This is a genomic window from Flavobacterium sp. N2038, assembly GCF_025947185.1.
Taxonomy (GTDB): Bacteria; Bacteroidota; Bacteroidia; order Flavobacteriales; family Flavobacteriaceae; genus Flavobacterium.
The window spans coordinates 2,249,185-2,306,855 of sequence record NZ_CP110001.1; the positions used below are offsets into that span (position 1 = coordinate 2,249,185).

46 protein-coding genes and 1 other RNA gene (2 of these 47 only partly in view) are annotated in these 57,671 nt (G+C 33.8%); 28 read left to right on the forward strand and 19 right to left on the reverse strand.

The features are described 5' to 3' along the window. A protein-coding gene (locus tag OLM51_RS10175; protein WP_078228806.1) for an ABC-F family ATP-binding cassette domain-containing protein crosses the window boundary here: on the forward strand, nt 1-1,024 show its 3' portion. Its footprint begins 596 nt before the window's first position; the window shows 1,024 of its 1,620 coding nt (coding positions 597-1,620); its start codon lies beyond the left edge, outside the window; it ends in the stop codon at nt 1,022-1,024. A 184-nt stretch (nt 1,025-1,208) separates the two neighbouring features. Here the strand turns inward: OLM51_RS10175 and OLM51_RS10180 are convergent, their stop codons facing one another. Further along, nucleotides 1,209-1,382, reverse strand: coding sequence for a hypothetical protein (locus OLM51_RS10180; protein ID WP_264554203.1), 174 nt, complete (start codon nt 1,380-1,382; stop codon nt 1,209-1,211). A 232-nt stretch (nt 1,383-1,614) separates the two neighbouring features. Here OLM51_RS10180 and OLM51_RS10185 point away from each other — a divergent pair, with 232 nt between their 5' ends. Further along, nucleotides 1,615-4,359 carry a fibronectin type III domain-containing protein gene (locus tag OLM51_RS10185; RefSeq protein WP_264554204.1) on the forward strand — a complete coding sequence of 915 codons (2,745 nt, stop codon included), beginning with the start codon at nt 1,615-1,617 and terminating at the stop codon, nt 4,357-4,359. A 192-nt stretch (nt 4,360-4,551) separates the two neighbouring features. On the opposite strand, the gene OLM51_RS10190 is transcribed toward OLM51_RS10185, so the two are convergent. Beyond that, nucleotides 4,552-4,974: a hypothetical protein gene (locus tag OLM51_RS10190; protein ID WP_264554205.1), complete on the reverse strand. Its 423-nt coding sequence runs from the start codon at nt 4,972-4,974 to the stop codon at nt 4,552-4,554. Nucleotides 4,975-5,734: 760 nt separating this feature from the next. Between OLM51_RS10190 and pyrR the strand changes: the two genes are divergently transcribed. From pyrR to OLM51_RS10220, 6 genes are all read left to right on the forward strand, one after another. Further along, nucleotides 5,735-6,274, forward strand: coding sequence for a bifunctional pyr operon transcriptional regulator/uracil phosphoribosyltransferase PyrR (pyrR, locus tag OLM51_RS10195; RefSeq protein ID WP_089052841.1), 540 nt, complete (start codon nt 5,735-5,737; stop codon nt 6,272-6,274). Nucleotides 6,275-6,426: 152 nt separating this feature from the next. After that, nucleotides 6,427-7,353 (forward strand): aspartate carbamoyltransferase catalytic subunit, encoded by a 927-nt coding sequence (locus tag OLM51_RS10200; RefSeq protein WP_029273654.1) that lies wholly within the window; start codon nt 6,427-6,429, stop codon nt 7,351-7,353. A 137-nt stretch (nt 7,354-7,490) separates the two neighbouring features. After that, complete coding sequence (locus tag OLM51_RS10205) at nt 7,491-7,823, forward strand: ribonuclease Z (RefSeq protein ID WP_264554206.1); 333 nt, start codon at nt 7,491-7,493, stop codon at nt 7,821-7,823. Between the two features lie 97 nt (nt 7,824-7,920). Next, entirely contained in the window at nt 7,921-8,826 is a 906-nt protein-coding gene (locus tag OLM51_RS10210; RefSeq protein WP_264554207.1) for a ribonuclease Z, read from the forward strand. Nucleotides 8,827-8,920: 94 nt separating this feature from the next. After that, nucleotides 8,921-9,565 carry a pyridoxamine 5'-phosphate oxidase gene (pdxH, locus tag OLM51_RS10215; protein ID WP_264554208.1) on the forward strand — a complete coding sequence of 215 codons (645 nt, stop codon included), beginning with the start codon at nt 8,921-8,923 and terminating at the stop codon, nt 9,563-9,565. 174 nt (nt 9,566-9,739) lie between these two features. Continuing rightward, nucleotides 9,740-10,243, forward strand: coding sequence for a CAP domain-containing protein (locus tag OLM51_RS10220; RefSeq protein WP_264554209.1), 504 nt, complete (start codon nt 9,740-9,742; stop codon nt 10,241-10,243). 128 nt (nt 10,244-10,371) lie between these two features. Here the strand turns inward: OLM51_RS10220 and OLM51_RS10225 are convergent, their stop codons facing one another. The 4 genes from OLM51_RS10225 to OLM51_RS10240 all read right to left on the reverse strand — a co-directional run bounded on the left by OLM51_RS10225 (nt 10,372) and on the right by OLM51_RS10240 (nt 22,040). Next, complete coding sequence (locus tag OLM51_RS10225) at nt 10,372-12,309, reverse strand: OmpA family protein (RefSeq protein WP_264554210.1); 1,938 nt, start codon at nt 12,307-12,309, stop codon at nt 10,372-10,374. Between the two features lie 11 nt (nt 12,310-12,320). Further along, entirely contained in the window at nt 12,321-13,238 is a 918-nt protein-coding gene (locus OLM51_RS10230; RefSeq protein WP_264554211.1) for a type IX secretion system membrane protein PorP/SprF, read from the reverse strand. 161 nt (nt 13,239-13,399) lie between these two features. Next, nucleotides 13,400-21,454 (reverse strand): gliding motility-associated C-terminal domain-containing protein, encoded by an 8,055-nt coding sequence (locus OLM51_RS10235; protein WP_264554212.1) that lies wholly within the window; start codon nt 21,452-21,454, stop codon nt 13,400-13,402. A 34-nt stretch (nt 21,455-21,488) separates the two neighbouring features. Beyond that, nucleotides 21,489-22,040: a hypothetical protein gene (locus OLM51_RS10240; RefSeq protein ID WP_264554213.1), complete on the reverse strand. Its 552-nt coding sequence runs from the start codon at nt 22,038-22,040 to the stop codon at nt 21,489-21,491. Nucleotides 22,041-22,540: 500 nt separating this feature from the next. On the opposite strand from OLM51_RS10240, the gene OLM51_RS10245 reads away from it, so the two are divergent. The 6 genes from OLM51_RS10245 to OLM51_RS10270 all read left to right on the forward strand — a co-directional run bounded on the left by OLM51_RS10245 (nt 22,541) and on the right by OLM51_RS10270 (nt 27,944). Next, entirely contained in the window at nt 22,541-23,026 is a 486-nt protein-coding gene (locus tag OLM51_RS10245; protein ID WP_264554214.1) for a SixA phosphatase family protein, read from the forward strand. Nucleotides 23,027-23,031: 5 nt separating this feature from the next. Beyond that, nucleotides 23,032-25,113, forward strand: coding sequence for a polyphosphate kinase 1 (gene ppk1 / locus OLM51_RS10250; protein ID WP_264554215.1), 2,082 nt, complete (start codon nt 23,032-23,034; stop codon nt 25,111-25,113). Nucleotides 25,114-25,140: 27 nt separating this feature from the next. Beyond that, a complete protein-coding gene (locus OLM51_RS10255; protein ID WP_264554216.1) occupies nt 25,141-26,031 on the forward strand; it encodes a Ppx/GppA phosphatase family protein in 891 nt (296 codons plus the stop codon). A gap of 125 nt (nt 26,032-26,156) precedes the next feature. Beyond that, nucleotides 26,157-26,738 (forward strand): TMEM175 family protein, encoded by a 582-nt coding sequence (locus tag OLM51_RS10260; protein ID WP_264554217.1) that lies wholly within the window; start codon nt 26,157-26,159, stop codon nt 26,736-26,738. Nucleotides 26,739-26,749: 11 nt separating this feature from the next. Continuing rightward, the gene (locus tag OLM51_RS10265) at nt 26,750-27,331 is read left to right on the forward strand and encodes a Crp/Fnr family transcriptional regulator (RefSeq protein ID WP_264554218.1); all 582 of its coding nucleotides are present in this window, start codon (nt 26,750-26,752) and stop codon (nt 27,329-27,331) included. A 34-nt stretch (nt 27,332-27,365) separates the two neighbouring features. Beyond that, on the forward strand, nt 27,366-27,944 hold the full coding sequence (locus OLM51_RS10270) for an NAD(P)H-dependent oxidoreductase (RefSeq protein ID WP_264554219.1): 579 nt from the start codon (nt 27,366-27,368) through the stop codon (nt 27,942-27,944). Nucleotides 27,945-28,063: 119 nt separating this feature from the next. On the opposite strand, the gene OLM51_RS10275 is transcribed toward OLM51_RS10270, so the two are convergent. Both OLM51_RS10275 and dnaX read right to left on the reverse strand, forming a co-directional pair. Continuing rightward, nucleotides 28,064-28,480, reverse strand: a complete 417-nt coding sequence (locus OLM51_RS10275; RefSeq protein WP_264554220.1) for a DNA polymerase III subunit gamma/tau — start codon at nt 28,478-28,480, stop codon at nt 28,064-28,066. A gap of 254 nt (nt 28,481-28,734) precedes the next feature. Further along, entirely contained in the window at nt 28,735-29,820 is a 1,086-nt protein-coding gene (dnaX, locus tag OLM51_RS10280) for a DNA polymerase III subunit gamma/tau (protein ID WP_264554221.1), read from the reverse strand. A 169-nt stretch (nt 29,821-29,989) separates the two neighbouring features. Here dnaX and OLM51_RS10285 point away from each other — a divergent pair, with 169 nt between their 5' ends. From OLM51_RS10285 to OLM51_RS10305, 5 genes are all read left to right on the forward strand, one after another. Further along, nucleotides 29,990-30,784: a hypothetical protein gene (locus tag OLM51_RS10285; protein ID WP_264554222.1), complete on the forward strand. Its 795-nt coding sequence runs from the start codon at nt 29,990-29,992 to the stop codon at nt 30,782-30,784. A 19-nt stretch (nt 30,785-30,803) separates the two neighbouring features. Continuing rightward, the gene (locus OLM51_RS10290) at nt 30,804-31,199 is read left to right on the forward strand and encodes an NIPSNAP family protein (RefSeq protein WP_264554223.1); all 396 of its coding nucleotides are present in this window, start codon (nt 30,804-30,806) and stop codon (nt 31,197-31,199) included. A 41-nt stretch (nt 31,200-31,240) separates the two neighbouring features. Beyond that, nucleotides 31,241-31,723 carry a hypothetical protein gene (locus tag OLM51_RS10295; protein ID WP_264554224.1) on the forward strand — a complete coding sequence of 161 codons (483 nt, stop codon included), beginning with the start codon at nt 31,241-31,243 and terminating at the stop codon, nt 31,721-31,723. A gap of 328 nt (nt 31,724-32,051) precedes the next feature. Further along, entirely contained in the window at nt 32,052-32,531 is a 480-nt protein-coding gene (locus OLM51_RS10300; protein WP_264554225.1) for a BON domain-containing protein, read from the forward strand. Between the two features lie 6 nt (nt 32,532-32,537). Next, a complete protein-coding gene (locus OLM51_RS10305) occupies nt 32,538-32,909 on the forward strand; it encodes a LysM peptidoglycan-binding domain-containing protein (RefSeq protein WP_264554226.1) in 372 nt (123 codons plus the stop codon). Between the two features lie 268 nt (nt 32,910-33,177). Here the strand turns inward: OLM51_RS10305 and OLM51_RS10310 are convergent, their stop codons facing one another. Beyond that, nucleotides 33,178-33,471: a hypothetical protein gene (locus tag OLM51_RS10310; RefSeq protein ID WP_213258355.1), complete on the reverse strand. Its 294-nt coding sequence runs from the start codon at nt 33,469-33,471 to the stop codon at nt 33,178-33,180. A gap of 126 nt (nt 33,472-33,597) precedes the next feature. Between OLM51_RS10310 and rnpB the strand changes: the two genes are divergently transcribed. Then, nucleotides 33,598-33,921: RNase P RNA component class A (gene rnpB / locus OLM51_RS10315), an RNA gene on the forward strand. A gap of 149 nt (nt 33,922-34,070) precedes the next feature. Beyond that, the gene (locus OLM51_RS10320) at nt 34,071-34,991 is read left to right on the forward strand and encodes a ketopantoate reductase family protein (RefSeq protein ID WP_264554227.1); all 921 of its coding nucleotides are present in this window, start codon (nt 34,071-34,073) and stop codon (nt 34,989-34,991) included. A 3-nt stretch (nt 34,992-34,994) separates the two neighbouring features. Here OLM51_RS10320 and OLM51_RS10325 read toward each other — a convergent pair whose 3' ends face one another. Beyond that, nucleotides 34,995-35,189 (reverse strand): hypothetical protein, encoded by a 195-nt coding sequence (locus OLM51_RS10325; RefSeq protein WP_264554228.1) that lies wholly within the window; start codon nt 35,187-35,189, stop codon nt 34,995-34,997. A 200-nt stretch (nt 35,190-35,389) separates the two neighbouring features. Between OLM51_RS10325 and OLM51_RS10330 the strand changes: the two genes are divergently transcribed. Then, entirely contained in the window at nt 35,390-35,938 is a 549-nt protein-coding gene (locus OLM51_RS10330; RefSeq protein WP_264554229.1) for a hypothetical protein, read from the forward strand. Between the two features lie 33 nt (nt 35,939-35,971). Here the strand turns inward: OLM51_RS10330 and OLM51_RS10335 are convergent, their stop codons facing one another. Together OLM51_RS10335 and OLM51_RS10340 are read right to left on the reverse strand one after the other, a co-directional pair. Next, a complete protein-coding gene (locus OLM51_RS10335; RefSeq protein ID WP_264554230.1) occupies nt 35,972-36,661 on the reverse strand; it encodes a response regulator transcription factor in 690 nt (229 codons plus the stop codon). Nucleotides 36,662-36,671: 10 nt separating this feature from the next. Beyond that, nucleotides 36,672-38,030, reverse strand: coding sequence for a sensor histidine kinase (locus OLM51_RS10340; RefSeq protein WP_264554231.1), 1,359 nt, complete (start codon nt 38,028-38,030; stop codon nt 36,672-36,674). Between the two features lie 253 nt (nt 38,031-38,283). On the opposite strand from OLM51_RS10340, the gene OLM51_RS10345 reads away from it, so the two are divergent. After that, nucleotides 38,284-40,395 carry an outer membrane beta-barrel family protein gene (locus OLM51_RS10345; RefSeq protein WP_264554232.1) on the forward strand — a complete coding sequence of 704 codons (2,112 nt, stop codon included), beginning with the start codon at nt 38,284-38,286 and terminating at the stop codon, nt 40,393-40,395. A 98-nt stretch (nt 40,396-40,493) separates the two neighbouring features. Further along, nucleotides 40,494-41,144, forward strand: a complete 651-nt coding sequence (locus OLM51_RS10350) for a hypothetical protein (protein WP_264554233.1) — start codon at nt 40,494-40,496, stop codon at nt 41,142-41,144. Nucleotides 41,145-41,213: 69 nt separating this feature from the next. Here OLM51_RS10350 and OLM51_RS10355 read toward each other — a convergent pair whose 3' ends face one another. Next, entirely contained in the window at nt 41,214-41,819 is a 606-nt protein-coding gene (locus OLM51_RS10355) for an RsmD family RNA methyltransferase (RefSeq protein WP_264554234.1), read from the reverse strand. Beyond that, complete coding sequence (locus tag OLM51_RS10360) at nt 41,816-42,637, reverse strand: DUF3822 family protein (protein WP_264554235.1); 822 nt, start codon at nt 42,635-42,637, stop codon at nt 41,816-41,818. Before OLM51_RS10360 ends, OLM51_RS10355 begins: the two co-directional genes overlap by 4 nt. 329 nt (nt 42,638-42,966) lie before the next feature. Between OLM51_RS10360 and OLM51_RS10365 the strand changes: the two genes are divergently transcribed. The 3 genes from OLM51_RS10365 to OLM51_RS10375 all read left to right on the forward strand — a co-directional run bounded on the left by OLM51_RS10365 (nt 42,967) and on the right by OLM51_RS10375 (nt 46,550). Further along, complete coding sequence (locus OLM51_RS10365) at nt 42,967-44,376, forward strand: ATP-dependent DNA helicase (RefSeq protein WP_264554236.1); 1,410 nt, start codon at nt 42,967-42,969, stop codon at nt 44,374-44,376. A gap of 244 nt (nt 44,377-44,620) precedes the next feature. Then, the gene (gene ygiD / locus OLM51_RS10370; protein ID WP_264554237.1) at nt 44,621-45,451 is read left to right on the forward strand and encodes a 4,5-DOPA dioxygenase extradiol; all 831 of its coding nucleotides are present in this window, start codon (nt 44,621-44,623) and stop codon (nt 45,449-45,451) included. A 286-nt stretch (nt 45,452-45,737) separates the two neighbouring features. After that, nucleotides 45,738-46,550 carry a class I SAM-dependent methyltransferase gene (locus OLM51_RS10375; RefSeq protein ID WP_264554238.1) on the forward strand — a complete coding sequence of 271 codons (813 nt, stop codon included), beginning with the start codon at nt 45,738-45,740 and terminating at the stop codon, nt 46,548-46,550. A gap of 211 nt (nt 46,551-46,761) precedes the next feature. Here the strand turns inward: OLM51_RS10375 and OLM51_RS10380 are convergent, their stop codons facing one another. Beyond that, nucleotides 46,762-48,126: a PQQ-binding-like beta-propeller repeat protein gene (locus tag OLM51_RS10380; protein WP_264554239.1), complete on the reverse strand. Its 1,365-nt coding sequence runs from the start codon at nt 48,124-48,126 to the stop codon at nt 46,762-46,764. A 104-nt stretch (nt 48,127-48,230) separates the two neighbouring features. Between OLM51_RS10380 and kdsB the strand changes: the two genes are divergently transcribed. Continuing rightward, nucleotides 48,231-48,965, forward strand: coding sequence for a 3-deoxy-manno-octulosonate cytidylyltransferase (kdsB, locus tag OLM51_RS10385; RefSeq protein ID WP_264554240.1), 735 nt, complete (start codon nt 48,231-48,233; stop codon nt 48,963-48,965). Between the two features lie 158 nt (nt 48,966-49,123). On the opposite strand, the gene OLM51_RS10390 is transcribed toward kdsB, so the two are convergent. The 4 genes from OLM51_RS10390 to uvrA all read right to left on the reverse strand — a co-directional run. Next, nucleotides 49,124-51,535, reverse strand: a complete 2,412-nt coding sequence (locus OLM51_RS10390; RefSeq protein WP_264554241.1) for a thiamine pyrophosphate-dependent enzyme — start codon at nt 51,533-51,535, stop codon at nt 49,124-49,126. Nucleotides 51,536-51,723: 188 nt separating this feature from the next. Beyond that, a complete protein-coding gene (locus OLM51_RS10395) occupies nt 51,724-54,471 on the reverse strand; it encodes an aminopeptidase (RefSeq protein ID WP_264554242.1) in 2,748 nt (915 codons plus the stop codon). A gap of 272 nt (nt 54,472-54,743) precedes the next feature. Continuing rightward, entirely contained in the window at nt 54,744-55,472 is a 729-nt protein-coding gene (locus OLM51_RS10400; protein ID WP_213258371.1) for a TIGR00730 family Rossman fold protein, read from the reverse strand. A gap of 725 nt (nt 55,473-56,197) precedes the next feature. Next, nucleotides 56,198-57,671: the 3' portion of an excinuclease ABC subunit UvrA gene (gene uvrA, locus OLM51_RS10405; protein ID WP_264554243.1), read on the reverse strand. It continues 1,358 nt past the right edge of the window; only the last 1,474 of its 2,832 coding nucleotides appear in the window; its start codon lies beyond the right edge, outside the window; its stop codon occupies nt 56,198-56,200.

Below are 57,671 nucleotides of genomic sequence, written 5' to 3' on the forward strand. Positions count from 1 at the left end.
CGAAAATACTGTAATAGTAGTATCTCACGACCGTCACTTTTTGGATGCGGTTTGTACACATATTTCTGATATTGATTTCGGAAAAATTAATCACTATTCAGGAAACTATACATTCTGGTACGAGTCTAGCCAATTAGCGGCAAAACAACGTGCACAACAAAACAAAAAAGCAGAAGAGAAGAAACAGGAGCTGGAAGAATTTATTCGTCGTTTTAGTGCAAACGTTGCGAAATCTAAACAAGCAACTTCTCGTAAAAAAATGATTTCTAAATTGAATATTTCTGAAATCAAACCTTCTAGCCGACGTTACCCTGCGATTATTTTCGATCAGGATCGTGAAGCGGGAGATCAGATCTTAAATGTAGAAAACTTATCTGCTTCTGTAGATGGTGAAGTTCTATTTAAAGATGTTGATTTGAATATGGCAAAAGGTGATAAAATCGTTCTTTTCTCTAAAGATTCACGTGCAACAACAGCTTTCTACGAAATCTTAAACGGTGAGCAAAAAGCAGATTCAGGAACTTTTGATTGGGGAATTACAACAAACCAGGCTTATCTTCCTGCGGAAAACCACGATTTCTTTGAAAACGATTTGAGTTTAGTAGATTGGTTACGTCAGTACGCTAAAACAGAAGAAGAACGCGATGAAGTATTTATTAGAGGTTTCTTAGGGAAAATGATTTTCTCTGGAGAAGAAGCTTTAAAAACGTCCAGAGTTTTATCTGGAGGAGAAAAAGTGCGTTGTATGCTTTCCAGAATGATGATGGAACGTGCAAACGTTTTAATGCTGGACGAACCAACAAATCACTTAGATTTGGAGTCTATTACCGCTTTCAATAATTCATTGAAAAACTTTAAAGGTTCTGTGATCTTCACAACGCATGACCACGAGTTCGCGCAAACTGTTGGTAACAGAATCGTAGAATTGACACCAAACGGAGTTATCGACCGTTACATGACATTTGACGAATATCTTGATGATGAAAAGATTCAGGAACAGAGAAAGAAGATGTACAATCTTTAATTTTTCAAATTCCAATATTAAAAATCCCAAATTTCAAATTAAACCTGGAGTTTGGGATTTTTTTGTATTTAAAAAATATGGCCACGAATTGCACGAATTTCCACGAATTAAATTTGTGCTAATTTGTGTAATTAGTGGCAAAAAAATAAATCCCCGCTATGAAAATAACGGGAATTTTCATGTCTTATTTGCCTCCGAACATTTTGGCGAAAATGAAAATAATAATCGCAACAACAAAAATTACGAGAAATATCCCGAATCCCATTCCGGCTTTAAAAATGTCTCCAATAACTTCGCAGCTTGTAAATGAAAATAGTACTACAAATACCATTAACAATCTTAGTATTTTATTTTGCATGATTCTGATGTTTTAAATTGATACTTAAAATTACCCCATGAATCAGCGAAATGTGTTATAGAATTTTTGAGAAATGTTTTAGGATTTGGATTAGATAGAAGCCACGTTGGTTTTTGTTTTTTAGGATTAACTTTACAATAAAGAGAAGTAAAAATAAGAGAAAGGTAATATTCTCTTAAAAGCTATTGATCTCTCGTACAATACTTTTGTTTGATCTAAACAAAAAAAACGTATGAAAAAACTTTACTTTCTATTTTTGCTTCTGGTAATAAGTTATGCTTCAAAAGCGCAAAACTTATTTCCGTATTTGCAAAATGCAACACCGACCTCTATTTATGTAAACTGGAAAACAGAGAGTAATCCGGAGTCTATTGTAGAATATGGAACAACAGCATCCAGCCTTAATGTTACCGTTACAGGTAATACAAATGTTTTTACAGATTCTGGTTACCCGGGAAACTATTTTTATCACAGTGCTAAGCTGATTAATCTTTCTGCCAACACCAAGTATTATTACAGAATAAAGACAGGAGCAAATGTATCTTCAGTTTATTCTTTTAAAACATTGCCAAATCCGGGGCAAGCAGCTACGGCAGATGGGCATATCCGATTTTTGATTATGGGTGACAACCAGTTAAAGGCTGTCCCTCGTTATGATTCCTTGGTTTCGGCAGCCAAAAGAAAAATAAAACAAAAATGGGGGAAGACTTTATCTCCGGATGATAATATTTCTATGACTTTTATGGTTGGAGATCAGGTTGATGTAGGAACTTTAGATCATTACGAGAATGTACATTTTAAAAAGAACAGAGGTTTATCCGGTAATATTCCGATCCAGACCACAGTAGGAAATCATGAAACTTATGGAACTCTTGGAATGAATTCTTATTACGATCATTTCTACATTAGTGAACTTTCGTATAAAGGAATTTCATCTGGAACAGAGAATTATTATGCACAGCAGGCAGGTAATGTTTTGTTTATCAGTTTAAGTTCAGAACATACAGGTGCAGCACAATTAACATGGCTGCAACAGGTTCTCGCTACAGCCAATGCAGATAATACTGTAGAATGGATTTTTTCTTTAAGTCATAGACCGTACCAGGCAGAGCAATATGTTGGCGATATTTCTACATGGGTTCGTAATACGGCGGTTCCTTTATTGGTAACTTCTCCAAAATATTCAATGCATATTGGTGCGCATCACCATCTTTATCATAGAGGACAATTAAAAAACACCCCAACTTATAATATTATTTCGGGAGGAACTGCCTGGGATCAATATTGGGGATCGTCTACAGAACAGGATTTTGAAGATGTACAGAAAACAATCTGCAATTGGATTTATCAAATTGTAGATATTGACGTGATAAATGGAAAAATGGATATCGAGAGTTATTCTATTGGGAGTGTAGATAAATGGAAGAACAACCAGTTAATGGATGAATTTCATAGATACAAAAACAAAGCAGCACCTGTTAAACCTGCTATTACCAATACTTTTACGACAACAAATACTTTACCGTTAACAATTTCCGGATCGGCTTATAGTACGACAACAAATGAGCTTTTAAATACCAGTCAGTTTTTAATTTCTCAGACTCCTACATTCGATATTGTAAAGAAAGAGGTATATCGCGACTTCGAAAATTTATACGGAAAGTACGGTACCAAAAAAGATTCGACAGTTAATATCAATCTTGGCGTTGATATTACCAAGATGAATTTAGCTTCTAATTCGCTTCCAAATGGTAAATACTATGTAAAGTTAAGGTATAGAGATAGAAACCTGGAATGGTCTCCTTGGAGTGATGTTCAAACCTTTACTGTTACAGGAAGTAATACCGTTAATACGGAGATACAAACAGACGCTTTGACTTATTCGCAAAGCACGCCTATTAAAGTTAATTTTACAGATGCTCCGGCCAGTACTTCGACTTGGATAGGATTGTACAAAGACGGGCAGACACCGGGGGCTTCTACACCATCGCAAACATGGAAGTATACAGACGGAAGTGCGAGTGGTTTTATTAATTTCCCAAGCGGACTGGCAAATAAAGGACGTTATTATGCCGCAATATTTTCTAATGGAGGTTATACAGAAGTTGCTGCCCGAAAGTATTTTTATGTAGGTCCTGTTCCGGTATTAACTACAGATAAAACCGAATACTCAGTAGGTACTCCGGTAATTGTTAGTTATAGTAATGGTCCGCAGCTTGCAAAAGATTGGATTGGAATTTATAAAATGGGTGTAAATCCGGGTTCAGGAGTAGCATCGACTAGCTGGCAGTACGTTACAACGGTTGCAGATGCTAAATCTTTTACCGGATTACCAAAAGGATATTATTATGCCGAGTATTATCTGCAAGATGGTTTTAACTCTATTGGAAACAAAGTGTTCTTTAAAATTGGTGCAGTAGTTACAGAATTATGGATTAATAAACCGGTTTATGATCTTGGAGAACAAATTACGGCATCATGGACAGATGCTCCCGGAATTGTAAAAGACTGGTTAGGGGTTTACCACGAAGGGGATGATCCTAATGCGAAGCCATTAGTTAGTTACACTTACTTTGAAGGACTTTCTGAAGGGACTAAAAACATTGCAGCCGCAGAATTACCAAAAGAAAAAGGAAACTACTTTTTAGTAATGTTTACGAATGATTCTTATAACGAAGTATCAAACAGGGTTTCTTTTGAAGTAATTGAACCTCATTTGGGTAATGACGAGTTTAAAATCGATAATGGTTTAAGAGTATATCCAAATCCGACTAATAGCAATATGGAAACTTTTATTCAGTCAGAGTATCCTATTGATGAAATAGAAATTTACAGTATGGAAGGAAAATTATTGTATGCTACAAAAAATGTAAATAACAATAAGTTTTCTTTAATAAATCAAGATTTACCAAAAGGAGTTTATATTCTTAAAATACATTCTCGCAAATTATTTACAGCTAAATTAATTGTAAAATAGTAAGTCAACTTTATTTTTTTTTATTTTTTCAAAATCCTATTTGCCATCGCAGATAGGGTTTTGTTTTTAGTTGTATTTTAATAATGTGTTTTTTAAAAGAAGATCTCTCCAATTATACTTTTCAACGGAGGAGGTAGCCGGGAAAGATTTTGTTTTTAAAGTTCTAACAGAGACTTTAATTTATAAGTAAATCTAACTGGTAATCTTTCTGTCGAATACTAATTTTCTATTTATTGTTTTCTCAATTGCTTCCAGATGAATAATTTCATATAATGGTTCTGAATCTTCATAATGCCTCCAGGGAGGAGTATTGTTAAAATTAACACTCAAGTATTTAGTGATATTATGCAATAGAAATTCGCGATTTAAAATGGGTTCATAAAAATGTTCAAGACGATCATTTTCTTCTTTGTTGAGTAAAATATTATAGAGTTTTTCTAAGTTAATTTTGAAATTATTTTTGCCTAATACTTCAATCGTATATTCTATATCTGATAAATCCGGATCAATCGATAAATTAAAAATTGGTGTTATGTCATCATACGGTTCTCCCCACTCAAATTTTTTTTCTTCAACAAAACAGTATGGGAATGTGTTTTTATTAATGTATATCATTTTATTGTTTGTATTTGAATACTTATCCTGTGCGAAGTCTTCCGATTTTGGACCTGTTATAATATTCTTTTTAATTTTCTTAGCGTCTTATTGTTGTCGTCACGAAGTTAGGAGGTTTTGCGGAGTGGGGTTTTTAGTTCAATATTAAAACTACTTCAACAATCAGCGAAATGTGTTATAGAATTTTTTGGCATGATTATAAAATTTATCAAATATATCAATTATTGGTATGTTTTTAAAAAGAATAAAGAAACGTAGGTTCGGTCAATATTGTAGGGCCGGATTTTAATCCGGTTTATATAAAATATTAAAGGAAAGTAAGAACCATAGGTTCGGCACATTTTGCATATTGTAATATGAATCGTTCCGATGGAACTTTTGTTTGACGTTCTATAATTACAACGGATTAAAATCCGTTGCTACAGAATAATTCATTCCTACGGAATTTGCAAATATAAAGAACCGTAGGTTCGGTCAGTATTGTAGGGCCGGATTTTAATCCGGTTTATATAAAAGATTAAAGGAAAGCAAGAACCATAGGTTCGGCACATTTTACATATTGTAATATGAATCGTTCCGATGGAACTTTTGTTTTACGTTCTATAATTACAACGGATTAAAATCCGTTGCTACAGAATAATTCATTCCTACGGAATTTGAAAAAAAATACATTAATTCAAATAAAATATTTCCCCACCCAACACCCCAACAAATAAATTCTGATTTTGTATATTTGCCCAACCAAACATTACAATCACTTATGAGTCAAAAAGTATTACTTAATTCTAAAGAAGTTACTATCATACTCCATCGTTTGGCTTGTCAGTTAATCGAAAAACATCTTGATTTCTCTGAAACTATTTTAGTGGGAATTCAGCCGAGAGGCGTTTTTTTAGCTGAACGTTTAAAACAAATATTAGAAAACGAATACAAGGTTCCTGAAATTTCTTTGGGATATCTGGACATCACTTTTTTTAGAGATGATTTCCGTCGTACGGATAAACCGCTTGAAGCCAATAAAACCCAAATCAATTTTATAGTAGAAAACAAAAAAGTCATTTTTATTGATGACGTTTTGTTTACGGGAAGAAGTATTCGTTCTGCCTTAACCGCTATTCAATCTTTCGGAAGACCTTCAGAAATTGAATTATTGGTTTTAATAGACAGACGTTTCAGTCGTCATTTACCAATTCAGCCCGATTACAGAGGTCGTCAGGTAGATGCTATAAACGGTGAAAAAGTAATTGTAAGCTGGAAAGAAAATGATGGTGAAGATGTTGTTCACTTAGTGACAAATTAGTTTAATCGGTTAACCGGTTAATTGTTTAATCGGAAAAACCAATGATTAAACGATTAAAGAAATTAAAAAAGTTGAACCGTTAAATCGGTTAACTGTTTTATCGCAAAGCAAACGATTAAACGATTAGACAAATAAACAGTTAAACATTAAACATGAAAGAATTAAGCGTAAATCATTTATTAGGAATCAAATATATCAACGAGAATGATATTAACCTGATTTTTGAAACGGCAGATCATTTTAAAGAAGTCATTAACCGACCGATTAAAAAAGTTCCTTCATTACGAGATATTACGATTGCCAATATTTTCTTCGAAAACAGTACCAGAACCAAACTCTCTTTTGAATTAGCGCAGAAACGTTTATCTGCTGATGTAATCAGTTTTTCTGCAGCTCAGTCATCGGTTAAAAAAGGAGAGACCCTGATTGATACTGTAAATAATATCCTTTCGATGAAAGTTGATATGGTTGTAATGCGCCACTCCAATCCCGGAGCGGCTTATTTTTTATCTAAAAATGTCAAAGCCAGTATCGTAAACGCCGGAGACGGAGCACACGAACATCCAACTCAGGCTTTGTTAGACAGTTATTCAATCAGAGAAAAATTGGGTGATGTTGCCGGTAAAAAAGTAGTTATTGTAGGTGATATTCTGCATTCGAGAGTTGCCTTATCAAATATATATGCTTTGCAGATGCAAGGCGCAGAAGTAAAAGTTTGCGGACCAAAAACATTGATTCCGAGATATATTGAATCACTTGGTGTTACGGTAGAACCAAATTTGCGCAAAGCTTTAGAATGGTGTGACGTAGCAAATATGCTTCGCGTACAAAATGAACGTATGGATGTGAATTTCTTTCCATCAACACGTGAATATGCACAACAATACGGAGTAGATAAACCGCTTTTGGATTCTCTTGGAAAAGAAATCGTAATCATGCACCCGGGACCAATCAACAGAGGAGTAGAGATTACTTCTGAAGTGGCTGATTCTGATCATTCTGTGATTTTAAATCAGGTAGAGAATGGTGTAGCGATTAGAATGGCAGTAATTTATTTATTGGCTTCTAAGATTCAATAATAAATTGTTTCAAGTTTCAGGTTTCAAGTTGGTTAAAGAACGTCCAAAACTTGAAAGCTGAAACAACTAAGAACAAAAAACTTCGTACCTTAGCGTTCAGAAAAATCAATTTTTATATAAGCCCCACTAATTATAAAATGAAAGTAGATCAAAAAGGACATACCGTTACTATTAAAGATACACAAGGAGATGTAAATGCTTTCTTGGAAAAAGTAACGCAACAAATTAAAACCTTTGAAAAACACAATATTATAATCGATTTGTCTTCGGATTCTGCATTAACAGAAAAGGATTTGAAACTTTTTCTTCCTCTTTCTAAAACACAGAAAAAAGCAAAAAAGTCGTTTGTAATTGTTGTTTCTGATCTTGATTTTAATGCTATTTCAGATAAATTACTGGTGGTTCCGTCACTTTTGGAAGCACACGATATTATCGAAATGGAAGAAATAGAAAGAGACCTCGGATTTTAAAATTGGTTTAATTGTTTTATTCGTTCAACCGTTTAATCGATTTGATTTAATTTTAGACGATTAAACGATTTGCCAGATAAACGAATAAACAATAAAATTGAAATTAACGATACTTGGCTGTTATGCCGCTACTCCCAGAACCATTACCAACCCTACTGCGCAGGTTTTAGAAATTAAGAGCCGATTGTTTTTAATTGACTGCGGTGAAGGTACACAGGTTCAGCTTCGAAAGAATAAAATTAAATTCTCAAAGATCAACCATATTTTTATTTCCCATCTTCATGGGGATCATTTGTATGGATTAATTGGGACTATTTCGACTTTTTCTCTTTTGGGAAGAACTACCGATTTACATATTTACGGTCCAAAAGGGATTAAAGAACTTATCCTTCTTCAGTTAAAACTAACGGAATCCTGGACGACCTATAATTTGTTTTTCCATGAATTAGAGTCTAAAGAAAGTGAAGTTATTTTTGAAGATAAACGTGTTATTGTCAGGACGATTCCGCTTAAACATCGCGTTTATACAAACGGATATCTATTTGAGGAAAAACCGGATGAAAGAAAGCTTAATGTTGAAGCTGTTCAAAATTACGGCATTCACATTGCTTATTATCAAAAGATAAAAAACGGAAGTGATATCACGCTTGATAATGGAACTGTAGTTGAAAACGAAAAGCTAACTTTTGACCCTGTAAAGCCTCAAAGTTATGCGTTTTGTTCTGATACTGTTTATCACGAAGATATACTTCCAATAATCAAAAATGTTGATGTTCTGTATCATGAATCTACTTTTTTGGAATCTGAAGCCGCATTGGCACAAAAAACATTGCATTCAACAGCAAAAGAAGCAGCAAGAATTGCCTTAAAAGCAAATGTAAAACAATTGGTTTTGGGGCATTATTCTACACGATATGACGGTATTGAACGTTTTAAAGAAGAAGCTCAAGAAATTTTCCCAAATGTGCTTTTGGCAGATGACGGGCTGAGTTTTGAGTTTTAAATAAGTCTTAAAGTCATAAAGTCGAAAGTCATAAAGTTAGCTTCAATGACAATCTAAGAAGTCTAATATCTAAGAAGTCTAAAAATCTAAAAAAATGAATGATTTAAGTAATTATAGAAAGTCTTATGAGAAAAGTGAATTATTGGAAACCAATATTCCGGAAGATCCAATTAATCTTTTTAACCGCTGGTTTCATGAGGTAGAAGATTTTGGCGGAAGCGGAGAAGTAAATGCCATGACGGTTTCGACTATTGGATTGGATGGATTCCCGAAATCACGTGTTGTTTTACTGAAGAAATTTTCTGAGGAAGGTTTTATATTCTATACCAATTATAACTCAGAAAAAGGAAAAGCGATTGCTAATAATCCAAATGTATGCTTGTCTTTCTTTTGGCAGGAAATGGAACGTCAGGTAATTATTAAGGGAATTGCACAAAAGACTTCTGAGAATATTTCAGATGGTTATTTTGATTCCCGTCCGGATGGGAGTAAGTTGGGGGCAATTGTTTCACATCAGAGTGAAGTAATTCCGTCAAGAACTTTTCTGGAAGAAAACTTAAAAAAGCTGGAAGCAGAATTTGAAGGAAAACCAATTCCAAGACCTGAAAATTGGGGTGGTTATTTAGTTACGCCGCTTCAGGTAGAATTCTGGCAGGGAAGACCCAACAGGCTGCATGACAGAATTCGTTATACCAGCCAATCTGACTTTTCATGGAAGATTGAGCGCTTATCTTCTTAAAATGTAAGAATATTATATGTTAAAACAAAAAAGTAATGTATTTCGTCGATTAATTTTGTAGTTTAACGGTAAAATGAATATGTTTGAAATAGAAAAACAAAAACTATTCATTTAAAAATAAATTTAAAGGATTTGCCCCAACATTTACTTTAAACCGCTAAAATGCTGTTGATTATGAGAAAGATTATGCGCACCATGTTGTTCATTGCGATTTTAGTCGCAATGAACGCATGTTCTGCTGACACCGCCGAAGGTTCTACCGACAATACTTCTACTGAAGCTCTGATAACGGACTATACTTATAATGATTCAGAGTTAGAAACCATGAAATTAATAAATGATTATCGTGTGAGCATTGGTCTTAATGCATTGCAAAGAATAAATCATATTTCTTTTAAATGTGAGGAGCACAATGATTATATGATTGAGAAGAGTGTTGTAGATCATAACGATTTTGTTTCGCGTTCTGATAATATGATTAAAGTTCTTGGAGCTAAAAAAGTAGGTGAGAATGTTGCGTACAATTACAAAACATCTGAAGCTGCTCTGAAAGCGTGGCTGGAAAGCCCGGGACACAAAGAAAATATCGAGGGAAATTTTACGCATTTCGGATTATCTGTAAAGGTTGATGCTAAAACAGGTAAAAAATACTATACGAATATATTTGTCAAAATTTAAGATAATAATTTAAAGACTGGTTGGTTTTTAGTGATCGTTGTAACTCTTAGTAGTGCAACGATTTTTTTGTATAAAAAAAGCTGTCTTTCGGGACAGCTTTTTTAGGTATAATGATTAAGTGTAATTAACTAAAGCGCAGTGATTATAAATTCACTTCGTCTGTTCATTTGATGTTCTTCTTCGGTACATGGTACATCGTCAGAACATCTGTTTACAAGTTGTGTTTCGCCGTATCCTTTTCCTGTTAATCTATTTGGAGCAATACCGTTACTAATTAACCATTTTATAGTAGATTTTGCTCTTCTGTCAGATAAAGCTTCATTGTATTGGTGTGTTGCTCTACTGTCTGTGTGTGAACGGATATCAAGTTTCATTCCCGGATAATCATTCATTACTGCCAGTATTTTTTCTAAGTCTAGTGCTGCTTCACGTCTGATGTTTGATTTATCAAGATCAAAGTAGATCATTTTTATGCCGAAGCATTTTCCTAAATCATCACCAACTGTTACACGACATTTGCTTTTAGCCAGTGCAAGAGACTGAGTTGTTTTTCCGGAAGTTTTATCTATGGTAACGCTTACTTCTTTGGTTTCATAATTTTCTTTTTCAGCTCTTACATTATAGGTTTTACCACATTCTACAGGCAGAACATAATTTCCTGAAGCATCAGCGAGAGTGGTACTTAAGACTTCCTGATTTTCATACAGAGAAACTTTTGCTCCCGGTAGAGGTTCTTTGGTCTCAATATCGGTTATTGTTCCGTTTAGCTCCTGAATACATTTCAGACGTCTTGTCTCCAGAAAGGTGTAAATATCATCAGAACCTAATCCGCCATCTTTATTTGAACTGAAATAGCCTTGTCGCGTAGTCGGATCAATAATGTAGGCAAAATCATCTTTAGGAGAATTGATGTCTGCACCAAGATTTTGAATATTTCCTATTTTACCATTACGATCAAACTCTGCCACAAAAACGTCCAGACCTCCAAGTCCCGGATGACCATCTGATGCGAAGTAAATTTCGCCATCGTTGGTAACATAAGGAAATGTTTCTTTTCCTTCGGTATTAATACCTGCACCTAAATTTTCGGGAGTTCCAAAACTTCCGTCAGGATTTATAGCTACCTTATAAAGATCAGATTGTCCGATACTTCCTGGCATATCTGAAGCGAAGTAAAGCGTTTTTTCATCAGCACTAAGTGCGGGATGTGCTGTACTGTAATTATCACTGGTAAATGGCAGAGCCGTTATATTGGTCCATTTGCCATTTTCATTGGTGGCTTTGTATATTTTTACTAAAGTAGTTTTATTATCATCTTTTCCTTTTTTTCCATCTATAAAATTATTTCTTGTAAAGTAGATTGTTTTACCATCTTTTGTAAAAACCGGAGATGCATCATGAAATTTGGTGTTAATGGCATTCTTAATTTTATTTACTTTAGAAGGAGTATTGGTACTTTGATCAATATCGGCAAAGTAAAGATTTGTAAAATATTCGCCGGTCCATTTGTGTTTTCTTTGCGAGAAATTACCAGTATCTCTTGCAGAGGCAAAATATAGTTTATTGTCGTGCACAAAAGTACCATAGTCTGAATATTTGGAGTTAATGCCAGCATTCTGAATTTTATATCGTCCTGAATTGGCTTTAATCTGATCCAGATAGTTTACATCTTCTTTATACAGTTTTGCTCTATTGTCGTTTTTGTATTTGGCATTAAATTCATCCAGAATTTTATTTGCTTTAGAAGTTTCGCCAATTGATTTTAGCGATTGAGCATATCTGTAATAATATTCAGGTTCTACTTCGGTATTCATGGCAAATAATTCATTGTACCATTTTGCAGCACCTTCAAAATTAGAATTAAAATAGTACGAATTTCCAAGTTTTTTGAACATGTCCTCAGATTTATACCCTTTTTCTGCTACTTTTTCGTACGTTTTTATCGCGTCAACATAAGCGTAGTTGTCATATTTTTTATCGGCAGCATTTATTTTTGATTGCTGCGAATAACTTTTAAATGAAAAGACACTTATAAATGTTAGGCAAAGGAAAATACAATTTTTCATAATAATTATTTTTAGAAGAAACGAGGAGTAGTAATTTTACCATTGTTTTTGAAGAACTCATAGCGCAGGAATATCTCGTGAGATCCTGAGTTATAATTATTTAAGTTTGTGGTTTCACGATCATAACCGTAACCTAAATAAAGACCGTCTGTGATTTGAAATCCAACCATAGCACTCAAAGAAGCGCTCCATCTGTAAGCTACACCAACCATAAATTTATCGTAGAACATAAAATTGGCAGAAAGGTCAACTTGTAATGGTGCTCCTTCGACCATTTTAGTTAAAATAGCAGGTTTGAATTTATAGTATTGATATTTATCAAGATCAAACACATAACCAGCCATTAAATAGTAATTGATTTTATCTTTGTAAATGGCTATGTCGTTGTCGTCGTAGCGATTTGTTTCGATAAAATTAGGTACAGATAAACCAACATAAGCTTTGTCTGAGTGCCAGTAAACCCCGGCTCCGACATTTGGAGTAAACTTATTATCCAGATCCTGAAATTGTGGATCTCCCTGATCTGAAGGATTTAATTTGCTTACATCTAAATTGAATATATTGGCCGTTCCCTTAATACCAAATGACAGTTTGAAATCTGCTGATGTTTGTACTGTATATGAAACGTCTACAGATATATTATTCTCATTTGTTGGGCCTATTTTGTCATTTACTAATGAAGCTCCTATACCCAGATTACTATTGTTTATTGGTGTATTTACAGAGAAACTGCTTGTTTCTGGCGCACCATCAAGTCCAACCCACTGTGTACGGTATAAACCAAATACACTTAAAACTCCACGAGAACCTGCGTAGGCAGGATTTATGTTTATTGTGTTGTACATGTATTGGGTATACTGTGCATCTTGCTGCGCATGACCTGCAATAGTTACAAACAGAATGACGAAGTAAAATAATTTTGTTCTCATAGTAGATATTTATTATTTCAATTATTACTATTGATTATTTATTAATGAAAGCCTCTAAAAATCTTACAAATTTGTGTTTTCTCAAATTTACGGATTTTTCTTGTTCTTTTTCTGTAATAGGCTGATATGTCGGTTTTTATATCAGCCTTTACAGCTTTTACTTATTTTGAAAGATAGAGGTATCCGTCTTTTTTGTTTTCGTGAATTACATTATTTCCGTCTAAAGATTTGTAAGTAACAATGTAGAAGTACGTTCCTGTAGGCAATCCGTCAGATTGTTTAACAGTAGTTCTGCCTCTTGAAGTTCCGTCGAAAGCATTCGTTGTATTGTTGTAATCAGTAGTTTCAAATACTAATATTCCCCAACGATTGTAGATTTCAACAGTGTTACCAGGGTAGCAGGTAAGGTCATCGATGCTGTCAATTACGAATACATCGTTTATACCGTCTCCATTAGGAGAGAAAGCATTATGTACTACAACATTTCCGCATTCTAATACTTTACAGTCATTATTTACAGTCATGTTTACAGCTACAGTTCTTGGGCAATTTTCATCACTTATTCTGTATTCGAATACATAATTACCAAGAGCAAGTCCAAATGGATTTAAAATATTTCCTTGTAATGCATTTGTATTATTGGTATCAATCCAGGTACCGGTTCTTGGGGTATCTGCAGGCAATAGCGTAAGTAAGTCTACCAGTGTTGAGTCGTCTGTACAGGATGTACTTTGAACTCTGGTAATTGCATTTGGTACTACTACTATTGTAATGGTACCGGTATCGCAGCTTTCCGGACTTAACTTGTCGCAGATTTGATAGGTATAAGTATAAGTCCCCGCAGGTGTTAAACTTGGTACTCTAACATTTCCTGATGCATCTACAGTAATATTCGGATCTGTTTTGGTAGTACTGTTTTCAGTTGTTGGCAACAATGTAAAGTTTACTAGTTCTAGTGTTGCCGGAACGTTACCTTTAAAATCATTACTTAAAACATTTCCAACCAATCCAAATTTTCCACATCCTATATCATTATAAGTATCATCTGCGGCAATAATAGGATCAGATACAATTACAGTTACTATTGCAGTGTCACAGTTTCCTGCGTCGGCATTTTCACAAATTTGGTAAGTAAGTGTGTAAGTACCATTTGGTGTATTTGGCGCTACTGTAACAGTTCCGTCAGGGTTCAGAGTAAGAGCTCCTTTTGGATCTGGTGTAACTGTAGTCAATGTTAAATCACTTGGATTTACCGGACTGCCATTTAATGTATCATTAGTATATACGCTTATTACATTTGGTATTCCCGGAATTCCTGAAACCGGACCTGCATTATCGTCATTTGCTAAAATTTCGAAAGTTGGTCTTGCGATACAGAAAGGATCAGCAGGTGGATAATTTACTGTTATAGTTTCACTTGGATTAACAGAGATTGTTACGTTGGCTGTTGGACGAAGTCCTTCAAATCCATCCGGTGCCTGAATCCATTTGTTATCCTGGAATACCCATCCTGGCCAGTCGATACCGTTTCCAGCCTGATCTACTTCAGCTCCCGGCCATAATACTCGGCCGCTTAAAGGTAAATCTGTCATTGTAGTTACCACATTGTTGTTGCTGTCTGCCCAGGCAATTGTTACACCGTTTATAGGAGTAAAGTTTCCGGGAGTTACAACATAATCAAGGTAAGGCACATCGTTAACACAAATTGATGTTGCAGTAACGGTCATTACCGGAGCTTCAATTGTGATTGTCACTGTTGCAGTGTCACAATTTGAAGTTTGATCTGCTTCACAAATTTGATATACCATTGTTAATGTTCCTGTAGGAGCATTTGGTAAAATATCTACAGAACCATCAGGATTTAATTGTAAGAACTCATTTGGTGTTACGGTTGTAATAACCACATCAGATGCTGTTACTACTACACCTTCAAGTGTATCATTTACTAACACATTTAATACATTTGGTGTTGTGTGATTCACTCCAGGGAATGGTCCGGCACTATCATCATTGGCCACAATATCCTGGAATTCTTTACAAGCTACTCCAAAGTCAATATCTAAATGTACCAGATCTTCTGGTGTTACATTAACGACATATCCATCGGCACTAGTAACAGTACAAACCGTATGCATTTGTGTTTTGCCTGTTTTAGATTTAATTTTCTTATCTGTAATTGATGGTAATACCTTAACCAATCCCGTAGCGCCCAGAGCAGCTGCAGCATTATCAAAGTTTGCATCTTTAATAAGTTTTACTTTGTATTCTCCATAAGGATTTTCGCTTTCCGGTCTGTTTCTCCAGTATCCCTGAATTCCAACAATCATTTCAGCATGATATCCGTTTGGACCATCAACAAAGACATTAGGGCTCAATGCATTTCCGAATCCGCCGGCATTTAATTCACCTGCGTTTTGCGGACCTGTATAACTTCCGTCTCCATTTAGATCAAGCCATTCCCATTGACTGTAATCAATTGCTCCTTCGCTGTCTGGAATATTTTTAGTTACAACGCCATCATTGTTGGCATCATACCATTCGTCCTGAATTCCGTTACTATTGGTGTCATACCAAACATAATCTCCTAAAACCGGAAGGTCTGATTTTCCATATAAGAAATCGTGTACCTGGAATTTACATTCTTCAAGTGTAGTAAAGAATAAACTTGAGTCTACAGGATATAATTGATATGCGCTGTTTAAATTGGCATCCTGAACCTGAACTAAGTAGCTTCCTGCAACCATTCCAGAGAAGCTGTATGCTCCATCTGCGCCAGTTATACGAATTAAAATAGGACCAGGTGTTGTACCTTGTGGTATTAATGTAACCGGAACATTGGCAATAGGTGTATTAGTGTCTACATTAATAATGTGTCCGGATATTTTAACTTTATAATCTGGTTGTGTTATAGTTACTGTTGCAGTTGCGGTACAAGTTTGATCATTAGCATTTACTGGGGATGTTGCAGTAAGTGTATAAGTTCCTGCTGGTAAATTTGTGTTTCCAACAACTTCATTATTGGCATTTGTGATCACAACGGTAGAACCAGGACTGCTGGTCACTAAAATTGAACCATCTGTTCCATCCAGACAAGTTACGTTTGTTGGTACTCCAGATACAGATACTTTATTTTCTACAGTAAAGGTTTGTACAAGTTGAGTTTTGTTACCTGCGCAATCTGTTAATGTATAAGTTCTGGTTAAGATATAAGCATCTCCTTCGCAACCGCTGGCTCCGTTGTTAGAGTCGCTCACTGTTACTGTTACAGTTCCGCCACAATTATCGGCTTCATCAATTATGTCTGCCGGATTTGCCGCTGGAATATCAGCTATGCTTTGTAGATCTGCCACATCAGCCGGAGCAGTTCCAGTTGGAGGAGTTGTGTCTCTCACTATAATAACCTGAGTATGTGTAGTCGTATTTCCTCCACAATCGCTGGTTGTCCATTTACGAGTTAAAGTATATTCTGTTCCACATTCGTTTTTGATATCACTTTTAACTTCAGAATATACAATTGGTAAATTTTCATTGCAATTGTCAGAAACTTGTAATGTAGCTGCTACAGGAACAGCATCGCATGAAACTGTAATATCTGTTGGCAGGGTTCCTGTAAATACCGGAGCAGTAGTATCCTGAATTGTAATTACTTGTGTAAAAGTTTGTGAAGTATTTCCGCAATCGTCTTTTACTGTCCATGTATTCGTATAAGTTCCTGCATTTGTACAATCTTCAGAAGCTATGAACTGACCACTAATTTTTACAATATTTGTAACATTAGTGTCGCATAAGTCTGATGCAACTGGAGCTAAAGCTTGTGCTGCTGCCAGAGCTTGTGTGTTGCTACATTCTACGGTTTTATTTAAAGAACCAGTTTGTGTTGTCCAGGTTGGAGCAGTGGTGTCTTCAATAGTTATAACCTGAGTAAAAGATGTAGTGGTATTTCCGCAGTCGTCTTTTGCAATCCAACTGTTGGTATAGGTTCCTGCGTTGGCACAAGTTTGTGAAGGTACAAATGGACCGCTTGTTTTAGTATAAGTTACTACAGTACAATTTGCAGTTGCAGTTGGTGCCAGATTTTGTGCAGCATTTAATCCTGCAGTATCACTACATTCTAGTTTTCTATTCAAAGAGCCAGCCTGAGTTACCCATTGTGGAGCAGCACTATCCTGAATTGTAATTACTTGTGTAAATACAGTTGAAGTGTTGTTACAACGATCTTTAGCCACCCATGTATTGGTGTAAGTTCCTGTGCTTCCGCAAGCACCTCTTTGTAACTGACCGCTAGTTTTGGTGTAAGTAACAGTTCCTCCGCAATTATCAGTTGCAACCGGTGTTTGAGATTGAGCTGTATTTAATCCTTCTGTGTCACTACATTGTAGAGTTACATTAAGTGCACCTGCAGCTGTTGTCCAATTTGGAGCAGTTTTGTCCTGAATAGTAATTACCTGAGTAAAGGTTGTAGAAGTATTGTTACAACGATCTTTAGCTACCCATGTATTAGTATATGTTCCCGCATTGGCACAATTGGCATTTACTACAAATGAGCCGCTGGTTTTAGTGTAAGTAACAGTTCCACCACAGTTATCAGTTGCAACCGGAGCATTTCCTTGTGCAGTATTCAATCCGTTTGTATCACTGCATTCTAAAGTTACATTAAGGGCATTTGCACTAGTTGTCCATGTTGGAGCAGTTTTATCTTCGATGGTAATTACCTGAGTAAAAGTTGTAGAAGTGTTGTTGCAACGATCTTTAGCTACCCATGTATTAGTATACGTTCCTGCATTTGCACAATTGGCATCAACCTGGAATGTTCCACTAGATTTAGTGTAGGTAACAGTTCCGCCACAAGCATCTGTAGCAACCGGAGCATTTGCTTGTGCAGTATTCAGTCCGTTTGTATCACTGCATGATAATGTTACGTTAAGTGCATTGGCGCTAGTTGTCCAAGTAGGAGCAGTTTTGTCTTCAATCGTAATTACCTGAGTAAAAGTGGTAGAAGAGTTGTTGCAACGATCTTTGGCGACCCATGTATTAGTATACGTTCCCGCATTTGCACAATTAGCATTTGCCTGAAATGTACCACTGGTTTTAGTATAAGTAACAGTTCCACCGCAATTATCAGTTGCAACCGGAGCATTTGCTTGTGCAGCATTCAATCCGTTTGTGTCACTGCACTCTAAAGTTACATTAAGATCACCTGCGATTGTTGTCCAGGTTGGAGCAGTTTTATCCTCGATTGTAATTATCTGAGTGAAAGTTGTAGAAGAGTTATTGCAACGATCTTTCGCCACCCATGTATTAGTATACGTTCCTGCATTTGCACAATTAGCATTTGCCTGAAATGTACCACTGGTTTTAGTATAAGTAACAGTTCCTCCACAGTTATCGGTTGCAACAGGAGCATTTCCTTGTGCGGTATTTAATCCGTCTGTATCGCTGCATGATAAGGTTACATTAAGCGCATTTGCACTAGTTGTCCATGTAGGAGCAGTTTTATCCTGAATAGTAATTACTTGAGTAAAAGTGGTAGAAGTGTTGTTGCAACGATCTTTCGCCACCCATGTATTAGTATAAGTTCCTGCATTTGCACAATTAGCGTCAACCTGGAATGTTCCACTAGATTTAGTGTAAGTAACAGTTCCGCCGCAGCCATCAGTTGCAACCGGAGCATTTGCTTGTGCAGTATTTAAGCCATTAGTATCGCTGCATTCTAATGTTACATTAAGAGCATTAGCAGCTGTTGTCCAATTTGGCCCGGTTTTATCTTCAATTGTAATTACCTGAGTAAAAATGGAAGAAGAGTTGTTACAACGATCTTTAGCTATCCAGGTATTAGTATAAGTTCCTGCATTTGCACAATTGGCATCGGCCTGAAACGAACCACTGGATTTAGTGTAGGTAACAGTTCCGCCACAAGCATCTGTTGCGACTGGAGCATTTCCTTGCGCTGCATTTAAACCTGCAGAATCAGTACACTCTAAAGTTACATTAAGAGCACCTGCAGCTGTTGTCCAATTTGGCGCAGTTTTATCCTGAATGGTAATTACCTGTGTGAAAGTTGTAGAAGAGTTGTTGCAACGATCTTTAGCTACCCAAGTATTAGTATATGTTCCGGCATTTGCGCAGTTGGCATCAACCTGGAATGTTCCACTGGATTTAGTGTAGGTAACAGTTCCGCCACAAGCATCGGTCGCAATCGGAGCACTTGCCTGAGCAGTTGTTAACCCTGCAGAATCAGTACACTCTAAAGTTATATTAAGATCATTAGCAGCTGTTGTCCATGTAGGAGCAGTTTTATCCTGAATTGTAATTACTTGTGTAAAAACTGCAGAAGTGTTAAGACAAACATCTTTTGCTATCCAGGTATTGGTATACGTTCCCGCACTTGCGCAATTGGCATCAACCTGGAATGTTCCACTGGTTTTAGTGTAAGTCACAGTTCCTCCGCAATTATCAGTTCCTACCGGAGCACTTGCTTGAGCAGCTGTTAATCCATTAGAATCACTGCATTCTAAAGTTACATTTAGCGCATTTGCACTAGTTGTCCAGGTAGGAGCAGTTTTATCCTGAATTGTTATGGTCTGTGATTTTGTTATGGTGCCACAGCTTGTAACAACTTTAAAAGTTCGGGTTACTACTATTGGGCACGTGCCTGTGGCAACATCACTGTAAGAAAGTGTGTAACTGCCTATACTGCCACTATTGGAAATAGAACCTCCGGCAGTAGTTAATTGGGCAAGCGAAATAGTTGTATCTGTAGCTTTAAAGACTAAACCCGTTATTGCTGCAGTGCTGCATCCTTCGATGGTTGCATCTTGTGGAGCAACAAGTGCGGCTGCAGGACTTATGGTAACATCTACTGGTACTGAAGTTAATTCGCAGTTAGTAGTGCCATTTTTAACCTTTACTTTATAAGCACCACTTACTGTAACAACCAATGTTGAATTTGTTTCACCATTTATCACAGCATTATCTTTGTACCAAACATAAGTTGGAGAAGTGGCATTTGTATTTGCAGTCAATGTTGTAGAACCACAAGCATTTAATACTCCGGTAATTGTTGGAGCACATGGTACAAAATAAGATGGTTGAGGTACTGCTTTTGATTCATCGCTGCAGGATGAGTTTTTATAGTTTAAGGTTGAGGTACTTACGGTCTGTGTTCCGCAAGCACTTCCAGTTGGAGTTAATTGATACGTTAAGGTAATTTTCTCCGCATTTAAAAAGTCAGTGTTCCATGTGATCACCTGACCAACTGCTGATGCAGTTCCTTTGGTTGTAGTGATTCCGCTAATAGTAAAACCGGCAATAACTGTTTCTTTTTCGATCAGACTTTGAGCGACCCAGGATAATTGAGTAGCAATCTGATTGTAAATCGCAGTTAAATTGGCTCCGCTGTTGGTGATGTAAGCGGCACTTCCCTGAATATTATCCAAAGTATATTTGGCGACATTTCTGTCACTTCCTTCTGTATTTATATTTCCGGAGATTCCTCCAAATAAACCAACTGCAAAAACCTGATTGTTGTATACAACACTCGATTTGGTAGTTGTTTTGGCGTCTGTTGCTGCATTTATGGCATCAACAACACATTGAGAGTTTTTAGCAACATCACAATCTGTGTTTCCGTTGGTACCAGTTACATTTGTAACCCCGTCTGTTAAAAGAATTATACTTCGTCCGGTGCTGCAATCAAATCTTCCATTGGCTTCCAGTTCAGTTTCTGCTCTTTTAATACCTGCATAAATATTGGTCGAGTTTGTTGCCTGCAAAGAATTTATCTGTGCTTTTACTGCAGTTACACCAGCGTTATCCAGATAGGTAAGCCCTATTTTTAGAGAAGCCGTTGTACTATAGGCAACAATTGCGATTCTGTTTTGTGGATTTGTTTTAGCCTGATCTACAAAAGCGATGGCCGCTTCTTTGGCATAATCCATAGATGTTTTCATATCACCAGAAATGGTATATCCCATACTACCGGAGATATCAATTGATAATATTACATCTGAATTTCGTGTCGAAGGGTTCGCTCCGGTTATATCTACTTTTACGTCTAAAACTCCACAATTGGTAGCGTTGGCTGTAATTGTTTTACTTGTTGTAATGCTTGGAGCCTGACCTAAAACGAAAGATGTCGAAAATAAAAACAATACCGCAAAGTATAATTTTTTTATGTCTCGTAAATTATTGCTGAAAGAGAGTAATAGTTTTTCCATTTTAAATTATTTTAAGGGAATACTTAATCCGTTTTTAATCATTAGCCGGGTTAATGACGAAAGTGTGTAAAAGACTGTCAACAGAATAGTTGGTACAGCTTTTTGAGGTTGCAGTAATTTGATTACAAGACCATTTTTCTACAGGAGTGCCGGCAGGAATGGTAATGTGAATGAAAAAATTCACAGATTCACCTGCATTTAAGGTAATCTCGCTAATAGTACTTTTGGTTGAATCGATAAAATCGGTGCCAACAACGATATTTCTCGAGGTGCTGCTTCCGTCTGTATTACTGCAAGTACTGTTAACATTCTTTGCAGATAAAACGTAAGTGTCGGTCGATGAACCATTATTGGTCAGAATCATGGAATAGTAAGTTCCGTCTGGTGGAGTATTTCTAATGTTTCCATTATTTTCTACAACCAAAATAGCCTTACAGGAACCAGATTGAGCAAATGAAATAGTTGTAAGCAAGCAAAACAGTATTGTGAAAATGCTTTTTTGAAAGATATTTTTTCTGAGTAAGAAAATATACTTACAATTGTTTACAAATTTTACCGCTTTTTCAAGAGTAGATTTAGTTTTCATAACTTAAGATTTAGTTTTGTAGTATTTATGAAATTTTAACAGAATCAAAATTATATTAGAGTTTTTGTATTTAAATTTTTTTGTCTGTAACTAACCTAAAAACTCGTTTAACTACTCTTTTTTTACTAAATATTGCCTCAAAAAAAACTTTTTTTGACCGATTTTAACAAAATTGAATAAGCATTTTTCTTCCTTTTTTGATCAAATTCGTAGTTTTTAATCGGGTGTAAATAATTAATAATCAAGTATTTAGTTAAAATTTTACAAATTTGCAAAATATCGACAAACTGACAGTTTTAATAGATGAAGTACACAATTTGTTAAAATGAATTTTGGCTTTTTTTGATTTTGTTAAAGTTTTGATGATTCTGTATTCTTGTTAAAATTTTCATATAATGTTAACAGAACTAAAAAATAGGGGAGTATTAGAAATTCTTTTGTAAATTAGAACTTAGAAAATATTTTTGGCTAGTGTACTTATTTTTAAATCATCTCTTTTTATGAAAAACTTAATTTTAATACGACACGCAAAATCAAGTTGGGAAGCTCCTTTGAAAGATTTTGACAGACCTTTAATGAAAAGAGGTATTCTGGATGCACATGAAGTTTCTTCAAATATTTCGAAATATCTTCCAAAAACTTATATTATATGGAGCAGTTCTGCAGCAAGAGCCTCAGAAACTGCACTTATTTTTGCCCAAAATATTTCATACCCCATTGAAAGCATCGTTTACAAAGACGATCTTTATACGTTTGATGACAAACAACTCGAAAAAGTTATTAAATCATGTGATAATAGTTTCGAAAGCGTTATTCTTTTTGGACATAACGAGGCTATTACAAATTTTGTTAATAAATTTGGGGATGTTTTTATAGAAAACGTCCCGACTTCAGGTTTTGTATCTCTGCAATTTGATTCGGAGAGTTGGGACACATTAAATAAAGGCAAAACACATAAAACAATTTTCCCCAAAGATTTAAAATAAATAAAGTGTACGAACAGAAATATATCGATAGAGAAAAAAGTTGGTTAGCGTTTAATGCAAGAGTGCTTCAGGAAGCAGCAGACAACACAGTTCCACTTTTAGACAGACTGCGTTTTGTTGGAATTTTTTCAAACAATTTAGATGAGTTTTTCAGAGTTCGATACGCCGCGATTCGAAGATTAAGCCTCTCTGGTATTTCTGGCGAAAAATATTTAGGTGGTATTTCTGCCCATCAATTAATCAAGGATATTACCGAAATCGTTATTCAGCAGCAATCTGAAAGTTTACGAATTTTAGGGAATATTGAGGCTGAACTGGAAGCCGAGAATATCTTTATTATAAACGAGGATCAAATTACAAAAAGTCAGGAAAATTTCCTTAAGGACTTTTTTATGCAAAAGTTAAGTCCGGAATTAGTGACTATCATTCTGAATGATCTGGCAGTTTTTCCTGTTTTAAAAGATACTTTAGGATATTTGGCAGTTCGTCTGGAACTGGCAAATGATGAGGTTCGTTATGCATTAATCGAGATTCCTAAAACAATTAACAGATTTGTAGTACTTCCATCAGAAGATGATAAACAGTATGTTATTTTAATTGATGATGTAATTCGTTACAAACTAAAAAACATCTTCAATATTTTTGATTATAAAAGTGTTTCGGCACACATGATCAAAATTACAAGAGATGCACAATTAGATATTGATAGTGATTTAAGTAAAAGTATGCTGGAGAAAATCTCTTCATCTGTAAAAGATCGAAGAATTGGAGAACCGGTTCGTTTTATTTATGACAATTTAATTGAAGAAGATACTTTACAATTCTTTCTGGATAAAATGAAAATTGTAGAAACAGACAGTATAATCCCGGGAGGAAGATATCATAACCGACGTGATTATATGAGTTTCCCTAATTTAGGACGTTACGATTTGCTGTATAAGCCAAATGAACCTTTACCGGTTCCGGGACTAAGTATGGACGGAAGCATTTTGGAAAAAATCAGTAAAAAAGATTATTTACTACATGCACCATACCAGTCGTTTGCTTATCTAACTAAGTTTTTGCGTGAAGCTGCTTTAGATCCAAAAGTTACCAGTATTAAAATTACATTGTATCGTCTTGCAAAGAACTCACAGATTATCAGCTCATTGATTAATGCAGCTAAAAATGGTAAAAGAGTAGTGGTACAGATTGAACTTCAGGCACGCTTTGATGAAGCTTCAAATATTTCGTATGCAGAGCAAATGCAAACGGAAGGAATTGAACTGATTTTTGGAATTAAAGGTCTTAAAGTCCATAGTAAAATATGTGTTATCGAAAGACTTGAAGAAGGTAAGAATCGCCGTTACGGATTTGTTTCAACAGGAAATTTCAACGAAGCAACAGCAAAAATTTATACAGACGTTACTCTTTTTACGTGTAATCAGGGAATTTTAAAAGATGTTTCTAAAATATTTGAATTTTTTGATATCAATTACAGAGTTCACAGATACAAGCATTTAATTGTTTCGCCACATTATACAAGAACTAAGTTCATCAAGCTTATTGATCGTGAAATTCTTCATGCATTGGCAGGTAGAAAAACACATATTAAGCTTAAAATGAATAGCTTGTCGGATTTTAAAATGATCGATAAATTATACGAAGCAAGTAATGCCGGTGTAAAAATTCAGCTTCAGGTAAGAGGAATTTGTTCTCTAATTCCGGGAATACCGGGAATGAGCGAAAACATCGAAGCAATTAGTATTGTAGATAATTATCTGGAACACTCGAGAGTTTATATTTTTGGAAATGCAGGTTTAACCGAAGTTTACATTTCATCTGCCGATTTTATGACACGCAATCTTGATGGAAGAGTCGAAGTAACCTGCCCGATATATGATCTTGAAATTAAAAAAGAATTAATAGATAATTTTAATATTGCATGGAAAGGGAATGTTAAAGTGAGATACCATTCTTATAAATTAGACAATAAATATAAGCCTCGAAATCATCATGCCCCATTTAGAGCGCAGTTTGAAACCTACAAATATTATCTAAATAAGATCGAGGTAATGGAGCAGGTTCCACAAAAAGTAAATAATTAAAAAACCAATTTCAAATCATAAGTGAGCATGATTAATATTAGGAAGTTTGCAGCAATAGATATCGGTTCAAATGCCATGAGGCTTTTGATATCAAATGTTGTAGAACAAGAAGGGAAAGAACCGCAGTTTAATAAAAGTTCACTTGTTCGTGTGCCAATTCGTTTGGGGCAGGATGCCTTTACAGTAGGCGAAATTTCAGCAGAAAATACAGATCGAATGGTAGATGCAATGAAAGCATTTAATCTTTTGATGAAAGTACATAAAGTAGAGCGTTATATGGCATTTGCAACTTCGGCAATGCGTGAAGCTTATAATGCAAAAGAAGTAGTGGCTCTGATTAAGAAAAAAGCCGACATTAAAATAGAGATCATTGACGGTAAAAAAGAAGCCGCTATTATTGCTTCTACAGATTTACATCATTTATTAAAAACAGACGAAACGTATCTTTTTGTAGATGTGGGTGGTGGAAGTACAGAATTTACGCTCTTTTCTGATGGAAAAATGATTAACTCAAGATCATTCAAAGCCGGAACCGTTCGTCTGCTTAATAATATGGTTTGCGATGTGGTTTGGGATGAAATTGAAAAATGGATTAAAACCAACACAGCAGATTATGATGAGGTTACGCTGATTGGTTCTGGAGGAAACATCAATAAGTTGTTTAAGATGTCCGGAAAACAGCAGGAAAAGCCACTTTCATACATTTATATTAATTCACAATATGCGTTCTTAAATTCATTGAGTTACGAGCAAAGAATCGCCGAATTAGGATTAAACTCTGACCGTGCCGACGTTATTATTCATGCCACCCGTATTTATCTGAATGCAATGAAGTGGAGTGGAGCACGCCAGATTTATGTTCCTAAAATCGGACTTTCTGATGGTATTGTAAAAGCAATGTATTACGGTAAAATATAAAATTAGTTTTGCCACGAATTCCAAAAATTCTCGCGAATTAACACTTTAAAAAGTTTAAGATTTCGTGCTAGTTTATGGAATTCGTGGCAATTTTTTATAAAATATAATTTTTTAAAATTAAATAAATGAACAAAACCAGACTCGAAGCCTTTAGTGATGGTGTTTTAGCAATCATAATTACCATCATGATTTTAGAAATAAAAGTGCCTCACGGACACGAGTTTGCTGACTTGAAACCGCTTATCCCTAAGTTTTTAAGTTATGTTTTAAGTTTTATTTATGTTGGGATTTACTGGAATAATCATCATTATTTAATTCACAGTTTAACCAAAATCAACGGAAAAATTCTTTGGGCAAATCTGCATTTGCTATTTTGGTTGTCTTTAATTCCTGTTGCGACTGGCTGGATGGGTGAGCATAATTTCGCAAAAGCATCCATGGCTTTATACGGTTTTGTATTGCTCTTATCCTCAATTGCATACTTTATTCTGCAGAGAACAATCATTATTAGTGAAGGGAAAAACTCAGTTATTGCCAAAGCAATTGGCAAAGATGTAAAAGGGAATGCTTCTTCTGTTTTGTATATAGTAGGAATATTTTTTTCGTTTTACAACGTCTGGGTTTCGGGTGCAGCCTATTTTATTGTAGCAATGCTATGGCTTATTCCTGATAAAAGAATTGAACGGGTTTTTGCTTCAAAAGAATAATTTTGTCTAAAATGAAATCCGTTTTTCAGTCCATTCAGATTATACCACAGAAGGAATTAGATCAGTTAGATGATTTAATTACAACACGCAAGCTAAAAAAAGGAGAGCTCTTATTAAAAGAAAATCAGGTCAGTAAAGAAATCTATTTTATTAAAAAAGGTATTTTACGCTCTTACTTTTTTAATCATCTGGGAGATGAAATCACGAATTGTTTTGCTTTCGAAAACGAATTTATGGCATCATTTTCAAGTTTTATAACTCAGAATGTTGCCGAAGAAAATATTCAGGCTCTGGCCGATACAGAATTAGAAGTTTTAAGTCGTGAAAATTTACAGAAGCTTTATGAATTGGGCTCGCATTGGCAGGAAATTGGACGTAAACTAACCGAAATGGAATATGTAACACTTCAGAAACGTCTCATTTCCTTTCAGAAATTATCAGGAACACAGCGTTACGAAGAACTCTATAAAAATCATCAAAAGTATTTACAGTTAATTCCGTTGCAATATTTAGCATCTTATCTAGGCGTCTCACCAAGACATTTAAGCCGAATCCGAAAAGCGGTTTTTCAGGACATTTGTCCAGTAAAATAGATAAGCCGATTAGTATTTTTGAAAAAAGACTGATATGAAAAAAATACTGATTATAAATGGACATCCAAACGCGGCAAGTTTTAATTTCGGAATAGCAGAATCGTATAAAGACGGTGCAATTGCTTCGGGAGCACAAGTTGAAACCATTATTATAGCCAATTTAAAATTTAATCCGAATTTACAGTTTGGATATCAAAAGCGAACGGAATTAGAGCAGGATTTGGTTGAATCCTGGCAAAAAATCAAAAGCGCTGATCACTTAGTGTGGATTCATCCGGTTTGGTGGGGAGGACTTCCCGCAATTACAAAAGGATTTATTGATCGTTTGTTTTTACCCGGAATGGCTTTTCAATACAAAGAAAACTCAGTTTGGTGGGATAAATTACTAAAAGGAAAAACAGCACATATTATTACTACTTTAGATCAGCCGGGCTGGTACTACAGAATGTTTTTTGGAAGACCAAGTGTAAATCAGTTAAAGAAATCAACTTTGGAATTTTGTGGTATAAAGCCAGTAAAAGTGAGTTATGTGGGGATTGTAAAAGGCTCTAATGAAGAACAAAGAAAAAAATGGCTGGAAAAAGTCTATAATTACGGATTGCGAAATAAATAGGGTGCAATTTAACAAATAACGAATAAAGAGGCAATTTTACGAATTTACAGAAATTATTTAGCAGTATTAATAAAGACAAAGAATAAGTAAAAGCTAGTGTAATTCGTGGTAAAAAAATATTAAGAAGGAAGATCCAATCCAAATGTAGAACGTAAAAGTTCAATATTTGGATTGATTTCTAAGAAACGATTGTATCGATCTTGATCGTTAAGGGCTCTTACTGCTTTAATCTCTTCGTTTACAATTACTTCAATTGTAATGTCATGATTATGTAAGTGACCTTTTAAATGTCCTAATAAACCATTCATCTGACTCTCAAAATCCAATTTGGAACCTTCATTTGGCAGTTCATATGAAATCGTTGTGCCGTTCAAAGTAGGATCGCTAATCAATAGAATCGATTCCATAATCTTAAGACCTTTTTGACCTAAACGTTCCGCATATTTGTTCCAATGAAGACGCATATCGGTTTCGTTAAATTCTTCAGTTAGAAAAACAGTAGTAGGTTTAACGTACGATTTACTATTTGCTTCCATTTCTTTTTTCTTGCGGATACTGGCAAGAGAAAAAGCAGAAACTTTAGGGCCATTATTTGCTTCTGTTTTTGGAGCTTCTGGAGTTTGAACTTTTGGAGTTTCAACAATTTTTTCGGGCTGAGAAACGGAAGTCTGATTTTGAGTTACAGCTTGAGAAGTTTGATTCTCATTTACTGCAGTATTTTCGACTTTGGGCTTTGGACTTTGGACTTCAACAATAGAAAAACTTCCATTTTTAAAGTAAACGGGCGGAATTATGAATTGCTCAGCTTTTTTTTTTCTCCATCAAAGTTGATAGAGGCCAATTGCATCAAACATAATTCTACCAAAAGACGTTGATTCTGACTTAATTTATACTTTAAATCACAGTCATTTGCAATGTCAATTCCTTTTAATAAAAAATCCTGAGAGCACTTTTGAGATTGCACACCGTACATTTGTTGTGCTTGTTCTCCAACTTCAAGCAAAGCAAGGGTTGCCGGAGTTTTACTTACTAATAAATCTCTAAAGTGAGAAGCCAGTCCGGCAATAAAATGATGTCCGTCAAAACCTTTTGCTAGAATATCATTGTAAGCCAGTAGAAGTTCCGGGATTTTATTCTCCAGAAGTAAATCAGTAATGGCTATATAAGTTTCGTAATCTAAAACGTTAAGATTTTCGGTTACGGCCTGACGTGTCAGGTTAGTTCCGCAATACGAAACCACACGATCAAAAATAGACAATGCATCACGCATTGCACCATCTGCTTTTTGAGCAATAATGTGCAGCGCATCGTCTTCAAAATTGATTCCCTGACTTTGAGCAACATCAGCCAAATGTTCTTTAGCGTCTTTTACTGTAATTCTTTTGAAATCAAAAATTTGACAACGTGATAAAATCGTCGGAATAATTTTGTGTTTTTCTGTTGTTGCTAATATAAAAATAGCATGTTTTGGCGGTTCTTCTAATGTTTTCAGGAACGCATTAAAAGCGGCTGAAGACAACATATGAACCTCGTCAATGATATATACTTTATATTGTCCTGTTTGTGGAGGGATTCGAACCTGATCAATCAGGTTACGGATATCATCAACTGAATTGTTTGAAGCAGCATCCAACTCAAAAACGTTAAAAGCAAAATCTTCATTTGGATCATCATATCCAGGCTGATTAATCTTTCTGGCCAGAATACGTGCACAGGTCGTTTTACCAACTCCACGCGGTCCGGTGAATAAAAGTGCAGAAGCAAGATGATTACTGTCAATAGCATTCAACAATGTGTTGGTAATGGCTTTTTGCCCCACAACATCCTTAAAGGTCTGCGGGCGATACTTACGAGCCGATACTACAAATTGTTCCATATTCTGTTTTATTCGATAGCAAATATAGAGTATAATTTAATGATTTAAAAATTAAAAAAATGAAAGATTTTTAACTGGTTGAATTGTAGAAAGAAAAAAATATTTTTGATTGGATTGCGAAAAAAAGTAGTAGTTTTATTGCAGAATCATTAATAAAAAATTACAGAAAATGAATGCAAAACAAATTGTCAGATTAAGTAATATTATCGGAATTACGTCTATACTTTTATTGCTTTATTGGGTTTTTACATTTATTGTAATTGAGGTTTTCGGACTAAAAGTATTTAGACAAAATATGACCGAAAGTTTTTATTTAAGCATTCTCGGTATTCTTGCTCTTATGGCAGGATCTCTCATTGTCAATCTGATGTTTAATTTGACAAGAATTGCTGAAAGAAAAAATGAAGACGAAGTAAATACCAAATCAACTAGACGTAAGGTTGCAACTTTGCTTTTAATTTTTCCCTTAATTCTAATTATACTTTTTGGGGGCAATTATCTGACTTCTGCTAAAAAAGAAAACATGCTGATTAATTCTGCAAAATCTATTATAGAATCGAACAAATCGAATAGTGATAAACTTCTAAATTATACTTTTTCTAAAGCGTATATCAAGGAAACAACTGGAATTTTAAGAGTGTTGTCTGCAACAGATAAAAACTTTCCAAGTGTTACATTAATTGTAAAAGATTCTATTAAAGGTTCGCCTGTTTTTCTTGGTTTTAATGCGTATTATAATGAAAGTTTAGACTCAAATGATAGCATACAGCCGCAAAAGGTAAATTATATCTATCAAACAACTAAAGAAGAAAGAGCTTACCTGAATGAGATTTTTAATAAAAATAGTGACGAGTTAAGATATAGCTCGAGTAAAGGAGTTTATGAATTATTTTATCCATATAGAAAAAATGGAAAAACGATTATCATATATTTTTCTGAACAACAGCGATACGGTAAAATGTAAAGCTGATAAATTTTAATTTATGAAGCGATATTTTCTAATAGCAGTTTTATTTACAGTATTTACTGCAAAAGCCCAAAAAGCTCAAACGAGTCCAGTCTTTCAATTGCGTATCTATGAGATTTTTGAAAACAATAAAAAAGAATTTCACGAACGTTTTAAGGATCATGCTATGCGTATCATGAAGAAATACAACTTTAAGATTCTTTCGATTTATGAATCAAAATCAGATAAGAAAACTGAGTTTGTATATTTTCTGCAATGGCCGGACGAAATAACGATGAAAAAAGCCTGGGAAGATTTTAAAAAAGATCAGGAATGGATTGAGATTAAAAAACAATACACGGCAAAATATGGTGATGTAGTAGGGAATATTGAAGATCGGGTTTTGACTAAAGTTGATTATTCGCCTAATTAAGGATAACGATTAGAGAAGTTCAAGAGTTAACTCAAATTTATATGCAACAATATCATTATCAAAATAATATTTTAAATCTGAAAGTCAAGAAATCACCGTTTTTAGTGCGAACAGTAATGTTTGTATTGGCTTTTTCTTTATTTATTTTACCTACAGGAGGAGCGATGTTTGGGATTGCACTTGGGAGCGGTCTACATATTGGCTATTTTATTGCAATCGGAATTTGTTCCCTGATTGGGTTTTATACACTACGAGTTTCTTTATGGAACACTTATGGTGAAGAAGTTATTCAAATTTTTGAAAACAGAATTATTTACGAAGCCAATTACGGATGGTTTAAAGATGGAAAAAAGGAAACTTTAATCATAAATCCCCATTTTTATGCTGTGTCTGCAGGTTATGAAGAAGATAATGAAGGTGTTTTAGTTATTGCTTCTGAAGATGTTATGGTTGAATCAGTTGTTAAAATGCCTATAAGTCAATTAGAGCAATTAGTGGATAAATTATCTGAAAAAGATAAATAATAAACCTATTAACATTTTTGAAAAAGTAATCAAAGATGGTAGTTAAAGGGGAAGAGCAGAAAACTATAATCTAGAAAAGCATCTTAGAAACATGAAGATGCATAGGAATGTTATTAAATAAACCAAAATCAAGATTCTACAGGAAAACATATAAATCTCATCACAACATCTCATTTGAATCATAGAAGTTTTGAATTTTATAATTCAAAACTTTTTTTATGAGCTAATTTTAAGAAATCAATAATATTTAAAACTGTAGGATTATTTTGTAATATTTGATTAATTTATTCGTTAAATTAGAGGATTAATTAATTTAAAAAATATCATTATGAAAATCAAATCAATTTTATTAGGAATGTGCCTTGCTTTGTCATTAGTAGCTTGTGGTCCTAAAGATGCAGATATTCAAAAAGAAATTGCTGCAAAAATGGGTGATATGCCCGGAATGGAAGTTACGGTGAAGGATGGTGTTGCTACTATTTCTGGTATTTGTAAAGATGCTGCTTGCAAAGAAAGTTGTGAGAACATCGCTAAAGGAATTAAAGGTGTAAAATCGGTGGTAAATAACTGCGAAATTAAGGCTCCGGAACCTGTTGCAACAGCTGCTCCGGTTGAAATTAATGCCGATAGTGTTTTAAATACTTCTGTAAGCGAGGTTGTAAAAACATACAGCGGTGTAACTGCTTCTGTTAAAGATGGAGTGGTAACACTTACCGGAGATATCAAAAAAAGCCAATTGCCTAATTTGATTAAAAGCGTACAGGAATTAAAGCCTAAAAAAGTTGAAAACAAATTAACTATTAAATAAGAAGCTATGACTTTACAAGATAAATACAACGAGTTAACCAATACAGCTGCTAGTTTAGGCGTTGCTAATTTGCAAGTAAGAGAGCAGGATAATGTATTGTATATTGATGGTACAGCAAAATCTGCAGAGGATAAAGAGAAACTTTGGGATGTGTACGGAAAGTTAGATCCTGATTTTAGATCTGCTGATGTTGTGATGAATATTGAAGTTGCAGAAGGTGTTACGACAGATTATACTGTTGTAAGTGGCGATTCATTATCAAAAATAGGAAAGGCACATGGTGTTTCGTGGCAGGCAATTTACGAAGCTAATAAAGATGTGATCAAAAACCCTGATTTGATTCAGCCGGGTTGGAAATTGAAAATACCTACAGCATAATCTATTTTATGTTGTTTTATAAAGTCCATTTTTTAATGGGCTTTTTTTTTGAGGGGATACAAACAGAGAAGGGTGTAAAGATTAAGAATAGAGCTAGTATTGTATGTCATTTCAACAAATAAATTACATTATTGTTTGACTTCTAAATTAGATTTAATTTATTGAAATGACATAGATTACAGAATAGTTTTTTGTTCTCATTTTGTTTTTACCTGATTGTAGAAAAGATTATTTTTTATGAAACCAATAATGGGATTAGTTCATGAAATTATCTTCCTCTAATGCTTAAATCAAATAAAAACTTTGCTGTTTCCTGATCTGAATCGGCTGAAAAGCCAGCAACATAAACTCCTTTCTTGCCAGAAGTCGATTTAATTCCGTATACAACTGCCTCATCGCCCGGGTCCGAATCCCCTTCGTATCGATACACATGAACAATTTCAAATTTCTCAGGATTCTTTTTAATCACATCTGCATTTCGATTAAAATCGCACGTAAATCCTTTTTCATTCAATTGATCTAAAGCCTTTGAAACAGTTGCGTAATGATACATTCTTTTCATGATAAACTGAATTTAATAATTATCGAATTTTAAAGATAACTATTTTAAAATTAAAATGTTATGATAAAACTCATAAAATAGGAAATTTAAAACCAATATTGTTAAGTGATAAAATTGTACTTTTGCCCCGCAGACCGCCTTATCGTCGTCCGCCGTGGCGGAGGGAGGAAAGTCCGGACACCATAGAGAAGCATAGCGGGTAACACCCGTCGGTCTCGGTCTCGATCGGGATTAGGACAAGTGCAGCAGAAAGTATGTACAGGTAATGCTGTAGTGAAACCAGGTAAACTCTATGCGGTGAAATACCAAGTATATCAGCATTTAAGGGCTTCTCGTCCGTTGTTGAAGGGTAGGTAGCTTGAGTTCCGCAGTAATGCGGAATCTAGATAAATGATAAGGTATTGTTAGCAATAACAAGAACAGAATCCGGCTTACAGGTCTGCTTTTTTTATATATTTGTGAAACGTATTTACTTGTTTCATAAAATTCTTTCACTTCAATTTTTATGGAACTAGTTAGCAGGCAATTTGTCTTGACAAAGGCACATAATTGTATATCTGAACTTCGATGTATTTACGAGGCTGGTAAAATAAAAGATCATGAAAACAAAAATTGGAATTTTAGGACTTGGAGGTGTAGGTGGATATTTTGGTGGACTTTTGGCGAAAGCCTACTCTGATTCTAAAGATGTTGAAATAGTATTTATTGCTCGTGGTGAAACTAAAAAAGCCATTGCCGAAAACGGATTGAAGATTATAACGGATGATTTTGAAACGATTGTTCATCCGGATTTAGTATCAAATGATCCGCAAGAAATTGGAGTACTGGATTATTTAATTTGCGCTACAAAAACATACGATATAGAAGAGAGTTTAAGTGCTCTTAAAAACTGTATTACTGGGAAAACGATAATTCTTCCCTTGTATAATGGAGTAGACGCACAGGAAAGAATTCAGGAAATATTTCCGGAGAATGAAGTCTTACAAGGTTGTGTTTATATTATTTCAATGATTTTTGCGCCCGGAACCATTCGTAAAATGGGGTTTTATGAGAAACTTTTTTTTGGTTCTAAAACTGCTCCGGCTTCAAAACTCCAAGAATTACAGGCTATTTTGCAACATGCAAAAATAGAAAGTTATCTGGTTAAGAATATTGATGAAACAGTTTGGGAAAAATTCATTTTTATTTCGGCTCTCGCTACTACAACATCTTATCTGAATCAGAATATTGGTGAGGTTTTAACCAATTTAGAATCAAAAGTAGTTTATATCGAATTGCTTCATGAAATTGAAGATGTAGCCAATGCAAAAGGTTTAAAATTGCCGGAAGATATTGTAGCGCAAACTATTGTTAAACTGGAAAAATCGCCCAGAGAAGCTACTTCATCAATGCACAGGGACTTACTGGCGGGTAAAAACACAGAGGTTTATTCTCTCACTAAATTTGTTGTTAACGAAGGAAAAAAACACGGCATAAAAACGCCTCTTTACGAAAAGATCGCCAATGTCTTAATGAAGTAAGTTTTAAGATTCGTCTTTTGTTGTTCGTACCAGACTTATTCCGGACATAAAGAATACAATTCCTAAAATACCATAAATAATTAGGGATTTAATATCTCTTGTTTCCCCTGATGTACCGGCAAAAATAACGGCTGTATAAATAAGTCCTGCTATTCCGAGAATAGTAAGTAATCCTCCGAAAAATCTTTTTAGGTTCATGACTGTTAGATTTAATGTTCATAACAAATTTAGGTTTATAAGGCTTAAGTGTTGTTATACAATTGTTTACTGAAATTATATGATTTCAAGGAAGAAAAAGCAGTCTTATGTAAATTTATTTTGTAAGAAAATAGTTTTGTTTTTGATTGTGTGATATAGTTTAAATGCTATTTTTGCCACCAACTAAACCAAAACAAAATATGAAAAAAAACTGCCTTCTGTTGTTACTATTACTTGCAACGATCCCTTCAGTTTATGCGCAAGACGAAGCTCCGGTTTCGGTTGTGAAAAATCAATTTAAAATAAACATGTTATTTCCAGGATTTGTCTATGAACATGGATTTTCAGAAAAAAATACACTTTATTCTGAAGCAGCTTTTGGACTAGGTTATAGTTATAGTGATTTTTATGGAGAATCAAATGTTTATGTTGCTCCGTTAATTACAGAGCAACTTCGTCATTATTATAACTTACAAAAAAGATCAACTAAAGGAAAAAGAACAGAGCGGAATTCTGGGAATTATTTAGCACTAAATGCTTCCTATTACTTCAAACCTATTTCAGGCAATTCAGAGCATTTTAGTTACGTTCCCTCGTCTACGGTTGCCGTGCTTTGGGGATTGCAACGCACTTACAAAGGAAGATTAAATTTAGAATTTAATGTTGGTCCGGGAGTGAATTTTAGTGAAATTGAGACAAAATTTGCACTTCCCATTAATTTTACTTTAGGTTGGGTTATTGGAAAATAAATCAGAAACATAAAATAGAAAAACCTTGAGAAATCAAGGTTTTTCTATTTTAAATTCTAAGCCAATATTCCGAACACTTTCTATTTTGATTTTCGGATCAGAATTAAAATATTTTCTGAGTCTGCTGATAAATACATCCATGCTTCGTCCGGAGAAATAATCGTCTTTTTTCCATACCGACATTAAAATCTGATCTCTTTTTAATAACTGATTATGATTTAGATACAAGTATTCTATAAGAGATGCTTCCATTTCTGTAAGTTGCTGCACGTGATTTTTATTATTGAGTGTTAGTCTTTCATTGTCAAAAATATACGAACCAATTTCAATTATATTATTTCCGTCTAGACTTCTTTTTTGTTCGATTCTTTTTAAAATATTCTGCAAACGCAAAACCAGTTCATCGACTTCAAAAGGTTTGACAATATAATCGTCGGCACCAAGTTTTAAACCTATAATTTTGTCTTCTTTTAACTTTCTTGCCGTTAGAAAAATAAATGGAATTTCGGGATTGATTGTAATTATTTTTTCGGCCAATGAAAATCCGTCCAATTTGGGCATCATTACATCAAACACACAGATATCAAATGTCTGGTTTTGAAAATAGTCTAAAGCTATTTCGCCATTTTCTGCCCAGATTACATCAAATTGATGTAGTTCTAGGTATTGTTTTAAAATCGTAGCAAAATCAAAATCGTCTTCGGCTAAAAGTAATCTTTTCAAAATATGGTAATTAAACTTTTAATAAAATAGTAAACTGAGTTCCTTTTCCTAAATCACTCACGACGTTAACAGTGCCATGATGCGCTTTTACAATTTGATTTACATAATAAAGACCTAAACCTAAGCCTTTTGTATTATGAAGATTTCCTTGTTGCACACGATAAAACTTATCAAAAAGGAAGGATTGTTTGTTTTTAGGAATGCCAATTCCGTCATCTTCAATACTAATAGAAAATTGATTCTCTACAATGCTGGTTCTGATTGTAATGGCTTTGGAGCCATATTTTACAGCATTTTCCAATACATTCAAAAAAGCCGTTGTCAGATGGAATTTATCCAGTGCTAAAATGGTTTTCGAGGTTTGAAAATCAGTTTTTAGATCAATTTTTGGAAAAGTAATTTTAAAATCGTTTACAATTGAAAGAAGAAAATCTTCAGTTTCTATCTTTTCTTTCTGCAATTCTAATTCATTTTCAGCCAAAGAATTTGCCATAACCTGATCAATCAAATTCTGAAGACGATTGTTCTGGCGTGAAATAGTATTTATAATAGCATTGAAATTATCGTCGTTGTCCCGAATATTTTTCTGTTCTAAAATCTTGGTTGAAATACTTAAAGTTGCTAAAGGCGTTTTGAGTTCGTGTGTGATATTATTAATAAAATCGGTTTTGACATCACTTACTTTTTTCTGTTTTATCAGGGCTTTAATAGCAATGATAAAGAGACTGATTAAAGTTGCGATCGAGAATAACGAAAGAATTAAAATAAAGGTCATTCGTCTTAAGATAATCATTTCCCAATCGATAACCGAGACGTACATCGAATCTTCGGTTAGTAATTTATAATCCTGATTTTCAAAAGTTCCGTTTGTGGTCCCAACATAATTCCGAACCAAAAAAGCATGGTTTAATGAAGCCAGATTGCCGTATAATTTGTTTTGAATAAAAGGCTTTTCTGAGAAAATCGTATCGGCTTTTTTAGCGTTTTTATAAAGAATGAATTTATTAAGTACAATAGCAAAATCAATTTTGAAGTTGGGCAAATCGCGCTCAAATTTTCGTTGAATTGCTGTAGTTAATGCGCTTTGGTATTCACTTTCTAAAATTCTTTGTTTTATATCTATTTTAGAACTTTTTCCTTTAATGTATTTTTCCGATAAATTCTTATATAGTGCTTCTTTTTTGGAAACTAAAGCCGAATCAATATCGCTGTAATTATTTGTAATCTGGGCAATTTCATTTTTGATCTGTGTATGAAACTGTGCCACTTTATAATCGTAGGCAGTTTTTACTAAATAGCATTGTACGGTCGACAAAACAAATAGTGCGACGACAGAAAGTGCTATTAATAAATTGATTCTTTGTTTCATTTTTTTGAAATTATGGCCCGTTGATGACACGGATTGATCGGTTTTGGACAGATTTATATTAAGTTAACTTCTAAAAAATAAACGAGCATAAACCCGTTTAATCCGTAAAATCAGTGATCCATTTCTCGAATCAAAAATAATGCTTTTATGGAACAAAAATGACGTTAACTCCGCATTAACCTTCAATTAACTTTCGGAATTGGTTTTTCAAAGCATTTTTGCAGGATTGTTAATCAAAACTTTATTTAAGAATATGAACTATCTGCCTTTTAAACTTTTTCTTGCGGTACTATTTTTTTTCTTGTCCTTTATAGCAAACGCTCAAAATGAAACTTCAAAAGATTCGATCTCAAATCAATTAAATGAAATTGTTATTAATCAGGATAAAAAGACTTTTACCAATTCAAATGGAAATATTAAAGTCGATGTGGCTAATTCTGTTTACAATACCATTCCAAATCCTGTTGATTTGCTTGCGAAATTGCCAACGATTCAAATAAGTCCCGATCGAGAAAAAATATCAATTGTAGGAAAGGGGAATCCGTTAATCTATATCGATAATCAAAAAGCCGAAATGAATGATTTGAATGCTTTGGCTGTTGCCGATATTAAAACAATTGAAATCATTCAGAATCCATCTTCTAAATATGAAGCTGAAGGTCGGGCTGTGATTTTAATTACTAGAAAATTAAGCAGGAAAGACAGTTTTAGAACTGAAATTTCTGAGGTAGCTTCTTTTAAAAAGAATTATAATAATTACCTGGGGTTTAATTCTAGCTTTAAAAAAAATAAATTGGAGTGGAAAGTCAATTTTAACTACAATCGTCTTAATCCCTGGGAGAATCATAGTATTGATTATCAGATTCCGGAGGCTTCAATCGAGTCTAATTATGATGTTAGCGCTACTACCAAAAGAAATAAATATGTTTTTGGCGGCGGTTTGTTTTATAAAATTAATGACGAGGATTATTTCTCTGTAAATGTGAGCGGAAGATTGCAAAGTGATACTTTTGATATTAATACATTTACATACAATAAAAATCAAAACGAGGTCAACAATGTTTTTACTTTTAGTGAAAATTCCAGCAGTAAGAATTTTGTGAATTCATTTCTGAATTATTCAAAAAAAATAAAGTCTATAAATACAGTTTTGTTTACTGGTTTTCAATATTCTAATTTTAATCAGAATTTATCGAGTCTGGTTGAAAATAACTTTAATGAAACTGAATTTGAACTTTCACAAAATAGAGATCAGAAATTTAATGTTGATGTTTTTTCCGGAAGAATCGATTTAGAAAAAAAGTTTAAAAACGAAATGAATCTGGAATATGGCGGACTTTATTTAATGGCCAACTCTAAATCGGATACTGATATTTTTGATTTTGAAAAAGGTGAAAATACAGGTTTTAATTATGACTTTAAAGAATCAAATTCGGCAGTATATACACAGTTTTCCGGAAAGATTAAAAAAGTTGATTTTTCTGTTGGATTAAGACTTGAAAATACCAAAGCAAAAGGAAAGTTTAAATCAGATTTTCTGCCTTCAATCGATAAAAATTACACCAATTTTTTTCCGAAAGCTCAGTTTACGTTTCCAATAGACAGCACAAAAAGTATTAATGTAAATTATGCTAAAAGTATCATAAGGCCAAATTATTCATCGTTAAGTCAAATTGCGACCTATATAAATCCATATTTTATTTACGGCAGTAATATTAATCTAAACCCAACATTTACCGATGAGATTTCGACGGCTTTTCAGTACCATGATAAATCAGTAAAAATAACTTTTTATCGAAACAGAAATCCGGTTTATGGTGATTTTGTATTTAATGATCAAACTAATGTTCTAACTTTTACTGAGCTTAACTTTGATAAAGAAACTGGTTTTAATATTGATTTTACTTTGCCTTTTACCTATAAATTCTGGACAACAACCAATTCTTTAATCTTTATAAAAAATAAAATTGAAGATGATACGGCATTGTATAATTCCTCTAAGCCGTATTTGTATTATTACTCAAACAATACTTTTAAGCTTCCTAAAGATTTTACATTTGCTTTTTCATTTTGGGGAATGACTAAACAAAAAGAAGGTGTTTTTGAGCGTAGAGCCAATTTTATTTTTGATATGTCTCTTGCAAAATCTTTCGGTAAGAACTGGAACTGTACTTTAAATTATAATGATGTTTTTAAAAATACGATTTATGCCGAAAAATTTACAGTAAGCGGTATAAGCTCAAAATCCAGATATTTGGTAGATGCCAATGAAATTTCGATTGCAATACGTTATACTTTTGGAAAAATAAAAGAAAGCGAATTCAAAGAAAAAAATATTGATGAAAATGAAAGCAGAATTCGATAAAATTTAAAAACCATTTTTTTAAGCTTATTCTTATAGATTCTAAAAAAAAGTAACGTTCTTTAGATTATAATTAAAAGAATAGAAATTTAAAAAAGAATATGAATAAAAGAGTACTTGTTGTTTTGTTTTTATTGAGTTTTGTTTTCGCTAACGCCCAAATTGTGAAGCCTTTTGTTGGCGGCGGCGTTTATATACATTCTGACTTTGAGAAAACAGGCTTTTTAAGCTTAAGATCGGGGGCAGAGTTTAATGTGAGTAAATACATAAAACCTGAAATTGAAATTAGCGGTTTGCTAGGGAGTTTGGAATCCAGTAGTAAGCTTGATGCTAATAATGTAATGATTGCTGAAATTTCAAGATCTGTATCTGCGGTTAATTTTAGTTTTTGTCCAAAGATTATTCTAGGGAATGAATTGGTTTCTTATTTTGAAATTCTTCCAAAGTATTCTATTTCGACAATTGAAGCACATAAAAATTCATATAGTTATAACAATACGACTGGTAATTTGACCTCAGGTAAATATGAAATTGCAAAAGAATGGAGCCAGTCTTTTGGTATCGGAATAGGTTATAGTTTTAATTTTTCTGATGAATATTCAGATTCAATGAGTCTTATTTTAGATCTTCAGAATGTTGATCTCGGAAAACCATTAAATAAATTAAGTCCTAACGCCAATCGGGTTGATACAAAATGGACTTTTGGTTTGGGACTTAATTATTACTTCAATTTTAAGAGTAAAAAAGTTTAAAATCCAAAATTAAAGTCCCAAATTCCAATATTGGAATTTGGGACTTTAATATTTAAAAATTGAAGTAAACTATCCTTCGTCTTCTTCGGTTTCTTTTTTAGAGATATCATGTGGTAATTCTTCATCGTCATCTGTCGAGTTTAATTCGAAGAAAGTAAAATACGAACCTCCATAGCTTTTCTGGAATGAAAAGTTGCTTAAATGATCCAGTTTGGTATATTTTGAATGTTCGATAATCATCATTCCGTCATCTTCGAGAAGATCTCTTTCAAAAACAGTCAGAACAATTTTTTCAAATGTTGCCTGATCTAATCCGTAAGGCGGATCGGCAAAAATAATATCGTATGTTGTTTTGCAGTTTTCCAAAAATTTAAAAACATCACTTTTGGTTGCTGCAATGTCAAAATCATATTCTGATGAAACTTGTTTGATGAATTTCACACATCCAAAATCGCCATCTACAGAAGTAATAGGAGCACTTCCGCGTGAAGCGAATTCAAAACTAATATTGCCGGTTCCTGAAAATAAATCCAGAACCTTTAAGCTGTCAAAACTAAAATGATTATTCAAAACATTAAATAATGCCTCTTTGCTCATATCAGTTGTGGGTCTAACAGGAAGGTTTTTTGGTGGAAAAATGCGACGTCCTTTGTGTTTTCCTGAAATGATTCTCATGATTGAAATAAGATATAATGTTTTTGGTTTTCTGCAGTAGAGAAGCTGTTTTTTTGCTGTAAAGTGCTTACATCCATAAAGGATATATTACGAACGTATTTGTATGCAATGGCATAGAACGGATCGTTTTGGTCTATTGTGCCTAATAATTCGAGTTGAAAAACCTCAGGATTTAAATTCGATTGTTCGGCAGTAAATAGTAGGTAATAAATAAAATCTTCAGGGGTTTGATATTCAAAAGAATTGAAAAATAATAGCTTTTGATTTTGAACAACAATAATTTCGAAGTGATCTGAATTAAAGTTGACAACCATTTTCTTTTCGTCAATATTTCTGGAGTTGTCCAGAATTTTTTCTACTAAAATACTATTGGCATGTTTGTAATCAAAAGAACCAACATTATCGATCAAAAAATTATTAATGTTTACATACGGAATGTAAACAGAATTCATTTGATAATTCGAAATATGATCAAAAGTAAAAAAGTCTGTTTCAAAGACTTTTGTGTTATATTGTAAGTAACTTCCAAGGTAATCTTCATCAAATAGAGCCGTTGGGACAAAAGTAGAAAGATTATTGTCGTGAATAACCAATACTTCATCGTAAGTACTTTTTAATTCAGCATTGTTTTTGAAAGCATCATTAAATAAATCTTCAATTTTATGGGTTTTGTTTGAGGTGTCAAACTTTATTTCTTTATACGAAGTGATAATATTATTTAAAGTATCAAAACAACAAAATGAAAATCCGGTCAGGGAAACCTGAATAGAAAGCTTTTTGTAATTTTTGGAAGTGATGTTAGTATTTTGCAATGACATATTTGATTTACAATTCGTTACCTGTTTTTTGAATCAAGAAAAGAATTTAAGGCGACCACAAACTTACAAATTAAAAAGCAACAAATATAATTGCAATTTCAAAAAACAATTTTAGAGTGAAGTTAACAAGAAGTTGTGTTAGCGTTAATTTTTTTGACATACAAGTTTAGTAACTTCATTTAGTACGCAGATCCGACTTTAGTTACTTATTATCAATTACGTGGTTTCATTTGATTTTTGAAACTTTCGTCGTTATTGGAATTTGATATTGACATTATGAATTGTAATTGCCATTTAAAAAGCCGAACTTTGTATTCCAATTTTATCCTATGAATTCAGCATCGTTTTACGGCACTTTACAAAAAAGATTTCCTTTTGCACCTACTTACAAACAAGATATTTTTTTTCAAAAAATTGCTATTTTCTTAACCGAACCTCAAAACGATACCATTTTTGTATTAAAAGGATATGCAGGAACAGGAAAGACAACCGTGATTTCGACCATTGTAAATAATCTTGGAGAGATTAATAAAAAGTTTGTTTTGCTGGCGCCAACAGGGCGAGCTGCTAAAGTAATTGCTAATTATTCTAATACACCGGCATTTACAATTCATAAAAAAATATACTTTCCTAAAAAGTCATCGGGTGGAGGAGTGGCTTTTACCAAACAGGTTAATAAGCATAAAAACACGGTGTTTATCGTCGATGAAGCTTCGATGATTTCAGATAGCACCTTAGATAGTGGTTCTTTATTGGATGATTTGATTAATTATGTGTATTCAGGAACCAATTGTAAAATGATACTTTTAGGGGATACGGCTCAGTTGCCGCCTGTAAATTTAGACATAAGTCCGGCGTTGGATATTCAAACATTGGGTGTTCATTACGATAAAGAAATTGAACATATAGAATTAGACGAAGTAATGCGTCAGGAAGAAAGTTCCGGAATTTTATTTAATGCGACAGAATTACGTGAATTATTGAAAGAAAGTTTTATTACAGAATTTAAATTCAATGTAAAAAAGTTTAAAGATATTGTTCGTTTAACAGATGGATATGATATTCAGGATGCCATAAACACAGCTTACAGTAATTATAGTATTGAAGATACCGCTTTTATTGTGCGATCAAATAAAAGGGCAAATCAGTATAATGAACAAATCAGAACCCGAATTTTGTTTAAAGAAAGTGAACTTTCGGTTGGAGATTTTTTGATGGTTGTAAAAAACAATTATTTCTGGCTTAAAGAAACAGATGAGGCAGGGTTTATTGCCAACGGAGATATTATAGAGGTTCTGGAGATGTTTGGAATCAAAGAATTATACGGATTTACTTTTGCGAAAGTAAAAATAAGAATGGTTGATTATCCGGATCAAAAGCCTTTTGAAACAGTTTTGCTTTTGAATACCATAAAAAGTGAATCTCCGTCGTTAACCTACGAAGAATCGAATCGTTTGTACGAAGAGGTGATGAAAGATTACGAAGATGAAACCACGAAATACAAGAAATTTCAAAAAGTAAAAGAGAATGAATATTTCAATGGTTTGCAAGTTAAATTCTCTTATGCTATAACATGTCATAAATCGCAGGGTGGCCAATGGAATACTGTTTTTATTGAGCAGCCTTATCTTCCAAATGGAATCGATCGTGATTACATCAGATGGCTTTATACCGCTATGACACGTGCTAAAAATAAGTTATATTTGATAGGATTTAAAGACGAGAGTTTTGAGGAATAGTTTTCTTGCCACAGATTAAAATGATTAGCACAGATTTTTTACCTAAAGTTAAACGGTTTACTCGGTCAAAAAAATAGATGCTAAAGTTTTGATTCACAAAGATTTTGCAGTTTAGACTGATTACGCTTTTGTGCTTCAAAAAAAAAATCTGCTGAATCTGCGAAATCTGCGTGAAAAATTTCAACGTTTCTTTAGAAATCTCTCCAATCCTTTTAATCTGTGGCGAAAGAAAAAAACTTTTACAATGACAACACTAAACGACTTACATTCGATTTCGTCTACGTTTTCGAATACAGATAAAATGCCGGTTTTGTTTTTAGGACACGGCAGCCCAATGAACGCAATCGAAGAAAATCAGTTTGTGACAGGTTTTCGTGATTTGGCCAAAACTTTACCCCAGCCAAATGCCATTTTATGTGTTTCGGCACATTGGTTTACAAATGGTACAAAAGTAACTTCTATGGCGATGCCAAGGACTATTCATGATTTTGGAGGTTTCCCGCAAGCCCTTTTTGATGTGCAATATCCGGCAAAAGGAAGTCCTGAGCTGGCTCTGGAAACCAAAAAAATACTAGATCCTGTATTAGTAGATTTAGATGAACATTGGGGTCTGGATCATGGCGCGTGGAGTGTAATTAAACATTTGTATCCAAATGCAGATGTTCCCGTAATTCAGTTGAGTATTGACTATACCAAATCAGGGCAATATCATTTTGAATTGGCACAGAAATTACAAGCTTTAAGATATAAAGGTGTTTTGATTATTGGGAGTGGAAACATTGTGCATAATCTTAGAATGGTAGATTTTAGAAATTTTGATAAAGATAATTATGGTTACGATTGGGCAATTGAAGCACGAGAAACAGTCAATAATTATTTGTTAGACGGAAATTTCCAGCCTTTGATTGATTTTGAAAAACTAAATAAAGCCGTTCAATTAGCAATTCCAACTCCGGATCATTATTTGCCTCTGTTGTATACTTTAGGTCTAAAAGATAAAAACGATGAATTGGAATTGTTTAATGATAAACTTTTGGCGGGTTCTTTAAGTATGACTTCAGTAAAAATATTGTAATAGTTTTTTTAATAGTTTTCCATTTTTATGATAATGATCTACAAGTTATAATCGACACAATTTGTTTAAAAAATAAATTGATGAGATAGTAAAATGGTTCATGTAAATTTGTTTATTTTTACATAAGTAATTGTTTGTCAGTTGATTATTTAGTCTGTATCTTCTTTTAAAGTAGTTTTTTAAATGCCTTTTGTGATTAACTGGTGATAATTTAAAAAATGATAGAAGATGTTTACAAATTAAGTAAAAGTGCGGCATCAGCACTATAATCACTGATAAAACTAAGATGAATCCAAACAAAGCATTATGGGAAAAGGGCGATTTTACACGCGTTGCAGAATCTATGAGAGAAAGTGGTGCGGAATTGGTTGCCAAAATTGGAATTAAAGAAAATAGTAACGTTTTAGATCTCGGCTGTGGCGATGGTACTACCGCAATACCTTCGGCGAAATTAGGAGCCAATGTTTTAGGCGTTGATATAGCAAGAAATTTAGTTGAAGCGGGTAATCTTCGAGCAAAAAAAGAAGGATTGGTTAATATAGTATTTAAAGAAGGTGACGCAACCGATTTGAATGAATTGAAAAATCAATCTTACGATGTTACAATGAGCATTTTTGGAGCAATGTTTGCACCAAAACCGTTTGATGTTGCTAAAGAAATGGTTCGTGTCACACGACCTGGAGGTAAAATTATTATGGGGAATTGGATACCAGGAGATCCAACGTTGGTTGCACAAATTTTGAAGATTAGCTCTGAATTTACGCCGCCACCTCCTGAGGGTTTTATAAGTCCAATGCTTTGGGGTATTGAGGATAACGTAATCGATAGATTCACAAATGCGGGTATTCTTAAAGAAAATATTTCTTTTGATAGAGATACCTTTACATTTAAAGCAGCATTCCCACCATCGGAGTGGCTGGATCGATTAAAAAATTATTATGGTCCAACTATGAATGCTTTTGAAGCTGCAGAACAAAATGGGAAAACTTCTGATTTGTATGCTAAACTTGAAGGTTTAGTTAATAGCCAAAACAAAAGTGATGACGAAAATTCTACATTAATTCCCGCAACTTATCTTCGTGTCACAGTTTTGGTTTGATTTTTTGTTTTAAAAAATAAAATAAGAAAGTTTTACCAATGAACTGGATTTGTTTAATGACAAATTACTAGCGGGTTCATTAAGTTTTTACCTTAGTAAAAATAATGTAATTATAACTTAGCGAATCTCTGCGAAAATCTTTGCGCGACTTTGTGTAATGATTCCGTCACAGAGATTCACTATGGTTCTCGCAGAGATTCTCGAAGTTTTTCTATTCTCCTTTTAAATTATAAGCATATATATAACCATCTGCGCTTCCAAAATAAATAGTATTATTGTTTATAAATGGAGATGAAACAATTGGTCCTAGTTTATAAAATTCATCCATTACTTTTTGGTTTTCAGCATAGATCGATAAATCGGCATCTTTAGAAGCATGAGCAAAGTCAAGATGATTGTTGTTTAGAATTTCAGAGGAGTATTTTTTTCTGTTTTCAGTACTTACAAAAGAAGATTCTTTTCCGTTTGAAAATAAGTTTAAAGCGAAAAAATTACCGCTAAAATCTCCAAAATACACCGTATTTCCTGATATTGCAGGTGATGAATATATATAGCCATTTCCTTTAAACCTGTATTTTTCCTGTCCGGTTTTTGCATCAAGGGCTAATAATGCATACGTATCAGAAGTTCCAACATAAACTGTGTTATCTTTTACAGCAGCCGAGCTCAAAATCCATGAATTTTCGGCATTGTATTTCCAGACTAATTTCCCGGTTTCGGCATTAAGTGCAAATAAATAAGGATCTCTTGCTCCAAAATAAACCAGTCCATTTGCAACTACAGCAGAAGCCTGGATGCCTTTGAAGCCGGTTTTGACATCAGTTGAAAATCGCCATCTTTCTTTTCCTGTTTTACAGTTTAAAGCATAGAAAATCCCATTCCATCCGCCAAAATACAAACTTTCTTTTTCAATAACAGGAGTAGTGTGTATTGGTTCATTGGCTTTGAAAGTCCATTTTAAAGTGCCATTTTTGGAATCAACTGCATACATATTTCCGTCACTGCTTCCAAAAATGACTAAGGCTGTATTTTGGTTTTTGAAAATAACGGGAGATGATAAATAAAAATCCCATAAATCATTCATTAGCATATCGTTTGGTTTCATGCCCCACATTCCAATTTCTCCATACCAATGTTCCCCTTTGGTTTTGAATTTCCAGATTTGCTTTCCGGTTGTTGCATTTACAGCATAATAATACCCGTCAAAACTTCCAATATAAACTATGTTTTTAGAAATACTGGCAGAACTATGAATTGCTCCATTTGTTTTAAACTTCCATTTTTGTTTGCCCGATTGCTCTTCAATTGCATAAAGAAACCCATCTTCGCTTCCAATGTAAACAATTCCGTTTTGAGCAATGGGAGAAGAGAAAATTTTACCATTGGTTTTAAATTTCCACTTTAAATCTGCTAAGGGCTGGTATCCTTTTCCGTTAAAAAGTCTATTTGAAAATGCGTTGATTGTCTTGCTTTTATTTTGACTCAAAGCCGAATAATTAAAACCTAAATTCACTAAAAACAGTAACAAAATCAATGCTTTTTTCATGATGTCTTTTTTCTTATAAATATAATGCATTTTTTAAAGCGCTGCCAATCAGTTTTGTAACGATCTGTTTGAATTATGTTTTTTATCTAAGTTTTGAATACTTACATTTGTTTGACTTTAAAAATTGATTTATAATGAAAATAATAGCGGTTATTCCGGCTCGATATGCTTCAACACGTTTTCCTGCAAAGCTGATGCAGGATTTAGGAGGTAAAACGGTAATTCTTAGAACATATGAAGCTGCGGTTTCTACGAATTTATTTGATGATGTATTTGTTGTAACTGATTCTGATTTGATTTTTGATGAAATTGTATCAAATGGCGGAAAAGCAATTATGAGTATTAAAGAACACGAATCTGGAAGTGATCGTATTGCTGAAGCAGTTGCAAATCTCGATGTTGATATTGTGGTAAATGTTCAGGGTGATGAGCCTTTTACAGAAGCCGGACCATTAGAACAGGTTTTGTCTGTTTTTAAAAGCGATAAAGAGAAAAAGATTGATTTGGCTTCGCTAATGCGTGAAATCACAAACGAAGACGAAATCAATAACCCGAATAATGTAAAAGTTGTGGTCGATCAATCACAATTTGCACTTTATTTTTCCAGATCTGTAATTCCGTATCCAAGAGAGAAAGATGCCGGAGTTCGATATTTTCAGCATATTGGAATTTATGCGTTTAGAAAACAGGCTTTGCTGGATTTCTACAGTCTTCCGATGAAATCACTGGAAGCTTCTGAGAAGTTGGAGCAGTTACGTTATTTAGAATTTGGAAAACGTATTAAAATGGTTGAAACTACTCATGTTGGAATCGGAATTGATACGGCTGAAGATTTAGAGAAAGCGAGAGCAATGTTGAAAGATATCTAACTTTATATATACTCTTATAAAACGAGTTCGCTTTCGCGAAAGCACAGATTAAGCCAGATTTTGTCATTTCGAAGAATAAGAAATGGCAAAGTTGATTTTAAAAACAAAAAAAAGCTCCAATATTTGGAGCTTTTTTATATTATAACTGAACTAAAATCTTAGTATAAACTAGGATATTTAGAAGGATTAACTTCATTCATCATACTGTAGATTTTTTCAAAAATATCTTCGGCAGAAGGTTTTGAGAAATAGTCTCCATCGGTACCATAAGCTGGTCTGTGAGCTTTTGCAGCAAGAGTTTGTGGTTTGCTGTCAAGATATTTGTAAGCATCTTGTTCCTCAAGAATTTGTTGCATAATGTAAGCAGAAGCTCCGCCAGGAACATCTTCGTCGATTACTAAAAGACGATTTGTTTTTGCAATACTTTTTACAATGTCTTTATTTATGTCAAAAGGAAGTAAAGATTGAACGTCGATAACTTCACAGTCAATTCCTAAGTCTAAAAGTTCATTTGCAGCCTGATGTACCAATCTTAAAGTTGAACCGTAAGAAACCAAAGTAATATCTGCACCTTCTTTTAATGTTTCAACAACACCAATTGGGGTTTTAAATTCACCAAAATTCAAAGGTGTTTTCTCTTTTAAGCGGTAACCATTTAAACATTCAATAACTAAAGCTGGTTCATCACACTCTAAAAGCGTATTGTAGAATCCTGCAGCCTGAGTCATATCTCTTGGAACCAAAACATGAATTCCGCGAATAGCATTGATGATCATTCCCATTGGTGAACCAGAATGCCAGATACCTTCTAAACGATGTCCACGGGTTCTGATAATTAATGGTGCTTTTTGTTTTCCAACAGTTCTGTATTGTAATGTAGCCAAATCATCACTCATGATCTGAATGGCGTACAATAAATAGTCTAAATATTGAATTTCAGCAATTGGACGTAAACCTCTCAATGCCATTCCAATTCCCTGACCCAGAATAGTTGCCTCACGAATACCAACATCGGCAACACGAAGTTCGCCATATTTCTCCTGCATTCCTTCCAGACCTTGGTTTACGTCACCAATGTTTCCAACATCTTCACCAAAAATTAAGGTTTCAGGATATTTAGAAAATAAAGCATCAAAGTTATCACGTAAAATCATTCGTCCATCAGAATCCGGTTTTGCATTTTCGGCATATTCAGGAAGTACCTTTTTAACAGAAAAAACATTTGACTCTGAATTAGAGTGTAAATTACTACTGAATTTCTCCTGTGTAATTTTAATATAATCGGTAATCCATTCTGCTAATAAAGTCTTGCTGTTTGGAACTTCGATAAAACGTAAAATCTTACGCGCATAAACCAGTAATTCCTTTTTTAAAGGGGCTTTAATAGCATTTAATTCAGAAATGTATTTTCTAATTCTGTCTTTATGATTGATACTTGCTTCAGCAATTTGTTCTAATAAAGCCAGAAGACTTTTTTGATCTTCTATAATTGGATTGATAAAGGAGTTCCAGGCATCTTTTTTTGCCTGCAGTACTTCATTTTTTAATTCAAAATCAATTTCAGAAAGTTCTTCTGGAGATGCAATATTAATAGCAATCATCCATAAACGCATTTGACGAATACAATCAAAATCTCTTTCCCAGGCCAGTCTTTCTGCATTTTTGTAACGTTCATGAGAACCAGAAGTAGAGTGTCCCTGAGGTTGAGTTAATTCGTTTACGTGAATTAAAACCGGAATATGTTCTTCTCGTGCGATAGCTCCGGCTCTTTCATAAGTAGAAACCAGTTCGGCATAATCCCATCCTTTAACTCTGAAAATTTCGTAACCTTTTGCATCTTCATCTCTCTGATAACCTTTTAAGATTTCAGAAATGTTTTCTTTTGTTGTTTGGTGTCTTGCGTGTACAGAGATTCCATACTCATCATCCCAAACACTCATAACCATCGGAACCTGTAAAACTCCGGCAGCATTTATAGTTTCAAAAAACAAACCTTCAGATGTACTGGCGTTTCCTATAGTTCCCCAGGCAACTTCGTTTCCATTTACAGTAAATTTGTCTTTGATGGTGATTCCATCAACGTTTCTGTAAATTTTTGAAGCCTGAGCCAAACCTAGTAATCTAGGCATTTGTCCTGCTGTAGGAGATATATCTGAGCTTGAATTTTTTTGTTTTGTTAGATCTTTCCATGATCCGTCTTCGTTTAAACTGTGCGTTACAAAGTGTCCGCCCATTTGTCTTCCGGCAGACATTGGATCAAAATCTAAATCGGTGTGACCGTATAAACCAGCGAAAAATTGTTTTGGAGTCAATTCGCCAATCGCCATCATAAAAGTCTGATCACGATAGTATCCAGATCGGAAATCGCCATTTTTAAAAGCTTTTGCCATGGCAAGCTGCGGTACTTCTTTTCCGTCGCCAAATATTCCAAATTTGGCTTTACCAGTTAGTACTTCTTTACGACCTAAAAGACTACATTCACGGCTAGTTACTGCAATTCTGTAGTCGTTCAATACTTCAGTTTTGAAATCTTCAAACGTTAAAGTAGTATTGTTTTTTTCTTTTATCATAATCTTGTAGGGTCATGTTGAGACTGCGAAATTACTTAAAAACAATCAATAATCATAATTCTTTAAAATAAATATAATTTAATTATTTGTATTTAAAATCAAAAAACTACGTATTTTATTTATATTATTGTTGGTTAAATTTTAAATTTGCTGATAATAATTCAAGGTTTTTTCTAAAATTTATTCGATTAAAGCCATTTTCGGGTAAAAAGATTGACTAATGTTTTTGGTGAGAAAGTAATCACAAATCTAATTTTTTCGTTGTATTTATTTTGAGTAATCTCCCATCCGTTATTTGAGTAGACCGGAAAATAAAATTCAAAGTAATCCTGAACTAAATTTAAACGAATTCCGCTATCGTAGGCAAAAAACTCTTTTTGATGCTTGTTTTTTAAGAAACCAACATCTCCGTAAACTTCAATCCAGTTCCAAATAGCGTAGCTTCCATTCAGGGTTGCCATCCATTGATTGGCGTACCCCGGTTCCAGTTTTGATTTAAAACCTCCTTCGGCCATAATATATTGCTGGCTGAAAAAACCGGTACTTTCTGATCTTCCGTAAAAATTATAATCAAAAAGATAATCCGTTGGTCTGTCTAAGCCAAAGCTAAAATAATCTGAATTTGTGCTGTTATACAGAAAGCTTCCGGCATATAAACGCACATTTAATTTTCGGTTATTTTCAAATAGTCTTCTGTATTCTACTTCTCCGGATAATTTCCCGAAGTCACCGGAAAATTGTACATCAGTCATAAAACTAAAATGATCTATCAGCTCTGTTTTTGTGTTGGCATAACGGGCATTAAAAACAGAATAATTAGGTTTAGAATTATCAGTAATAAATTCACTTTCTTCCCTGTTTACAATAACCTGTCTCAATAAAATAATCTGCTTTCTGTTATCTCTAAAGTTTTCTTCACGAATGCGAAACTGCACCATTGGGTTTAAGCGCAAATAGGTGGCATCGGGAGCGTAGTGGTAATAATTTTGACTGATTGAATATTTTACATTATAAAGTGTACTATTACGATAATACTGACTCCATGAAAAAGCCGAAGATCCTGATATTGTCCCTGCTTTAATTGAATAGGCAGGATTTATATCAAAATTAAAAGGCTTGTCGAGAATTGTTTTGTTATGAAAGCGAATTCCCGGTGTAAAACCATCATAGTAATTATACGTTAATGTTGGTATATATAATATCTGATTGTAGTATGGATCCTCTAAATCTTTTGCAAAATTGAATTTTATCGGACGATTGGTAATCGCAATACTTTTTAAAGACTTCCAGTTGTTTCTTTGATTAAATTCAGGAACTTCATTATCATAGTTTATGACAATTTTATCCGCATTTTTTCGATCAAATTGATAAACAGAATCTGCTTTTGTTGGCTCAATCCATTTTTTAAAAACAACATCTTTCTTTTTTACTCCATAGATTGGAATTGGCGCATAAATACCGGTTTTGTTTTTTATGGTGAATTGTATACTGTCTGCTGTTCGGGAAACGTGCCCAAATTTATAGTCAATAATATCTCTTGAATCAATAATGGTCTTAAAGAACCAGTCAATATTTTTTGGTGCTTTTTTTATCAGAATCTTTTCAAAATCATATCTATTTGTCTGCTCTGTTTTATTTAGATTATAAAACTCAGAAATACTCTCGGGAACAATATTATGGTTTAAATAATCATCTAAATAACTTAAGCTTAAACCGGCGCGATATTTACTGGCAATTTGTTCATTAAACTTTATCAAAGTGTTTTTTGGATCTCCCAAAGGCTGATCCAGATTTTTACGAGCCATTAACATATAATAATAGCTGTATTGCTCATTAAAAGTCAGATTGGTTATATTGTAGCTTTTAAAGAGTTTCATTTCAGAAAGTCTACCCAGCATTTTTTCATCCAGATGATTTTCCTCCATGTATTTCATCATGGTATAAATCTGAATCCCGTCATAAACCCAATTATCTTTTCGAGGATCTAGTCTTAAGCTGTTCTTTAAATAATTATTCAGATACGTTTTAAAGAAAGTGATTTCAAACATAAACTCATCTGTAAACGGACTAATAAATGAAGGCAGCTGATTTAATCCATAGAATGGATTTCGGTCATAATCTGCTTGTGAAACCGTAATTTTTTGATGTGGATATTGTCCGATAAAATCATTGGCGAATTTTGCAACTCTGTCTATAACAATTGCTTTTTGAATTTCACTGATTTTTTTATTCTTTAAATCAGATAAAACTTCAATTGTTCCGTTGTTATAACTCCTGAAATTATTTTGTTTTTCGATAATTAAACTAAAATCAGTTCTGTTTTTTCCTGAGAACAAATAATTAGTAAAAGTCGAATTTGAAATGTCTTTTGAAACTGAATTTAAATCTGTTATCACAGAATGGCTGTTCGGAACTTTTATTTCAACATTAAAATCCATTACGGCATTGGCAATGTCATCCAGATTAAAATTACTGTTTTTAATGAAATCATGATTCTCAAAACGCGCAGGGCTTAAAAACCAGTTTTTTAAGTTCATTCCATTTCCATTATAGCCATAATGGGTAAATTTATCACTTGGAATTTTTAGGATGTAAGTAATATGTAAATCGATTTGTTCTCCCGGTTGCAGTTTTCGATTTAATTTTACGGTAATATAATCAGGATTTTTTTCTGTTCTTTCCCATTCAAGTGCTATTAAATTTGAATCGGTAAGACTTAAAATGGTTGTGTTTCCTCTTTCGGTTTCTTTTGCTAAATGAAATCCTCTGTAGAACTCATCAGAAAAGCGTTTAGCCAGTGGTGTATTTTTATTAGAAAAAGCATTGTTCCAATCGTTCAGAACAATATAATCAAGATTATCATTAGAGGTGTTGATATATGTAATATCCTGTCTTACGTTCAGAGTTTTAAGCTCAAGATTTACCGCTACATCCATCTTCGACTGATGTTGCGCGTATTGTTTTATGGAGTGTAATAAAACAACATAGAGGATTATAATTTTGTAAATTGATTTCAAATAATGGCGTAAAAAATTATAAATCTATCTAAAGTTACGATTAAAATATTACTTCGGTTTTTGTAAAAATAGCATAAAAAAAGCTGTTTTAAAAAACAGCTCTTAAAATTTAATCATATAAGTGATTTAAGTAGTTGTAAATCAAGGATTCTGAATTCTGTTTAAATCACTTATATGGTTTAATATGTATCTTAGAAATTTGGACTCAAATCGTATTTCTTGTAGAATTTATCCAAAACGTCTACTACTTCATCTTCTGTATCTACAATTTTAAATAAGTTTAAATCTTCAGGACTTACAGTGTGCATTTTTTCGACTAAAACTGTTTTTACCCATTCAAATAAACCAGACCAAAATTCAACTCCAACTAATATAATTGGAAATTTTCCAATTTTTTTGGTTTGAATTAAAGTAATTGCCTCAAACATTTCGTCTAAAGTTCCAAAACCTCCAGGCATAACCACAAATCCCTGAGAATATTTAACAAACATTACTTTTCTCACAAAGAAATAGTCAAAATTCAGGTTTTTATCATGATCAATATAGGGATTAAAATGCTGTTCAAAAGGCAATTCAATATTTAAACCAACAGAAGTTCCGCCGCCTAAATGTGCACCTTTATTTCCAGCTTCCATAATTCCCGGGCCTCCTCCCGTAATTACGCCATATCCCGCTTTACTGATTTTAAAAGCAATTTTTTCAGCCAGTAAGTAATATTTGTCATCTGGTTTTGTACGTGCCGATCCAAAAATAGATACACACGGCCCAATACGGCCCATGCTTTCGTAACCGTTTACAAACTCAGACATAATTTTAAAAATTGCCCAACTGTCATTGGTTCTAATTTCATTCCAGGTCTTTTGTTTTAAACTATCCTGAATTACTTTGTCTTCATCATTATCAAAATCTTCTAATCTCATTTTAGGTATTTTAATTATTTATATTTTTATTTCTAGCTGTGTCGTTTTAAATGTAGTCAAAGGAAGGAGCTAATCCTGCTGTTCGCTATATTCCCGATAAATAAAAACTACGGCTCAAAAGCTTTGTTTTTCTAAATGGGGAGATGTCGTTCCCATCAGGGCTAGGGTGCTTGGTTTCAATTAAACATTTGGTTTAATGAAAAACAAATTTCTTTTAAAGCTTTAATTTTTAAAAAAGAGCGGATGCTAAATTAGCACTTTTTCTTAGAATTGTTACAAAAAGGGAGGTTTATAATCTAAAGGTAATATTTAGATAATAGTAAAAAATGATTTTTTGTTTCATTATCAGTTGATTACAATGAGTATGATTTTTATTAAGAGATTAAAGTTTGGAATTAATATGTGTCGTTCCAAAGGAACTTAATTATGTGACGCACCAAAATAATCAACGGATTAAAATCCGTTGCTACAATAATGTAGCGTTCCTTCGGAACTCAATTGTAGGGGTGTTTTTAAATTTCCAACAAATAAAATCCGTTGCTACCGGTCTTTTGTTCTTTTGAAACTGTTTTTAAAATAATCAATTTATAAAGAGCCTTTGGCTCGAATCATTTTGTAGCGACGGATTTAAATCCGCCGAAATAAAGCGACATATATAAAAAGATCCATAGGATCGGACAATATTACAGGGATGAATTTTAATCTATCTGATATTTAGGTTCAAATTATTCCAGTTCCTTTTTCAAAAACTTAGCCGTATAACTTTTTTTATTTTTCGCCACCTCTTCTGGAGTTCCTTTAGCAACTAATTGTCCGCCGCCTTTTCCTCCTTCAGGACCAATGTCAATAATATAATCGGCAAGTTTAATAACATCCATATTATGTTCGATTACAAGAATTGTATTTCCTTTATCAACCAGTTTGTTGATTACGTCCATTAAAACCCGAATATCTTCAAAATGTAAACCCGTTGTAGGTTCATCAAGAATATAAAATGTATTTCCGGTATCTTTTTTGGATAATTCTCCGGCTAATTTGATACGCTGTGCTTCTCCACCAGAAAGTGTTGTACTTTGCTGACCAAGTGTAATATAACCTAAACCAACATCCTGAATTGTTTTTACTTTTCTGTAAATCTTAGGAATATTTTCAAAAAACGGAACCGCTTCGTCAACTGTCATATCCAATACATCCGAAATAGATTTTCCTTTATATCTAATTTCTAAAGTTTCTCTGTTAAAACGTTTTCCCTGACAAGTTTCGCATTCTACATAAACGTCTGGTAAAAAGTTCATTTCAATTGTTCTTACTCCAGAACCCTCACAGGTTTCACAACGTCCACCTTTTACATTAAAACTAAAACGCCCTGCTTTATACCCACGAATCATACTCTCAGAAGTCATCGTAAACAGGTTTCTAATTTCAGTAAAAACCTCAGTATATGTTGCCGGATTTGAACGTGGCGTTCGTCCAATCGGACTTTGATCAATATCAATTACTTTGTCAATATGTTCTAGTCCTTCAATCTTCTTATATGGTTGTGGCTTTTTTACACCATTAAAATAATAAGCGTTCAAAATAGGGTAGAGCGTCTCATTAATCAAAGTTGATTTCCCGCTTCCGGAAACCCCGGTTACACAAGTTAATTGCCCTAAAGGGATTTCGATAGATACGTTTTTAAGGTTGTTTCCAGTAGCTCCGGTCAGTTTTAGAGATTTTCCATTTCCTTTTCTTCTTTCCTTCGGAATCTCTAATTTCATTTTGCCATTCAAATATTGAGCGGTAATGGTATTAGAAGCTAAAGTTTCTTTTGGAGTACCAATACTAATAATTTCTCCGCCATATTTTCCTGCTTTCGGCCCAATATCAATTACATAATCTGCAGTTTCGATCATGTCTTTATCATGTTCAACTACAATAACAGAGTTTCCGATATCACGTAATTGTTCAAGCGATTTAATCAGTTTTTCATTGTCTCTTTGGTGTAAACCAATACTTGGCTCATCCAAAATATATAAAACACCAACCAATTGAGAACCAATTTGTGTTGCCAGACGTATACGTTGCGCTTCACCACCCGAAAGTGATTTTGAACTTCGGCTTAAGGCCAGATAATTCAAGCCTACATTCATCAGGAAGTTCAAACGATCTTTGATTTCTTTTACAACTTCAGAAGCAATCAGCAGCTGTTTATCTGTT

Excerpts from the sequence above, each read along its gene's own strand:
- OLM51_RS10305 (WP_264554226.1), top strand. The coding sequence starts at position 32,538 with ATGACTTTACAAGATAAATACAACGAGTTAACCAATACAGCTGCTAGT.
- OLM51_RS10240 (WP_264554213.1), bottom strand. The coding sequence starts at position 22,040 with ATGAAAACTAAATCTACTCTTGAAAAAGCGGTAAAATTTGTAAACAAT.
- OLM51_RS10180 (WP_264554203.1), bottom strand. The coding sequence starts at position 1,382 with ATGCAAAATAAAATACTAAGATTGTTAATGGTATTTGTAGTACTATTT.
- OLM51_RS10200 (WP_029273654.1), top strand. The coding sequence starts at position 6,427 with ATGAAAGAATTAAGCGTAAATCATTTATTAGGAATCAAATATATCAAC.
- OLM51_RS10225 (WP_264554210.1), bottom strand. The coding sequence starts at position 12,309 with ATGAAAAATTGTATTTTCCTTTGCCTAACATTTATAAGTGTCTTTTCA.
- OLM51_RS10260 (WP_264554217.1), top strand. The coding sequence starts at position 26,157 with ATGAACAAAACCAGACTCGAAGCCTTTAGTGATGGTGTTTTAGCAATC.
- kdsB (WP_264554240.1), top strand. The coding sequence starts at position 48,231 with ATGAAAATAATAGCGGTTATTCCGGCTCGATATGCTTCAACACGTTTT.
- OLM51_RS10355 (WP_264554234.1), bottom strand. The coding sequence starts at position 41,819 with ATGAGAATCATTTCAGGAAAACACAAAGGACGTCGCATTTTTCCACCA.
- OLM51_RS10395 (WP_264554242.1), bottom strand. The coding sequence starts at position 54,471 with ATGGATGTAGCGGTAAATCTTGAGCTTAAAACTCTGAACGTAAGACAG.
- OLM51_RS10340 (WP_264554231.1), bottom strand. The coding sequence starts at position 38,030 with ATGAAACAAAGAATCAATTTATTAATAGCACTTTCTGTCGTCGCACTA.
- OLM51_RS10230 (WP_264554211.1), bottom strand. The coding sequence starts at position 13,238 with ATGAGAACAAAATTATTTTACTTCGTCATTCTGTTTGTAACTATTGCA.
- OLM51_RS10205 (WP_264554206.1), top strand. The coding sequence starts at position 7,491 with ATGAAAGTAGATCAAAAAGGACATACCGTTACTATTAAAGATACACAA.
- OLM51_RS10265 (WP_264554218.1), top strand. The coding sequence starts at position 26,750 with ATGAAATCCGTTTTTCAGTCCATTCAGATTATACCACAGAAGGAATTA.
- OLM51_RS10365 (WP_264554236.1), top strand. The coding sequence starts at position 42,967 with ATGAATTCAGCATCGTTTTACGGCACTTTACAAAAAAGATTTCCTTTT.
- OLM51_RS10375 (WP_264554238.1), top strand. The coding sequence starts at position 45,738 with ATGAATCCAAACAAAGCATTATGGGAAAAGGGCGATTTTACACGCGTT.
- OLM51_RS10270 (WP_264554219.1), top strand. The coding sequence starts at position 27,366 with ATGAAAAAAATACTGATTATAAATGGACATCCAAACGCGGCAAGTTTT.
- OLM51_RS10310 (WP_213258355.1), bottom strand. The coding sequence starts at position 33,471 with ATGAAAAGAATGTATCATTACGCAACTGTTTCAAAGGCTTTAGATCAA.
- OLM51_RS10295 (WP_264554224.1), top strand. The coding sequence starts at position 31,241 with ATGCAACAATATCATTATCAAAATAATATTTTAAATCTGAAAGTCAAG.
- ygiD (WP_264554237.1), top strand. The coding sequence starts at position 44,621 with ATGACAACACTAAACGACTTACATTCGATTTCGTCTACGTTTTCGAAT.
- OLM51_RS10300 (WP_264554225.1), top strand. The coding sequence starts at position 32,052 with ATGAAAATCAAATCAATTTTATTAGGAATGTGCCTTGCTTTGTCATTA.
- OLM51_RS10330 (WP_264554229.1), top strand. The coding sequence starts at position 35,390 with ATGAAAAAAAACTGCCTTCTGTTGTTACTATTACTTGCAACGATCCCT.
- OLM51_RS10345 (WP_264554232.1), top strand. The coding sequence starts at position 38,284 with ATGAACTATCTGCCTTTTAAACTTTTTCTTGCGGTACTATTTTTTTTC.
- OLM51_RS10380 (WP_264554239.1), bottom strand. The coding sequence starts at position 48,126 with ATGCATTATATTTATAAGAAAAAAGACATCATGAAAAAAGCATTGATT.
- OLM51_RS10275 (WP_264554220.1), bottom strand. The coding sequence starts at position 28,480 with ATGGAAGCAAATAGTAAATCGTACGTTAAACCTACTACTGTTTTTCTA.
- dnaX (WP_264554221.1), bottom strand. The coding sequence starts at position 29,820 with ATGGAACAATTTGTAGTATCGGCTCGTAAGTATCGCCCGCAGACCTTT.
- OLM51_RS10220 (WP_264554209.1), top strand. The coding sequence starts at position 9,740 with ATGAGAAAGATTATGCGCACCATGTTGTTCATTGCGATTTTAGTCGCA.
- OLM51_RS10235 (WP_264554212.1), bottom strand. The coding sequence starts at position 21,454 with ATGGAAAAACTATTACTCTCTTTCAGCAATAATTTACGAGACATAAAA.
- OLM51_RS10350 (WP_264554233.1), top strand. The coding sequence starts at position 40,494 with ATGAATAAAAGAGTACTTGTTGTTTTGTTTTTATTGAGTTTTGTTTTC.
- OLM51_RS10400 (WP_213258371.1), bottom strand. The coding sequence starts at position 55,472 with ATGAGATTAGAAGATTTTGATAATGATGAAGACAAAGTAATTCAGGAT.
- OLM51_RS10360 (WP_264554235.1), bottom strand. The coding sequence starts at position 42,637 with ATGTCATTGCAAAATACTAACATCACTTCCAAAAATTACAAAAAGCTT.
- OLM51_RS10245 (WP_264554214.1), top strand. The coding sequence starts at position 22,541 with ATGAAAAACTTAATTTTAATACGACACGCAAAATCAAGTTGGGAAGCT.
- OLM51_RS10325 (WP_264554228.1), bottom strand. The coding sequence starts at position 35,189 with ATGAACCTAAAAAGATTTTTCGGAGGATTACTTACTATTCTCGGAATA.
- OLM51_RS10390 (WP_264554241.1), bottom strand. The coding sequence starts at position 51,535 with ATGATAAAAGAAAAAAACAATACTACTTTAACGTTTGAAGATTTCAAA.
- OLM51_RS10185 (WP_264554204.1), top strand. The coding sequence starts at position 1,615 with ATGAAAAAACTTTACTTTCTATTTTTGCTTCTGGTAATAAGTTATGCT.
- pdxH (WP_264554208.1), top strand. The coding sequence starts at position 8,921 with ATGAATGATTTAAGTAATTATAGAAAGTCTTATGAGAAAAGTGAATTA.
- OLM51_RS10290 (WP_264554223.1), top strand. The coding sequence starts at position 30,804 with ATGAAGCGATATTTTCTAATAGCAGTTTTATTTACAGTATTTACTGCA.
- OLM51_RS10255 (WP_264554216.1), top strand. The coding sequence starts at position 25,141 with ATGATTAATATTAGGAAGTTTGCAGCAATAGATATCGGTTCAAATGCC.
- OLM51_RS10190 (WP_264554205.1), bottom strand. The coding sequence starts at position 4,974 with ATGATATACATTAATAAAAACACATTCCCATACTGTTTTGTTGAAGAA.
- pyrR (WP_089052841.1), top strand. The coding sequence starts at position 5,735 with ATGAGTCAAAAAGTATTACTTAATTCTAAAGAAGTTACTATCATACTC.
- OLM51_RS10285 (WP_264554222.1), top strand. The coding sequence starts at position 29,990 with ATGAATGCAAAACAAATTGTCAGATTAAGTAATATTATCGGAATTACG.
- OLM51_RS10320 (WP_264554227.1), top strand. The coding sequence starts at position 34,071 with ATGAAAACAAAAATTGGAATTTTAGGACTTGGAGGTGTAGGTGGATAT.